Consider the following 56,752-nt stretch of genomic DNA (forward strand, 5'->3'; position numbering starts at 1 on the left):
ACGATAGTTTAGGGGTTGCCCTACGCAACAATCGCTCGATGCCAGGTTTATATTTTACCTAAAACCTCCCTTCAGATTCAAATCTGAAGGGAGGTTTTGTTATTGCTATGATTTTTATGTGTAATTAGTTAAGGATTTTGAAATCACTAGACCTCTTGCAAAAGTCCTATAAGCGTGGGACAAGTAGGTAAGAGCTTTCTTGACATCTATGAGCTACGAAAAGGTAAAGAACCTCAAACCAGAAGAATTCAAACGCTTGTGTGGTGTGCATCCGGAGACTTTTAGCCAGATGTCGGAGGTAGTGCGATCGCGTTCAAAAACAAAACTAAAACCAGGGCGACCAGGTAAACTGAGTTTGGAAGACCAATTGTTGATGACATTGGAGTATTGGAGAGAGTACCGTACTTATTTTCATATTGGCCAATCTTGGGGAGTCAACGAGTCAACAGCATATCGTGTGATCAGAAAAATTGAAGATATTCTCATCAGTTCAAGAGAATTTTCTCTTCCTGGTAAGAAAAAGCTTTCCTACCCAAATTATCAAATAGAGGTAGTAGTAGTAGATGTTACAGAAAGCCCAATAGAACGTCCGAAAAAAAACAAAAACAATTCTACAGTGGAAAAAGATTCATACATACATTAAAATCTCAAGTTGTCGTAGACCAAACTACTGGAGAAATCCTCTGTACCGCACATGGTAAAGGAAAAGAGCATGATTTTCGTATCTTCAAAAACAGTAAAGTTCGGTTGAGAAAAGATATCGAATGCTTGGGTGATAAAGGATATCAAGGAATTCAGAAACTTCATGCTAACAGCCGAATACCAAAAAAGAAACCTAGAGGCGGTGAACTGAGTCCTGAAGAGAAAAAGAGTAATCAAGAGTTAGCCAAAGTTCGGGTAATAGGTGAGCATATCAATCGAAAACTGAAAATATTTAAAATTTTTTCTGACCGTTATCGTAATCGTCGAAAAAGATTTGCTTTGAGATTTAATCTCATAGCTAGTTTGTATAACTATGAGCTTCGTCTCCTCAAAACTGAATCTGCTTAACTGACTTTTGCAAGAGGTCTACTCTTTCAAATCTCGTAGTACCAAATATCTTCTTCTCGCAACACGATTCGATGCAAAGACAGACGGTTGATTAACCCTTCCTGCTCAAATTGCCCCAGAACGCGAGTGATAGTTACGCGAGTTGAACCGAGGATTTCTGCTAGGTCTTCATGAGTTAGACGCATATCTATCAACCGTCCTTTCTCAACTTCTGAACCAAATTTTTTGGATAGCCATGCTAATAGTTTGATCAGCATAGTATCTACTTTTTTGTAGCTACGAATAATCATCAGTTCTTCAGCCTGCTGGATATGGTTAAGTAGAGTTTCTGTTAAAAGTGTCCATTCTTTTATAGGTAAGATAGCCGCCTCTACTTTAGTCAAGCATTCCATTTGATATGGTTCTGATTTTGACAATGCTTTACCAACTACGTCTCCAGGCCCCCACAATCCCAAAGCAACAGTTGTACCATCTTCTAAATATGTAAAAGACCGAACAAAACCCGTTTCAATCTGCCAAAGACTATCTTGATGCTCTGGCAGAAATGACCGACGTGCAAAAAGCTGCTTAGCACTTTGACTGGGTGAATTGGCAAAGGCTGAGTATAATGACACCATGATATATAATACAATTCCTCGATCAATTAACCGTAGTATATATATATCAGGTTCTTGGGCTAATTCGTAATTGAGAATGGGTGGTTTGTTATTTCTTCCCCGCCTCTCCTACTGCTTAGCTTCAAAAGCGATGGGATATTTATTGGGAAGTTTCTAAATTCCTGCACCATCAAGAAAATCTTCAATCATCCAATCAGAATTATTGTTTTTAGCTTTGTCTGTTTGTTCGTTGTCTACATCGGTTGGAGACAATGATGATTGAGGTTCCAATTGCTGTAGCTGTTTCTCTAAAGCTTTGACTCGTTCAAATAAAGCTCGAATCACTTCGGCTTCTACGTCTCGGAGTTTATCATGATCCAAAATGTTACTACTGGAGTTGTTTTGACGGATCACACGTCCAGGGATTCCAACAACAGTAGTATTACTTGGCACATCACGTAATACTACCGAACCAGCACCAATACGTACACGATCGCCTATCAAAATATTACCTAATACTTTCGCACCTGCTCCTACAACTACGTGAGTACCTAAAGTTGGATGGCGCTTACCGCTTTCTTTACCAGTACCACCAAGGGTAACACCTTGATAAATTAACGCATAATCACCGACAATTGCTGTCTCACCAATTACTACTCCCATACCATGGTCGATAAATACTCCCTTGCCAATTATTGCCCCTGGATGGATTTCAATTCCAGTTAAAAACCGACTAATTTGGGAGATAAACCGAGGTATAAAAGGAATTCTAATTTTATTGAGCCTGTGCGCTATTCGATGAAATACTAAAGCTTGAAGCCCAGGATAACAGAACAAGACTTCCAGCCAGTTACGGGCTGCGGGATCACGTTCGTAAATGGTTTGCAAATCGGTTAGTAGCATAGTTGGGGAATGGGGAACTTGTACTGAGCGTAAAGCCCTGCGGGCATGGCTGCACTTACCGTATAGCCTCTCCGACAGGAGAAGTCGAAGTATGGTGAATAGGGAATTGGGGGTTGGGGATTGAGGATTGGGGAATAATGTTTTCCCATACACCTTCACACCCCCAAATGCTTAAACCCAGTTTCCAAACAGAATTGGGAAATTCTTACCCAGTACCTAGTCCCCAATCCCCAGCCCCCAATATTAGCCATATGTGGTAATTATGTAAGATAATCCACAGTAAATCGATAAACTTTTAGGGTTTTATTGGTAGTATGTGGGATAGTATCACATCCAATACTTTAAGAACAATTAACTTTGATATTGGTATGCTAAAAGCCCATCAATTTACCGTAGTATATTGAGTACAGACTTGAACAGCCAACAATACGCTCTTTTAGATCTGTCTTCTAAAGTCGAATATGCTCTACTAGCACTTTTAGAACTGGCAGGTCACCACGGAAAAAAAGTGCCTCTAACTATGAGTGAGATCACAACTAAGCAACCCATACCTGAGCGCTATTTGGAGCAAATTTTGACTAGCCTACGGCGTGCTGGTGTGGTACAGAGTCAACGCGGTTCTAAAGGAGGTTTCTTGCTAACTCGTGAACCTTGGCAGATTACTTTGCTAGAGATTGTCACTTTGGTAGAAGGTGAGCGAAAAGAGAAAGGAAACTCTAACCCTCCTACTTTAGAAAAAAGTCTGATTTATGAAATCTGGGAGCAAGCCAATACGGCTGCGGTTGAGGTTTTAAGGGGTTATACACTCCAAGACTTGTACCAGGAAAGAGAGGCTCGCGCACAGCAGAGTCCCATGTATTATATTTAGCTAGAAACTAGTTTGCATATGCGGATAGCAAAAGATATCACAGAGTTAGTCGGACGGACTCCTTTAGTTCAATTAAACAAGATTCCCCAAACATTAGGAGCAGTTGCTCAGATTGTTGTGAAGCTAGAGAGCATGAATCCAGCTGCTTCTGTCAAGGATCGGATTGGTGTGAGCATGGTAGAAACAGCAGAGAAAGCAGGTGTGATTCACCCACAAAAAACTATCTTGGTAGAGCCGACCTCTGGTAATACGGGAATTGCTCTGGCAATGGTGGCAGCTGCTAAGGGCTACCATTTAATTCTAACGATGCCTGACACAATGAGCCAAGAACGACGAGCGATGCTTAGAGCTTATGGCGCACAACTGGAATTAACACCGGGAGTAGAAGGAATGCGAGGGGCGATCGCACGTGCAGAGCAAATTGTCGCGCAAACGCCGGATGCTTACATGTTGCAACAGTTCCGCAACCTGGCTAACCCCAGCGTTCACGCCAGCACCACAGCGGAGGAAATCTGGGCTGATACAGATGGACAGGTGGATATTCTCGTGGCAGGAGTGGGTACTGGTGGGACGATTACGGGAGTTGCAGAAGTTATCAAAGCTCGCAAACCAAGTTTTCAAGCGATCGCGGTTGAGCCAAACAATAGTCCAGTATTGGCAGGTGGTAAACCAGGGCCACACAAAATTCAGGGGATTGGCCCGGGATTTATCCCAGCAATTTACCGTGGGGAACTAGTAGATGAGGTAATTTCGGTAACAGATGAGCAGGCGATCGCTTACAGTCGCCGTTTAGCAAAAGAAGAAGGATTACTATCAGGTATTTCTGCGGGAGCTGCTTTATATGCTGCCATTCAGGTAGCGCAGCGACTAGAAAACGCAGGCCGCTTAATCGTCATGATCCAGCCTAGTTTTGGCGAACGCTATCTCAGCACCTCACTGTTTAAAGATCCAGAGGAAAGCGAATGGTTAAATAAAGTTTAAGGCAATGGGGAGTACTGACAGGTGTAGGTTTTTAATATTTTGCGTTTTGATCGACGCGGGGACGCGGGGACGAGGAGACGCACAGAAAGATTTTAAAACGAAAAAATAGGCTTTTTTAGATTGAATTTTAGATTGAATGTAAAATACTTACACCTGTGAGAGTGAGGATTAGGGGAAAAGGGATTTTGATGAAAGAAGGTAAAGGTTTAAAGCTGGGTTGGGCTGGCTTTACCCCGCTACGTACCGAAGCGTCTTTGATAGGAGAAGATCGCCTCTTGTGGGCGGTCTAATTTTTGCTGTTCCCTTTCGTTAAAACCATCAAACAAATACAACTAGCAACTAGCTTTATTAAACTCAAAGCCTCACTATCTAAGACAATAAAAGCACCCAATCCTATCAATACAAAAGGCACAATATTACTACCATAACGAGATAAAACTTCAGCGACTGCCTGCTGATGAGTTAATTTATATGTTATATAACACCAAATACCTAAGAGAATGAGAAATAAACTTATAATTACTAAAAAACTTTCTAAATTACTGCTGGCAAATAATGGCACATAAACACTAATGTTATCACTACCGTTAGCAATGGTGATTGCTGCAACACTATAAGCTTGAGGAGAAAGAAAGCCAGAAAAAGTTAATGCTTCAGATTCTGGTGTCAATGTTACATCTGCTGCTGGTGAATCATCCTCTCGATTTATTAAGTTACTAATACCTATTGCAATTGGAATTAAACCGAGTAATCCAATCAAATTTTTTGGTAATATTAAACCGCCAAATAAACCAGGTAAACTGAGGATTAATAAAACGGTGAAACCAAGATATTGTCCAGCAACGATGTGCTGAGGTCGGAAATTGGCATTGATTTGAGAAAACAATAGTAATAGAATAACGAGATCATCTATATTAGTGGCGCTAAACGCAAATATTCCTGTACCAATTGCAGTAACTAAGGTATTCATATTTTAAAAGTAACTGAATGTACAGAATTTAGGAATTGGGAATTAGATTTTTATATTTTATCTTGAATTAAATAGTTTTATATCTCTTAACCTCCCAGTTGTATTGTTTTAGTAGTAGTCTAACTTCCAATGTGAAACTGTTTGGAATTTCGAGTTGTATAACGATAGAGTTGTTTAATCTGCTACGATAGTAAACTGTATCTAATGAATATTCAGCATGATGCAACTATGGACAGCTTTAACAGAAGGGTTAATTGCTTTTACAGCTACCAATGTTGATGACATTATTATTTTGATGCTATTTTTCTCACAAGTAGATGCTAATTTTCGCGTTTCACATATTGTTATTGGTCAATATTTGGGTTTTGCAGCCATTGTTATAGCTAGTTTACCAGGATTTTTTGGTGGTTTAATTATCCGACGAGAATTTATCGGATTATTGGGATTATTACCAATAGCGATCGGTTTGAAGCAATTAGTATTTAAAAAACAAGAAACAACAGAAGTTCAGACAGTAACAACTGATTTTAGTCAGTCATCTTCGACTAACCCCATATCGTCTTTTATTTTGAGTGTTTTACATCCTCAAACATATACTGTTGCCACAGTAACTTTTGCGAATGGTGGTGACAATATCAGTATATATATTCCGTTATTTGCTGGTCATAGTTTCGTTAGTTTAGGAGTAATTTTGAGTGTATTTTTTTTCTTAGTAGGAGTTTGGTGTATTGTTGCTTATTTATTAAGTCGTCAAGCTGCGATCGCTTATATTTTAAGTCGCTATGGTAAAGCTTGTGTTCCTTTTATATTAATTGGTTTAGGTTTATTAATCATATATGAGAGAGGTACATTTAGCTTATTACCTTGGATAAGAACCTAATTTAATTTTTTCCATACACCCTGCGCCTCTGCCTGTTCTCCAACAACTAACGACTCAACAATAAAAACGCTGTTTGAAATAATCCCACCACAAAACCTAGCACTCCACCTAAAGTGACGATCGCTTGCAATTCGTTCTTGACAATTCCCTCAATTGCAGCTTCTAAATCAGCGGGTGAGGTTGATTTTACTCTGTCAACGATTACTTGGTCTATCGACAAAATTGGAATTGCTTGTGCCATAATCGCTTCTAAATCTTTCTCCAAATACCGCTCTAAAATTAAAGCTAACTCTTGACTGACAACTTCTAAAGAAGTTGTCATCACGGGTGAAGTACTCAGACGATTTAGTAATAATTCAGCAATATGTTCCCAATTAACAGAGTCAGTTAATCCTTGGAGTAAATCGCTGCCACTAGTTTGTAGATAATGGCGAACACTTTCGCGTGTAGTCTTTCGTAGTTGTCGGACTGTGCCAATTGGTAAGTTTTGTAATGAGATATTTTGCAGCAACTTCTTGAAGCGATCGCGCATTTGCAAATCTTGTGTTAATTCTTGCAAACGAGCATTTGTCACCTCTTTCTCATCCAAACAAAAAGTCCGCAATCTAGTCAGAGTATTGCGTAAACCAAATAAATTAGCTACCACCCAGTATGTACCACTGGTTTTCTCTCGGAAGCTTTCGTCAACAATTTGAATTGTACGATCTGTCAAAAAATCAACTATTGCCTGTCGCAGAACATCCGGTGGTAAAACAACTTGTAATAACCAATCTGCTAGCCGTGTGGCTTGTTCTTCAGTTAGTTGAAATTCTAGCAATATTTGGTCAAAAATTTGATTGATCTGCGCTTCCAAAAAGTCCTCACGCCGCGCCAAAACCTTGAGTAATCGCGGCAATGATTCCCCTAATAAATCTCGTAAAATATTTGCTACAATTCTGGCGCTTTTTTGATTTGTATCTGTTTTTACTTGGGCGATCGCTAGTTGTAATAACCAAAGAATTGCTGCTTGCACCCGTTCTGTTTGTAACAAACGTCGCGCCAGATTTTGTAATTCCTCTGGTGTCAGTAGCGACCCCATGATTGTATTAGAAATATTCAGAGCTAAACGTTCCTGATTGCGGGGAATCAAACCAGGAGTAAAAGGTATTCTTCGTCCTCCGATATAAATTGCTTTGTAAGGACGAAATAACATTTTGATGGCTATATCATTCGTAAAATAGCCAATTACTGCACCCAGTATTGGAGGAGATATGTACAGCCAAAGATGAGACCAATCTACAGCCATTAGTCATTTGTCATTAGTGAGCTAGTGCGGTCTTGGGGTCTCCCCAAGTAGAGCAGCCAGCCGCGTGGGCGGGCTTTCCGACTTGAGCGGACTGGCGTCAAGTGGCACGGTTTCCCCCATGAGCAACTAGCGAACCCATAGGGTCATTTGTCATTGGTTATTAGTTATAAATTACTAATAACTAATAACTATCAAGCTTTCGTTACTGCCAGCACTCCCATCATATCGTTCGCAATGGGGTAGTGTGTGACGGATGTAAAACCAACTTGACGGGCTATCCCTACTTGCTCTTTTCCATTGGGAAAGCGATCTAAGCTAGGACTGATGTAAGCGTACTCTTCTTTTAAGCCTAAATGATTTGCTACTGGCACCACAAGATTATCCAAATACCACTGCTGAAGGGCGCGTAATTGAGAATTGCTTGGTCGATGAAAATCTAAGATGGCAGCTTTTGCACCAGGTTTTAAGACACGGTGTAACTCTTTAAGGCTGCGAGGAATATCCGTAACATTTCTCAAACCATAACCCATCGTTGCGGCGTCAAATTGGTCATCGTTAAAGGGTAAATCTAACACATCAGCTTCTACCCAAGTAATGACAGGCTGGGGATATTGCTTTTGAGAGCGTTCTTTTGCAGTTTCTAGCAAATTTGGCGAAAAGTCTACTCCATATACTTGTCCTGTGACTCCCACGCGTCGCGCTAAACGTAAGGTTAAATCTCCACTACCGCAACACAAATCCAAGCAAGTATCTCCTGGTTTGGCTGCACTCCATTTCACTGTCATTTCTTTCCATATGCGGTGTTGTCCAAGACTCAACCAATCGTTCAATTGGTCATAGACAGGGGCAATACGGTTAAAAATAGCTTGAATTTTATTGGTCATTGGTCAAAGATTATTTGTCATTTGTTCTTGGCAAATGACAAAGCGTCAAGTCTGACCCCCCGCAAGCCGGGGGTCAGAACTTTGTAACACAGAACTAAGGACAAATAACTATACAGCAGTTTGATGACAAGAACTACTAGTTAAAGCGATCGCCACTAGTTGTGCTGATAAATTAATTAGCTGTAATTCATCTTCTCGCAAAGTGCAAGGTTGTTTCCACTGTAGTGACAAAACTCCTAACAGTTGTTTGTGATAGCTAATCGGGATCACTAGATGTGCTTGCACACCTGTTTGTTGATAGTGATTAAGACTCTTTAATTGATCATTTTTAAGTATATTTAATGAAACTTGCATTTCCTGAGTGGCGATCGCTTGACTTGTGAGTGGATCTTCAGCAAGCCAGTTTTTTATTATACCAACATCACTATAAGTTCCTTGAGTCGCAATCAGAGTATTGCCCTTAATCAGTTGCAAAATACAGCCATCTGCCGCGAATGTTTCACCAACAGCCATTGCAATTGGTGTAAGCGTTTCCTCTAAGCTATGAGCCGCTTGTGTAACCTGCACCAAAACAGTTAGCAGATCCATTTGGGCATGGGCACGGCGTAATTCTTCTGTACGTTGTTTAAGTAAATCGTAGGTTTCGGCGGCTCTTTGGACTACTGCCTTTAATTCTCCTGGATCCCAAGGCTTTGTGATATATTTATAAACCTGCCCGGCATTAATTGCTTCTACTAAATCCTCAATATCTGTAAATCCCGTCAGAATTATCCTTACCGTATCAGGAAACTGAGGTACAGTCTTGCTTAAAAACTCAGTTCCTTTCATTTCTGGCATCCGTTGATCGGAGATGATTACCGCTACTTCGCCTTCTGCGGCCAACACTTGTAAAGCGTTTACCCCACTATCCGCCTTCAAAACATTAAAGTCGCGGCGAAAGGTACGATAAAGTAAATCTAGGTTATCAGGCTCATCGTCAACTACTAGGATTTTAAGTTTTTTCGGTCGCTCCAGAGTCATCAACTGGTGGCGGACTTTATCGATTTCAAGACTAGGACTATCCATCAGATATTTCCTTTTAATATTTATCCTTTTGTTATATTCCATACCAGGGTTGATTGAGAATAGCCCGCAAGTATTACAGATATTACTGTTGCAAATTATCCTAAAATAAGACTTGCTGATCAGGTCTGATTTTCCTTGTTGTTCTTAAGTTAAAGCTCCCACCGCCGATTATGACTGACCTACCATCTAGCCCTCAAAATCCTGAGAATGATGTAGCACAAGAATTTTTGCAAAAGCTCAGACAAAAGCAAGGTAATTGGGTGGAATGGGGAATAGCGATCGCCTACCTACAAAAAGCTGGCTACAATCCCCAAGATATCTTTGAAGCAACTGGATTTGAGCCAATTCAACAAAATCAGGTAGTTGTTGGTTCTCAAGTTTACAATTCGATAGAAAAGGCAGGAGCATCAGCAGCAGCGCGATCGCACTACGCCACGCGCGGTAGTGATATTCTCTATGAGCTACGCTTACTCAGCCAGGAAGAACGCGCTAGCGCTGCTGAACTTACCTTCTTGCACAAACTTGATGCCGATGAAGCGCGAGAAGTGGCAAAAGCAATTAAAGACTTTTCTTACTTTCGGACTTTGCCAGAAGGATTTTCTAACCATTCTGGAGATGCTGTTGCCTACCAAGCTTGGAGATTAGCACGGCAAAATACAGATTTACAAGAGCGATCGCGCCTCATTGCCAAAGGTTTACGTTTTGCTCATACGCAAACAGCTAGGAAGCAAATAGAACAATTACTTGTAGATTTTTCTGTTGTACCGAAACGCCCGACTCCAACTATTCCCTTCTATAGGCTCGACTCTGAAGATGAACTTCCCCGGATATTCCCTGTAGTAGGTAAGTTGCCGTTGACACCTCAAGATTTAAAATCGGTGCCCTTGGTAGAAGAAATCGAACCATTCCGCCTAGTCAAATTTACCGGAGAACAAGCTTGGGTACCTTTACCGGGTTGGCGAGTGCTGTTGAGTGCAGAAGATGCAGTGGTGATTTTAGCGAATAGCGATCGCTTCCCCAATCAAACACAAAAGTTAGAACAAGTACTCGTAGTCGTAGATCGCGCCCAACGACAATGGGACGCCTCCAGCTATTTTGTTGTTGACAACGGCAACGATTTAGATTTTCAGTGGTTTGAAACTGAGCCAGAACTGCCAATACTGGGGCGAATCATCGTCATTGTCCGCCCCAAGAAAATCCTTGATGAAGAACTAACCAAAGATTCTTGGCAAATTGATGAATAGCAGGTTAGGCATGTAATTGGGAGAAGATCATCATTAGTGATTTGTCCTTTGTAAAGGCATTTGGTAAAGGCTTTTGACAAATGACTAATGACAAAGGACAACCCTCACTAGTCAAAGTGCTATTTAAATGCGTAATACTATATTTTTGTAAATATAAAAGATAACGAAAAATATGGTTTCGCAATAACTTAGATTGCGGAATCTATTGTATAAAAACTGAAGACTATATTTAAAGTACGCTTACTTATATACTCAGTAGGTAAATTAAAAATGCTCAAAACAAAAAATTTACTGGCTGTGACTATTATCGGCTTATGTTTGCTCAAGACAAATGCTGCCTTCGGTAAAAATATTGGTGTCAGTTTGTCACAAGTTCCAGACATTTCGATAGCAGCAGCCTCGGACAATAAACAAGCAGTTGCTAGCTTCAATGAGGGAATTACTCTCTATCAACAAGGAGATTTAAAAGGTGCAGAAGCAGCTTTTCGCAAAGCAATTGAATTAGAACCTAGTTATGCTCAAGCTTATATTGCTTTAGGAAATACTCTCGACGATCAAGGTAAACCAAAAGATGCGATCGCTTTATACAAAAAAGCAATTAGCCTTGACCCCAAAGAGCCTGGAGCATACTTTAATATGGGTTTGACTTTTTCTAGGCTAGAGCAGTATGAAGAAGCAATCTCAGCGTATAAAAAAGCAATTGGTCTTGACCCCAAGTATATCAGGGCGCACCATAATTTAGGTAACGTTTATTACAATCAGAAAAAGCTCCCAGAAGCGATCGCTAAGTATACACAAGTCATCCGTCTCGACCCAAATTATGCACCAGCATATGCATCTTTGGGAAATACTCTGTATGCTCAAGGCAAGCTAGATCAAGCAGTCACTCAATACAAAAAAGCTATTAGTCTTGATCCCAATTATGCAGGCGCTCACTATTATTTAGGAAATGTTTTGTCTGATCAAGGTAAAACAGCAGAAGCGGTAGCTGAGTATACAGAAGCTGTGCGTTTAGAACCGAAAAATCCCGTAGGCTATAACGCTTTGGGAAATGCACTGTATAACCAAGGACAGCTAGAAGAAGCAATTACAAAATATCAGCAAGCGATTACCATCGATCCCAGCTATATAGATGCTCAATACAATTTAGGTAGTGCATTCTACGCTCAAGGCAACCTAGCAGAAACAGTTAATCAATACACAAAAGTTATCAGTCTCGATCCAAAAAACGCAGAAGCTTACACGGGCTTGGGAAATGCTGTCGATGATCAAGGCAAGTCAGAAGAAGCAATTGCCCATTACAAAAAAGCCATTAGCCTTGCACCTAGCTATGGCTTGGCTTACTATAATTTGGGAATTACCCTAGGAAGACAACAAAAGCTAGATGAAGCGATCGCCAATCTTAAAAAAGCTAGAGAGTTATTCCAAGCTCAGGGAAACACAAAAATGGTTGAGAAAGTTGATCAGCTATTCCAAAAAATTAACAGTCAAACTAATTAATCAAAGCCGGAAATGGACTCTGGATGGCGAATGCATATCATAATCAATTTGTAAAGAGCGTAGGTTTTAATTAATTAATGACTCTGCAAAAGGGCAAAGTTTATCTCGTAGGTGCTGGGCCTTATGATTTAGCTTACCTAACACTTAAAGCTTATAACCTTTTAGCGGTGGCTCAAGTGCTAGTTTACGACGCCCTTGTCAATGCTGAATTGATGCAGTGCGTACCAACTGATTGCTTGAAACTAGATGTCGGTAAACGTGGTGGAAAACCCAGCACACCACAAGGCGAGATTAACAATTTACTAGTAAAGTACTGCCAACAGGGTAAACAAGTTGTCAGGCTAAAATCAGGTGATCCGTTTATTTTTGGGCGCTGTACTTCGGAAATAGAAGCGCTAAAAGCATCGGGTTGTGAGTTTGAAATAGTGCCAGGAATTTCATCAGCCCTAGCAGCACCATTATTAGCAGGAATACCCTTAACAGATCCGGTGTTGAGTCGCTGTTTTGCAGTATTTACAGCTCATGAACCAGATGCTTTAGATTGGGAAGCACTTTCACGATTAGAAACCCTCGTCATCTTAATGGGAGGGCAACATCTGGCAGAAATTGTACATCAACTAGTGCGGCGCGGGCGATCGCTGGTGACGCCGATGGCAATCATCCGCTGGGCAGGTAGTCATAATCAACAAATTTGGACAGCCCAACTAGGTGATATTCTTCAACAAACTGCTGGTTTGTCTCTTTCTCCAGCTGTAATAGTCATTGGTGAAGTTGTTGGGCTACGCGAGTACTTACAACCTGAGAAAATATCCTCAGAAGTTTCGACTACAGCCATGTCAAACAACCTCCCCCTCACTGGCAAAACCATTCTCGTGACGCGTTCGGTAGGGCAATCAAATCAATTTAGCGATCGCCTCATCGCTTCAGGTGCTACAGTCATTGAAATGCCTACCTTAGAAATTGGCCCACCTGCCAGTTGGGAAGCTTTAGATAGTGCGATCGCTAATTTATCTAACTTCGACTGGTTAATTCTCACTTCTACTAACGGTATAGACTACTTTTTTGCCAGATTAGCTGCACAAAGTAAAGATGCTCGTGCTTTAAATAGCGTTAAAATTGCCGTTGTTGGCGAAAAAACAGCCCAAAGTCTCAGACAACGCAGCCTCCAACCAGATTTTATTCCTCCTAACTTTGTTGCTGATTCTTTAATAGCAAGTTTTCCCGAAGAACTGTCTGGTAAGAAAATTTTATTTCCCAGAGTAGAAAGCGGTGGCAGAGAAATTTTAGTTAAAGAATTAACTACCAAAGGAGCAGAAGTTACAGAAGTAGCGGCATATCAATCTTGCTGTCCAAATAGTATCCCCCTAGAGGCAGAATTAGCCATCCAAAATCGCAAAATAGATGTAATTACCTTTGCCAGTTCTAAGACTGTGCAATTTTTTTATCAACTGATCACAAGTAAATTTTCACAAAACTCTGTAGCCAATTATTTAACAGGAGTTTGTATCGCCTCTATCGGCCCCCAAACCTCTAAAACTTGTCATGCTTTATTAGGACGCGTGGATGTAGAAGCTGAAGAATATACTTTGGAAGGTTTAACTCAAGCATTGATCAAGTGGGTGAATTTTGGGAGATGAGGGAGATGTGGGAGACGCGGGGACGAGGGGATGAGGGGACGAGGGGACGCGGGACGCGGGGACGCGGGGACGCGGAGAATAACCAATGACGAAGGACAAATGACAATTCCCCATTCACAATTCCCAATTCCTTATTACAAATGACGCCTAATGTGAATTTAGTAATTATGGTGTCAACCAGTAGGTGTTTTTTAAACAAAACAAAATTTTGTGCTTGAAAAGCTTATCCTCTCTAGCTTTGAATCCTCTTTGAGGGTTTTAAAGGTTGACACCACCACCCCAAATCCTTACCAGAATTGCTTTTGAGGTTATTTATTATTCTTGCGCTCTTGACAACCAAACGTCTGAAAAGGTATCTTAACTACAGGTTGCCACTATTGAACCTTGAAAACCAAATATATCAAGGCTTGCAGACCCCAGCGGTTTTAATCAACCCAAATCCCTATTAGGGATTGAAACCTTGTAATACCCGAAATTCTCTCCATCCCCGCAGTTTTAATCAACCCAAATCCCTATTAGGGATTGAAACTTGGACAGCATCCCATACGGCAGCAATCATCCTCTGGGTTTTAATCAACCCAAATCCCTATTAGGGATTGAAACTGCGTTGGAGATGCGATCGCCCTCAACGTTGGGTTTTAATCAACCCAAATCCCTATTAGGGATTGAAACGAAACATCGGTGTCTGTGCATATACATTGCCATTGTTTTAATCAACCCAAATCCCTATTAGGGATTGAAACAATTGAAAAATATAAGGAGGAGTAAAATAAAATGTCAAGTTTTAATCAACCCAAATCCCTATTAGGGATTGAAACGCTGGGGGGAGAATCGACGGCGGCACTGCGAGTGTTTTAATCAACCCAAATCCCTATTAGGGATTGAAACCAATCCATTCCACTTGATAACCTTGTGAATGATTGAGCCGAAGTTTTAATCAACCCAAATCCCTATTAGGGATTGAAACATCGTTTTAACCTCACAAGGTTGTAGATTAGTAAGTTTTAATCAACCCAAATCCCTATTAGGGATTGAAACCGAGTCTATGTCTGGTAGTTTGATGCCTTGAAGGTTTTAATCAACCCAAATCCCTATTAGGGATTGAAACCCATTTGTAGTCATCCTCTGATTCAATGTTATTTTGGTTTTAATCAACCCAAATCCCTATTAGGGATTGAAACACTTACACTGCCAACATCTCCTTTTATTCCTGAAGTTTTAATCAACCCAAATCCCTATTAGGGATTGAAACTATTAAGTCTGGCATTTATGGGGCGCTATTTGAGTTTTAATCAACCCAAATCCCTATTAGGGATTGAAACAAAGTAGCGAGAGGTAAATTAAAACACTACAAAGTTTTAATCAACCCAAATCCCTATTAGGGATTGAAACCTGATTTATCTGCTGGTAGTGGAGGCGGTGGTGGTGGTTTTAATCAACCCAAATCCCTATTAGGGATTGAAACATTAGAAATATAGGAGATGATTTTTATAAATTAAAATGTTTTAATCAACCCAAATCCCTATTAGGGATTGAAACTCTTATTTGTGATGTGAATTAATTAGTAAGTGTGGTGTTTTAATCAACCCAAATCCCTATTAGGGATTGAAACAATGGTATTCGCTAGACTCGCCATACCACTGCCCAAAGTTTTAATCAACCCAAATCCCTATTAGGGATTGAAACCAACCTATCCAAAGAATTCGATAAAAAGTTTGAGTTTTAATCAACCCAAATCCCTATTAGGGATTGAAACAGCAGTTGGGTGAGCGTCTGCCGGGGGCGATGGGGGTTTTAATCAACCCAAATCCCTATTAGGGATTGAAACAAGAAATCAAACAAGGTGATGTGATTAGCGATAAGTTTTAATCAACCCAAATCCCTATTAGGGATTGAAACGCAACTAAAACGCCACCCCAGAGGGACACTGCGGCTTTTGTTTTAATCAACCCAAATCCCTATTAGGGATTGAAACAAGTGAATTAGATGAGATTAGCTCATTGTGGTTAATTGTTTTAATCAACCCAAATCCCTATTAGGGATTGAAACGTTGATGAACGCACTGGCGAATGTTTCTATCCTGGTTTTAATCAACCCAAATCCCTATTAGGGATTGAAACAGAAATCAAAAATAATAAAGCGAAAGCTGACCTTATGTTTTAATCAACCCAAATCCCTATTAGGGATTGAAACTCGGGTACGTCACGGATTCAAAGAAAGCGCCTCGGTTTTAATCAACCCAAATCCCTATTAGGGATTGAAACTTAGCTCGGGCTGTACATATAATATGTACTCTAGTTTTAATCAACCCAAATCCCTATTAGGGATTGAAACATTTATACCGACTACAACGATTAGCCCATTTAAGTTTTAATCAACCCAAATCCCTATTAGGGATTGAAACTTGTAACGCGGCGGCATAAACCCAGTGTAATTTACGTTTTAATCAACCCAAATCCCTATTAGGGATTGAAACCTATAAATCCACTTTTTAAGAGTAAGCGATTTGCAAACGTTTTAATCAACCCAAATCCCTATTAGGGATTGAAACCATCTAGAGAACATATATCTTTGATTGGTAAATCCAGTTTTAATCAACCCAAATCCCTATTAGGGATTGAAACATTCTGTCCCTAGGAGAGATATATCTAAATGGAAGGTTTTAATCAACCCAAATCCCTATTAGGGATTGAAACATTTAGTAGATAGCGATCGCTATATTAGAGATAGTTTTAATCAACCCAAATCCCTATTAGGGATTGAAACTCGCGGCGGTGGGTGGGATTTTGTAAATAAATTTGTTTTAATCAACCCAAATCCCTATTAGGGATTGAAACAAATTCGCAATTTGGGCATTGTTCTTTTACCATTGTTTTAATCAACCCAAATCCCTATTAGGGATTGAAACTCGGTACTACATAACTCCAGAAAACGACGAAAAGCGTTTTAATCAACCCAAATCCCTATTAGGGATTGAAACATTTTAATTACTATGCTGTTGTCACGCACAGCAAAAGTTTTAATCAACCAAAATCCCTATTAAGGATTAGACCTCTTGCAAAAGTCTTAATTTTTGCGCTTTTATTTGCGTCTTTGTGCCTTTGCGCGAAACAAAAAAATATTTATGCAAGAGACTCCATGAACTGCGTTTACAAAGAACTATAAAAATATTTCTTCCCTACTCCCCACTCCCTACTCCCCACTCCCTATTTTTTGTTTTTAATTCACATCAGGCATAAATGACAAATAAACGCATAATCGGCTTAACTGGAGGTATTGCCACAGGTAAAAGTACCGTAGCCAATTATTTGGCTAGTGCTTACAATCTACCAACTTTTGATGCAGATATTTATGCTAGAGAAGCAGTGGCTGTAGGTTCTCCCATTCTTGATGCGATCGCCCAACGTTACGGAGAACAAATATTATTAGTAGATAGAAGCTTAAATCGTCAAAAACTGGGCGAAATTATCTTTAACAATCAAGATGAACGCATTTGGATAGATGAATTGATTCATCCTTACGTAAACGAGCGCTTTCTTGAAGTAATTGCCCAATCCTCAGCAAAAACACTTGTGTTAGTAGTGCCTCTATTATTTGAAGCTAGAATGACCAATTTAGTTACAGAAATCTGGGTAGTGCGTTGTTCGGGTGAGCAACAACTACAACGATTAATCGAACGAAATCATTTGAATAGAGAACAAGCGCAAGTCCGTATCAATAGCCAACTATCTTTAGACGAAAAAGCCGCTCGTGCAAACGTGATTTTAGATAACTCTTTTACACTAGAAGCACTACTGAAGCAGGTAGATGTAGCCTTAAAAAAAGCTAGTAGTAACTAAGCTACCGTGCATTATTGAGCCTTTCCTATTCGGTATCAGGGTAAACTACTGATAACTGATAACGTATTACTGAAACATAAATATGAAAAATGGGTAAACCTCCCCATCTAAAAACGGGGGCTTTTACCCTACCGGAAATAACCATTTATTTAGGAATATAGAGATGTAGGGTTGGCTTTGATCCCAAGCACCAACATGGAATATTTGTATTACCTGGCAAACGCTAGTTTAACTCTGAGGGTGGTTCAATGCTTGCACGCTAGACCCCAGATGCCTGTTTCGTTCATCACCGTGATTCATCAGATTGATGGCTGGGTGATTAGGATCAAACTCAAAGGTCAAGTCTCATCCCAAGAAGATGGCGATTTTCGAGCTTTTCTCAATGAATTAGGAATTAGCTATGAGCCACCGATGAGGGTGCAAATGGCACTTTGGAGTTTGGAAGCAGGACAGTGCCCTGTGGATGTGATGCGTCGTTATCAAGTGGCGATCGTCTCCCATGGTAGCCCAGAGCGAGAAGAAATCGAAGCTTTCCGGCAACAATTTGTCCGGGGGTTGGGTTATTGTCCAGAAACATTGGCATAAGCGAATGTACACTGAGTTGGCATTACTCATTACCAGAGAAGTCAAGCGTTAAAAGCCAAAATAAACAATGCTTTTAATTCTTGACTTCTAAATAATGCTAGTTAGCTGACCATTTAGTTATAAAAATATTACAAATTCTTGACTATTGGTTATTTTTGGTAACGAGATATTCTGTTACTGACCGTCATCAATTATAGAATCGAAAGCTGCGGGAATATATTCTTGCAGCTTTAATTTATATCCAGCTACTGAGGATGTAGCTAGGGTTTCTTGAGTAGCTATAACCCCAGGCGAGTTGGTTGAGAGTCGCTGACAGTGGACAACAGCAACGTCAAATCGGCAGGAATATTCTGATTTTTCCGGATGCTGAGCCAAGAATATTCTAGCAGTGCGCCAAATTTTTGCTTGCTTTTTTGGGGCGATCGCATCTTTTCCCCATGCATCCCAATTACCAGAACTACGGGTTTTAACTTCAACAAATGCTACTATGGAGTGCTGAGTAGTAATTACTGAGTGAAGCGATGAGGGGGAATTTTCTTTCGCCTCCCCATTATGCTGGGCAATAATATCAATTTCTCCCCAGCGGCAACTAAAGCGACGATGTAAAATTGTCCAACCTGTAGATTGTAACCATTGGGCAACTAGATCTTCACCTAGTTGCCCAATATCAGGATAATGAGATGGAGGAGGGTTAGCCATTAACTACAAATACTATGAAATTTAGCTTAAGTAATCAGATTTGGACGAGTATACTCAGTTTATTGCTTTTGGTAGTAGTTGGCACTACAGCATCTGTGGGTTTTACTGAAACTGCTTTAGCCCTTGAGTACAATAAAGAAATTTTAATAGAGGCTGATTTTTCAGGGCGTGATTTATCAGACTCCAGCTTTACCAAAGCTAATCTGCGTCAGAGTAACTTCAGCCATACTAACTTACGCGGTGTCAGCTTCTTCGCTGCAAATTTAGAGTCAGCAAATTTAGAAGGGGCTGATCTCACAAATGCTACTTTAGACTCAGCTCGCCTAATCAAAGCAAATTTAACAAATGCAGTTTTGGAGGGTGCATTTGCTGCCAGCACCAAATTTGACGGTGCAATTATTGAAGGAGCAGATTTTACCGATGTGCTACTGCGTCCAGATGAACAGAAAAAATTATGCCAGGTTGCTCAAGGTGTTAATCCAACAACAGGACGCGATACCCGTGACACATTATTTTGTCCATAGTTAGAGGACGTCTAGTAGCGTGTGTTATGCCTTATAAGCTAATCTGCCTTTAACTTGCATAATCCTTTGCCTCAGAAAGACGCGGAGAGAAGTTGCGTGCGGGGGTTCCCCCCGTTGAGCAAACTTCGGAGGACGCGCTTAAGGGGAGACGCGGGGATGCAATTTGAATGATTATTAGCTTAGCAACGCACCGTCTAAGATCTTCGGTGCGTTAGGACTTGCGTCCATAACGCACCCTACTGCAACGACACAACTAAACCTCTGCTAATCCATCCGAGAGCATGAATCCATTAGTAGAATAAATGCTCTCAACAACTACTGTATCAGTAACGCTAGGAATAAAATCTGTATCGCTAATTATGGGTAACAAATGATCGTATAATTGCATTGCTTGTAAACAATTATTGATATTAGCGATCGCTAAATTATAGGTGTCAATCTTTTGCTCAACAACATCTAATAACCTTCGATTATTAGTAATCTTTTCTTGTGCTTCTTGTTCTAGTGTTTTCTCTAAGTAAGCACGCGCCTGGGGATATTGCTGTAAAATCGCATCCGCTTGTTGTGTTGCCATTGTCAGTAATTGAGTTTTGAGTGTTTGATTGATAGTTTGGCGGAAGGATTTACGGATAGTTTGAGAAACTTTTGGCTCAAAATCTAACTTCAATAATTGCCTAATTGCTGGTTCTGCTTCTACCATACTTTCAGCATCATAACCCTGGGAAGTTTGTAGTAAAGTCTGACGAAATTGATAGATGGAAAAAGTACCTTCATCATAGAATCTGGGACTTTCTCGCACAAAGCGATCGCATTCTACACTGGCTGCATTTGTTAACACCTGAGAAACTTGTTTTGCTAAAGTATTTATCTCTTGCTCAATCCCCCCATCATTACCCAATAAGCGATATAATTGTCGATAATATTCTGATTTGTGAATTTTGGCGATTAACTGTTGAAATAAATTGACAATTAACTGCTCGGTAGACTCAATTAAAATATCTTCTAACTGATTGGCTAAATAATAAAATGCTTCTACTAAAATCGCAATTAACGGTGCTGTAGCATTGCGAGGATGATTGAGAGTTGCACGTCGATAAGCATCAGCAACAGAGAAAGTATCTAGCAACTCATAAAGACGGCGAATCATGCGTGATTGCAATTGCTGAAAATCTGCTTCAAAACCATCACAGGAATTATTGACTACTTGGTTAACTTCTTCTGTGATGTGCTGGCTGAAGTCTTTACCAATTTGCAGGAGTTGCTGATTGAGGCGTTGCAGTTCCTGCGCTTTCATCGTCTCAATTTCTTGGGGCTGACTATCTAAATCTCTTTGGATTTCCTGATAATATTTTTTCAGAGGAATACAAATATCTTCTAAATCATCAGCAAAATTGATAAAAAGTTGTGGACGTTTTTCTGTAGTTAGATAGTGAGTAATAGCTGTGCGAAATTCTTCTATCCCGCTATCTCGAATTAGCTGATTAATTAATGGCATTCCTTGTTCAGACAAAATTCGTGTGTAGTTTTCATTAGGAGTCTCGAAGCCATTGAGAGAAATCCGAAAATTACTTTGCGAAAGCTTGCCAGAACTAACACAGTAGTTGTTAAATGCATAGACAAATTGTGGCGTTTCTTCTTTACCATCTAAACCTTTGACACTTTCAGTAAAGACAGAATCTAAACCAAATCGATCGCGCTCACTTGTCTGTTTAATTTGACTGCCGTAAAATCCTAACAATCCACTAGTTTTATAAACTCTGCTGGGGTTGCGAAACTGTCTACTAATTAAATCATCCAATCGTTGCCGCAGCTGAGTGTTGTACCAAGTCTCATCAATCCGGTTGAAGATGTAGAAAACGCGATCGCGTATTCCTCCATTGTCCCGCATCTTTTCTAAAAGTTCTGTTTCTTCTTTAGTCATGTCACCCGCTGAAGCAGGTTTCAGCACACACACCACAGCTGATGTATCAGCATGTTGAATTTTAGCGTAGGTTAGCTGTGCATCCTTTTGTTCTGGTGCATCTATACCTGGCGTGTCAATAATTACATTGCCATCTTGCAAGAGAGGATGGTTGCAGTAATATTCAATTCGCTTCAAGACAGCGCTATTACTACCACGACGCGCATATCCAGCAGCTTCTTTGAGATTGGAAAAGTTAAATTGTTCCATAGAATATGTAGCATTATTAACCGTATGAATGCGATCGCGGTTTGTTACATATCCATCTAGCAACAATGTTAACGCCTTTGCTTGTTTTGCACGTTCCGATTTACTCTCGCCGCCTTCCTGCTCAATAATAGCCTTACAACCTTGATGTAGTAAGTCAATTACATCATCTTGATTAATATTAACTACCGTTTTAAATCCCAATTCTTGACACAGAGAAACTGCTTGCTCTCTAATCTCTGCTTCGCTTAAAAATGTTAAAACAACACGTTCTTTATCTACTTCTGCATACTCAATCTTGCATTCTGTACCTGTAGCGTGTCCTTCTGCACTGTAAAGTAACTCTCTTTCCAACAGTGCATTAATTAGCATTGATTTACCGGCACTAAACGCACCTGCAAATACAATTTCAAATTTTGGGGAAATTGCTTTACTAAGAGAAGTTTGTACAAATGTAATATCTTGAGAACGTAGTGTTGGCTCTTGTTGTAAAAGTTGTAAAATAGACTCGACTTGCTGTTTTAAATTTTGGCACTGAGGTAGCAGATTAGACATTTTTAACACTCAAAAAATCATGTATAATTTTAAGATGTGTTGTATTTTTAATGGCTCAGTAATCTTGCTGAAACCTACAATTATCTGGCTTGAAAATAGGGAGTGGGAGAAGAGGTATTTTTATAGCAAGCAGTGATGCGGTACTTTTTCGTATAAAAATAAAAAGAATAACCTCCAACGATGATCACTGGAGGTTATTAGCAAAGACATTGGAATAGTGGACTATTTTAAAAAAAATATATCCCTTTGTCAAATATGTTTTCTCTATCAAAAGGCGCGTCATAGGTAAATTTTGTTAGTCACCAAGAATACAAATTTCAATCCCACATTTTTAAACAAACGTGAGTTAAGCTAATCGTCATTCAAATTACATCTGCGTGTCTCCGTGTCCCCGCGTCTTTCTAGCGGTTTGAACTATGCAAATTAAAAGCGCAACAGCTTACCTACTCCCCACTCTTTATTTCTTATTCTCACGGCCATGTGGTTCATAAAGGTATGTCATATCAGGGCCATTGGGAATAATACCACCAGGGTTGAGCGGGAACAAGTTGCCGTAGTAATCTTGCTTGACACTCTCGACATCGCATGTGTCTGCAACACCTGGAAGTTGATATAGTTCACGCAGATAGGCCCCTAGATTAGCATAGTCGCGAATTCGTCGGCGGTTGCATTTGAACAACCCATAATAAGCGCTATCAAAGCGAAATAAGGTTGTAAATAGGCGAATATCCGCCAATGTGAGATTATCGCCACACAGATATCGACTAGTTTGTAATGCTGTCTCAATCTCATCAAGAGTTGTGAACAGCTCATTACAAGCTTGATTGTATGCTTCTTGGGTTTGGGCAAAACCGCAACGATAGACGCCGTTATTCACTGCATGGTAAATTTTGTCATTCCACCAGTCAATCTTTTCTTTGAGTTCTGATGGGTAAAGATCTAACTTAGGATTGTTGGCAAACTCGTTAAATTGTGAGCTCAGCATCACGATGATCTCTGCACTCTCGTTATTAACGATTGCTTGCGTCTGATTGTCCCATAACACTGGGACTGTTGAGCGTCCACTATAGCCTGGTTTTGCTAGCTGATATAGTTCAGCGAGTGTACTGCAACCTGCTTCTGTTTCATCGAACACCCAACCGCCGATAGTCACAGAAGGAGACACAATACATACCGAAATTGCAGCTTCCAAACCTTTAAGCGATCGCACTACCAGAGTTCTGTGTGCCCAAGGACAGCTCAACCCAACATAAAGTTTATAACGTCCTGCTGCGGGTGGATAAGGATTTCCTGCCTCTATACCGATAGACTTACGGAACTGGCTATTAGGACGAATATACTCTCCTGACTGATTGCGGGGAGCAAGGTTTGACATCATCATGTGCCATATTGTCGTCCAGACAAACTTACCTAACCAAATAATCAGCTTGGGTGGTAGTGACTTGCCTTTTTTCTTTTGGATATTTCTATCATCATCCATTGGATAGAATCTAAACCTTTACTTCATTTCTAACTTTATCGTCATTTTTACCCAACTACACTAGCTTACTATATTTGTAGATATAACTTAAAAATAAACGCTCTCAACACTTCAACTTATATCAATATATATCAGAGTTTAAAAATTCACTTATACGTTGCTTCCTGAATTCAAAAGTTTTATGGTTATTCTAGAAACATTAAACCAATTTACTACAAATAATATTTATCAAAACATGAATGAAAAAAGCCTTCAGCAGACCTTTTGTAAAAACCTCAAACTTTAACTCTTTTTTTGTGTATTAGCGAAGTGGGGTCTAGCCCGATAAAAAAATTATGCAACAAGCCCAACATTTATCTCAAACTCAAAAAACAGGAATTTATTTAACTCATGCTACAAGGATGGATACAAATTACCTTAACCCTACTAATAGTAATAGCAATCACTCCCTTTTTTGGGCGATACATAGCGCGTGTTTTCCTATATCAAAGTACTTTTATCGACATAATTTCAAATCCAGTTGAACGAGTACTTTACTCCTTAATTGGTGTTCAACCCCAAAAAAATATGACAGGTTGGCAGTATGCGCGGGCAATCCTTTATAGCAACATTGCTATGGGGTTGCTAATGTTCTTGATTATTATGAATCAGGGATGGTTACCGCTAAACCCAACTAAAATAAATGCCCCAACTTGGGACACAGTACTGCACACAACTATTTCCTTTATTACTAATACCAACCAGCAGCATTATTCTGGTGAAACCTACATGAGCTATGGCAGCCAAATGTTAGCACTAGGCTACCATATGTTCACCTCCGCTGCGACAGGAATCGCAGTGGCGATCGCCTTTATTCGTGGTTTAACAGGAAGGCCATTAGGTAACTTTTATGTAGATTTGATTCGTGCAATTACTCGAATTTTGCTACCCATTAGTATTGTGGGTGGAATAGTCTTGATTGCCCTTGGTGTACCAGAAACCCTAGCAGGGGCAGTAGTGATACGTACCCTAGAAGATCCTGCCATAAGTCAGGCGATCGCCCGTGGCCCTGTTGCCCATTTAGAAATTATCAAGGAACTAGGCGAGAACGGCGGTGGCTTTTTCGCCATCAACTCAGCCCATCCATTGGAAAATCCCAGTGGCTTGACAAATTTGATTCAGCTTGTGGCCATCCTGTCAATACCCACCTCCCTGATTTACACCTATGGCATATTTGCCAACAACCTTAAGCAAGCTTGGTTAGTGTATTGCATTCCATTGGCTATTTTGGTGGTCTTGATTGTCATCACAGCGATCGGTGAATATAACGGTAATCCTGCCGTGAATGCCCTCTTAGGTAGCCAACAACCAAATTTGGAAGGTAAAGAAGTCCGGTTTGGTTGGGCACAATCTGCATTGTACGCCGTGATTACAACTGCAACCATGTGTGGGGCCGTCAATAGCCTGCATGATTCATTCATGCCGAATGGCGGCTTTAGTATGCTTTGTGATATGTTTTTGCAGATTGTTTTTGGTGGACAAGGTACAGGAACCGCGTATCTATATGCGTACTTGATATTAGCCGTATTTGTCACAGGTTTAATGGTAGGACGCACACCAGAATTTCTCGGACGCAAAATTGAGAAGCGTGAGGTTGTGCTGGCGAGTTTCTTAATATTGCTAGTTCACCCGATCGCCATTTTGATTCCAGCGGCAATTACCCTAGCATTCCCCGATCAATTGGCAGGAATTAGCAATCCTGGTTTTCATGGCTTTGCACAAGTAATTTACGAATATGCCTCAGCTGCGGCTAATAACGGTTCTGGGTTTGAAGGCTTAGGCGATTCCCAACCATCGCCAATTGCGATCGCCACTGGCGCACAAACAACAGTAACCGCCCTTTGGTGGAACCTCAGCACCTGCTTTAGTTTATTAGCAGGGCGCTACATCCCAATTATCAGCCTATTGTTGCTAGCAGATAGCATGTCTCGCAAACAACTAGTTCCCCTCACCGCAGGTACCCTTAGAACCGACACCGGACTATTTACCAGCGTCACCGCCGCCGTGATTTTAATTCTAGGCGCACTGACATTTTTTCCAGTTTTAGCACTAGGCCCCATTAGCGAAGCCTTTTTTATAATTCGTAATTCGTAATGACGCGACGCTCCTGCGTCGCTAACGCTTCGCTATCGAGGACTCGCTAACGCTGCGAAGCGCGTAATTCGTAATTGGTTGATTATTTCTTTGTCCCATTCCCCATTCCCAATTCCCCATTCCCTATGCCCACCCACTCCCCCCGCATTCCCTCTGGAACTCGCGACTCACGCAAGCATACCCCTAAAGCAGACATGCGGGGACTCTACAAAAGAGCAATTCGTGAGTCATTTGTCAAGCTAAATCCGCGGATTGCGGTGAAAAACCCAGTCATGTTTATTGTCTGGGTAGGAACAATTGTGACTTTCCTTGTTACCCTTGACCCGAATTTGTTCGGCACAGTTCAAGCGAATGTCAACCAACAACGCTTGTTAAACGGCTTAATTACCCTGATTCTGTTTTTCACAGTTCTTTTTGCCAACTTTGCCGAAGCTGTAGCCGAAGGACGCGGTAAAGCCCAAGCAGATTCCCTGAGAGCAACACGTTCTGATACGATCGCTCGTAAAATCTCTCCCGATGGTGTCATTGAGAAAGTCAATTCTACAGAACTACGGCGAGGCGATTTAGTTAAAGTAATTGCCAATGATATGATTCCTGCCGATGGGGAAGTACTTCAAGGTATTAGTTCAGTGGATGAGTCTGCCATTACCGGAGAATCTGCCCCTGTACTCAAGCAACCAGGTACAGATATTGCCAGTTCGGTGACAGGAGGTACACGCCTACTCTCAGACGAGTTGACGATTCGCATTACCGCCGATCCCGGTCAAGGCTTTATTGACCGCATGATTTCCTTAGTAGAAGGGGCTGAACGCGCTAAGACTCCCAACGAGATTGCTTTAACAGTGCTATTAGCAGTATTGACACAGGTTTTCTTGATTGTGGTATCAACAATGCCATCTTTCGTTAACTACATCGCCAGCTTTATCAGTACTGTGTTTGGAACAGAGGCAGGCAATAATTTACGTGCAGGTGCTAGTGTTGCAATCCTAATTTCGCTATTAGTAGCTTTGATTCCTACAACTATCGGTGGATTGCTAAGTGCGATCGGTATTGCTGGTATGGACAGGGTTGCCCAGTTTAACGTCATCGCTACCTCTGGTCGAGCTGTAGAAGCCTGCGGTGATATTAACACACTAGTATTAGATAAAACTGGCACTATTACTTTGGGAAACCGGATGGCTGATGAATTTATCCCCATCAATAACTATTCAGTAGAAGACATAGCGCGAATTGCTGACGCTGCTAGTGTGTTTGATGAAACACCCGAAGGCAAATCGATTGTGAAATTAGCACAAACTTATCAGTTAGTTGCAGATTTCGACATCAATCAAGCAGAGGGTGTAGAGTTTTCTGCCAAAACCCGGATGAGTGGTACTAACCTCCCTGATGGTAAACAAGTTCGTAAAGGTGCAGTCGATGCCATCAAAGGGTTTGTCCGTTCCCGTGGCGGTAACATTCCCGATGGCGTAGACGCAGCTTATGAGCGAGTTTCTCGCTTAGGAGGTACACCATTAGCAGTTTGTCAAGATGACCAAATCTATGGTGTTATCTACCTCAAAGATATTGTCAAACCTGGTTTGCGGGAACGATTCGACCAACTCAGGCGGATGGGTGTTCGCACCGTCATGTTAACAGGCGACAACCGAATTACAGCTAGTGTAATTGCTCAAGAGGCTGGAGTTGATGATTTCATTGCAGAAGCGACTCCCGAAGACAAAATTGAGGTAATTCGCATCGAGCAATCTGAGGGTAAACTAGTGGCCATGACCGGGGATGGCACTAACGATGCACCTGCATTAGCTCAAGCAAACGTAGGTTTAGCCATGAACTCTGGGACACAGGCCGCCAAAGAAGCTGCCAACATGGTCGATTTAGACTCCGACCCCACCAAACTGATTGACTTAGTAACCATTGGCAAACAGCTATTAATTACTCGTGGAGCCTTAACAACATTCTCCATTGCCAATGATATCGCTAAATATTTTGCCATCATTCCCACAATCTTTGCAGCAGTTGGAATTGGCGCACTAAATATTATGAGTCTCAAGAGTGCCCAATCTGCGATCGTCTCGGCGCTAATTTACAATGCTTTAATTATTCCAACACTAATACCGATCGCCCTCAAAGGAGTAAAATTTTTACCCTTAACCGCAGATCAATTACTACGTCGCAATATTTTAATTTATGGCATAGGCGGGATTATTGCACCTTTTATTGCCATCAAACTTATAGATGTTGTTCTGCCTTTGTCTTAGTCTGAACTTCCCCTGGTGCAAATATCTAAATAGCCATTAAACCCTTGCTACGCTATAAACCTAGCCCTTGATGCACATAGCTCTTTTTACTTGGGGGGAAGTTCAGCTTAGTTTTACTCTTCTCCCAAACTCAAGATTTTCTGCGCGACGGACACTTTGCTCAACGGGGGGAACCCCCGCACGCAAGTGTCCTCCTCTGCGTGATCAAAATTCATCCATTCAGCAACGCCAAAATAAAACTATAAACTCATGAAACCCTTCAATATCCAACGCTATATTTCAACAGAAATTTGGGATCAACGGCGTAAACAAAAATTGCCCCTGTATCTATTTCTAGCGATGTGTTTTAACTTAGTGGTTGCACCCTTAGTTTATGCAGCTACTAGTGCATCCCTTTCCCGCACTCAATCTTGGGCTTTGGGGCTATTAGGATTAGTAACACTGGGACTTGCTATTTATTTATTTTTTGTAATGTTTGTACCGGAGAAATTCTAATGAGTTTTGCACACGAAGCTAGTAAAGCTATTCGTTCTACTTTGGTACTTTGGGTGATTACAGCGATTATCTATCCTTTTGTAATGATCGCTTGCGGACAAGTAATCTTTCCCTTCCAAGCTAATGGTAGTCTGCTCAAAAATCCTGGAGGTAAAGTTGTAGGTTCTGCTTTGATTGGTCAGCCTTTTAGTAGCGATCGCTATTTTAACAGTCGTCCCAGTACCACTAATTACAGCACGGCTGACCCCAAAAAAGATGAAGCTAAAGTTTTGCAGACTGGGGTTTCTGGTGCTAGCAACCTTGCACCGAGTAATCCAGCATTGCTAGAACGCATCAAAGGTAAAGATGATCCTGACCTGAATAAACGAGTTGTAGGCGACCTCAATCGTTTAAAATCCGCAGGCATACAGCCAACTGCGGATTTAGTTTACACCTCTGGTTCCAGCCTTGATCCTCACATCACCCCGCAAGCCGCAACCGCGCAAATTGGCAGAGTCGCAAAAACGCGAGGAATTGCGCCTAGTCAATTGGAAACTTTAATTGCTCAAAACACCGATGGTCGTTTTCTTGGTATCTTTGGTGAACCTGGGGTTAATGTCTTAAAGCTAAATTTAGCTTTGGATGCGTTAAAGCAATAATGAGTGCTGAGTAAAAAGACAGTCCACGCCCCGATCACTCTTGGGGCTGTCAATGAATTACGATTCATCTTCCAATTCTGTATTATTCTGCTGTTGTCCAGCAGCCTTTTGGTGTTTATTTGCTTTCCATCTGCCACTTTTACGTGCTGCTTCGCTTAAGAGATACTCAATTTGAGCATTGACACTCCTAAGTTCATCTGCTGACCATTTTTCTAGAACTTCGTAAAGCTTGAGGTCTAAACGTAGTAAAAACCGTTTTTTCTGACTCATGTCTTAGATATAAAGGCTGCCAGTGTTAACCACAGGTTGGGCATTTTGATCTGAGGTTAAAACAACCAACAGATTATTGATCATACTGGCTTTACGTTCTTCATCCAATTCCACAATTTGCCGTTCGCTTATCCGCTTGAGAGCTTCATCAACCATTCCCACCGCACTTTCAACTATTTGTCGTCTGGCGTCAATAACCGCTTTGGCTTGTTGGCGACGCAACATAACTTGGGCAATTTCAGGAGCATAAGCTAAGTGAGAAAGCCTCGCTTCTAATATTTCGACTCCAGCAACTTCTAATCGAGCTTGTAATTCTTTTTGAAGGAAAAGTGCGATTTCATCAGCTAACTCAGCAATTTGTCGTCCTTCTGGACTTTGTAATTGTGAATTAGCTTTTGGTTCCAACACCAATATTACTGGTGGTGATAAAACTCCGTTTGGACGTAAAGGAGCAATAGTAGCCATTATTTGATCAACTCCCTTGTGTGATCTGTAATGCAAGCTTCAAAAGCTTTGTTCTTTTGTTCGTGCATTTGTTCCAGAGTCCCCCAAAGTCCTATCTCATCCTTGGGAATATCCCGTTCTGTAAATAGGTCTAAATCCAACAGTATAGAAACAAACTCCGGTGTTGGAGGAGGAACTAATGCTTGATTAAGAACAAGCATTGTTGTTAGGTTGTCTTGGGGAATTTGTAGCTGCATAAAGTAGCCACTTAACCCTTGTGGTAAGTCAGAGGAAACTTCAGGAAACGTCTTTAAATAGTCCTTTAAATCACCCACAGGTAGAGGAATATCTAGCCTTATTAATGTACCTGACTGCTAACCGAGCAATGGCTTCTGGATGTGTTAGTGACTGGTATATACTCCACAATCGCTTTGCTTCATCTCGGAATGTTTCCCAACAGTCGTAGGGAGCAAGCCGACTGAAGGTAAAGCCATCCAAACGCACTTGAAGAATTTGTTTTTGGTCGTCGCTAAAGACTCTATAGCCAATTTGAGATTGGCTTGCTGTCGCCTCAACACTAGCACCAGCAATCATTTGCCCCTGAAACATAAACATCTCCTCACGCTTTGGGTACTCTGTTTGAATGCTTGAGTACACCTGCGCCAAAACATCAAGTTTAACTTCTTGTGGGAGTCGAACTTGTATGTCAATTAACGCTTCGGTTATGGGAGCGCGTGAGTAGCGTGTTTTTGCTTGCATACAAACTATCGTAAACTGCCTGCGTCCGCAGGGGCAATGTAAGTTATTGCGCCTTTATAATATCCTTAATTCTGGTCTAAAAAGTTTAGCTTCTAAATTATTTATGGGTTTATGAACAATGTCAATTACACTGCTGTTACAACCTTCTTTGCTTCTTTGACGCGGATTTAACCTGATAGAAGTTTGGGTAGTAGGGTATCACAGATAGATGCAAGGGTGCGGGATTTAAATAAGCTTACTAGTAGCTTATCCATAAATGGTTTGACTACATCATCAAAAGCTTGTGCAATTTCTTTTGGCGGTATAACTGCTTTTACGGGAGTCACGCCAATTAATCACGAATCTCTAGCTTTTGCTTCTTGGGCATTGGAAATAACCTTTTCATACACATTACCAACAACCAGGTAGATCCAGTCTGCCGTAAGCATTGCTTTTTCTACTTAACATTACTTTTAATTTCATATTGTTTTGCTGTTCCTTGTTCTTTGTTTCCTTTGATTATTCCACGGTAACGCTTTTAGCCAAATTTCTTGGTTGATCGACATCTAAACCGCGACGGGCAGCAATATGATAAGCCAATAATTGTAAGGGAACCACTGTCAGAATTGGCGAAAGTAACTCATCGACATCGGAAACGGGGAGTAAATCGTTAAAGATTTCTGCTGCTTCGCCATCTTTGACAGGAGTAACGCCAATTAAACGAGAATCTCTGGCTTTGGCTTCTTGAGAGTTAGAAAGTACTTTTTCGTACACATTCCCAGGAACTGCGATCGCTACTACTGGTACTTTCGCATCTAACAGGGCGATCGGGCCATGTTTCATTTCTCCAGCCGGATACCCTTCAGCGTGAATGTAGCTAATTTCTTTTAATTTCAATGCTCCTTCTAGGGCTATAGGATAGTTAATCCCTCTTCCTAGAAAAATGAAATCTTGGGTATCGGCAAATTCATGCGCTAGGTGTTCTGTTAAACTTTCTTGACTTGCTAAAGTTGTTTCCATTTTTTGAGGAATTTGGTGCAAGTCGTTAATAATCTTTTCTAATGTTTCTTTGGCAGCTGTCTGTCGCAGATAAGCTAAATCCAATGCTAAAGCGTAAAATGCCATCAGTTGAGCCACAAAAGTTTTTGTCGCCGCTACCCCAATTTCAATACCTGCCAAGGTATTGATCATATCCGGTACCATGCGACCAAGGCTGCTTTCTGGGCGATTGGTAATGCCAAGTAGTCGTGCTTGATACTGAGGTTCTTTGTCTTGGCGACGTTCTTTTTCCATTACCAAGGCTGCTAGAGTATCCGCTGTTTCACCTGATTGGGTAACACCAATAATCAATGTGTTGGGTGTTAAAGGCGATGGTGCATAGCGATACTCAGAAGCGTAATGTACCTGAGTAGAAATTCCCGCTAGTTGTTCGATTAAGTATTTACCGACTAATGCAGCGTGCCAACTGGTACCACAAGCAACGATATGAATTTGTTCTAAGTCGCTATAGAGTTTTGGTGGTAAGCCGAGATTGACCGGTGATGGAGTGTCAATTGATGAGCGATCGCTGTTAAAGTAAGCTTCTAAACTGGCTCTTACTACCCCTGGTTGCTCATAGATTTCTTTGAGCATAAAGTGCTTGAACCCCTGTTTCTCTACCATAGTGGGATTCAAGTTGAGCATTCGGGGTTGTTTTCTTAACCTATCGCCAGCAAAGTTATAAATTTCGACACCCAAAGGTGTTAGGCGGGCAATTTCGCCATTTTCCAGCGATAGCACTGCACGGGTATGAGAAACAATCGCAGGTGTATCAGAAGCACAGAAAAACTCACCTTGGCCAAACCCGATAACTAGCGGTGCTTGTTGGCGGACAGCAATCAATTCGTCAGGGTAGTCGGCGGAAATAACTGCCAGTGCAAATGCTCCTTCGAGGTGATTAACAGCTTGACGGACTGCTTCTAGTAAAGAAGAAGAAGAGGAGGTTTTTAACAATTCAGCAATCAGGTGTGGAATTACCTCTGTATCAGTCTCAGAGATAAACTGGTGTCCTTTTTGTTTCAGTTCCTCGCGCAAATCGCGGTAATTTTCGATAATGCCATTTTGCACTACAGCCACTCGCATTGCCATATCCATATGAGGATGAGCATTGTGTTCTTCTGGCTTACCATGAGTTGCCCAGCGAGTATGACCGATACCAATTTGAGCTGGGGTAGCTACTGGTTCAAGTTTAGAGCGTAGGTTGTGCAATTTGCCCTTAGCCCGTACACAATTAACCTCACCTTCCCAAACAGTAGCGATTCCAGCAGAATCGTACCCACGATATTCTAGTTTTTCTAGCCCAGAGAGTAAAATTTCTGTTGCTGCTTGAGTCCCTATGTAACCAACGATTCCACACATTGCTCACACCACTTTACTTTTTAGGATAATTAAATCCAGTATAGTTGTTAGCATAAGTAGGGCGTTTTCGCAAAGAAAAAAGGAGCGAATCGCTCCCTTTGCCACTAGGTATTTTTATGGTTTTTGGGCTTTTGCAGCAAATATTTCGCTTTCGTACCGTAAAGGTACAAAAGCGGCTTCTAGGATTTTGATACCCAGAGATTGCATTCCCCAATCTAAAAGTAAGATGCTGTAAGGTGAGCAATACCTACCCTACAGTCTTAAAGGTGCTTGCTATTGAGAAACTTCAAAAGTTCAGAATCCTGAGTTTTGAGTTTTAAGTTCTGAGTTAAGAATTAAGAAATTATTTTTGTAACTTCTTTTTTTCTGCCTCAGCAAAGTCAGTTGACTCAATGGGAGAACTCCCTCGCACAACTGACTTTTCAGCACCCAATACTCAGCACTTCGCTTTTTAGTAGGCTAGACCCATACTGCGAGTCGTTTCAGCTCCCAGATAAACCCGGATGCTCAAAAAGTCAGTGGGGCAAGCAGTTTCACACCGTTTGCATCCCACACAGTCTTCTGTGCGGGGTGAGGAGGCAATTTGAGCAGCTTTACAGCCATCCCAAGGCACCATCTCCAGCACGTCAGTTGGACAAGCACGGACGCATTGGGTGCAGCCAATGCAGGTATCGTAGATTTTTACGGTATGAGACATTGAAAAAACCGCTCCTTTCGAGTGTTCTTCTCTGCGAAAGAATCATAATCAAGGCATAGTTTACCGCAGTGCCTGATAGGCCGTACTCAAAAGGCTACATAACTTTAAACAATTTAATGGGGAGTGGGGAATTGGGAGTGGGGATGAAACAGAGATTTTTGTGACTTAATAGGGCAGGAACAGTTCGTGAAGAGCTAGCTTTGAGTGTAAAGGTTTGTAACGAATACCAAATTAAATCCCCCTAGCTTTGCTTTTCATCAAGCTAGGGGGATTGTATATGTGGTAGTCTATAAATGGTTCAGTATAGTTGGTTACGATTTGATTCTAAAGCTTAGACTCCGGTTTGGATAGTCTTAATAAGCAGAATTTATCTTATTTTTATAGCTTCTTAATCAATGCTTCATCCCCTCCATGTGATGGGCAAGCCCGTATATGTAAGTATAACTATAGGCAATGTTCGTAAATTTTCGCCCTTATATAAGTATCCGTAAAAATATGAAGCTTAAGATTGTTGCCATAGTTACTCTGTTAGCTTGTTTTGGGTTGACAGAGCAAGCTCTAGCATTGAATCAGCAAGATTTAGAGCAGTTGAAAACTGCGGGTGTCTGTCCCCGATGTGATTTAAGTGGTGCTGACCTCACTCAACTAAATTTGACTGGGGCAAATTTGCGAGGAGCTAACTTGAGCCGTGCGACATTATCTCAAGTTAATCTCCAAAATGCTGATCTGACAGGTGCAAATCTAGAAACTGCGGTGATGAATTCAGCGAATCTCAGGGGTGCTTCCTTGATAGGTACAAATTTGAAATCAGCGTCCTTGGAAAATGCGGATCTATCTTTTGCTGGCTTCATTGGCGCTAATCTGGAAGCTGCTAACTTGAAGGGTGCCAAAATACAGTTCACCAATTTCCGAGGGGCAAACTTTCGGCTAACGACAATGCCAGTTGGTTTCGTTACTGCCGACAAAGACTACTGGTGGTCGTTAGAACGTACAACTCGCAGAGAATGTAACAAATTTAAATCTGAAAATACCCCAGGTACGACCTGCTACACCGAATAAAGGGGGCATGTGGTTCGACTTCGCCGTAGTTGAATCTCGACTTCGCTCGATTGCCGCGTAGCCGAAACTCACCAACTGGGAGATGAGGAAGCAAGGGAGGCAGGGGGAGCAGGGGAAGAAATAACAAACACACAGTCCCAATCCCCCCATTCCCTCATGTCTGACCGAAAAGATGGGTACAAGCCCCGTGCTTCGTTTCCCGGCTTTTTGATAGACTAGAGGAATCCGCAACACAGGCAGAGGCTCGCACTTCGGTGGAGGAACCTGTCTCGCAACGGGCGGCAAATCCTGAGAAAGTTTTGGCTCCTAGGGAGCGCACGGAATTTTCTCTACTCATCGGCGGGGCACGTCGAGGTGAAGCTTGGTGAGGGTAAAGTCGATGGACTAAGCGCGATCCAAGAATCCCCGAACTTCAGGACGGGGAGTGTCAAAAGAGCATTTTGCAGGTTAACACTTCTTTATTATGGTAGGAGAGCTTGTATACCATAATTGAGTGATGCTTACCCGGATTAGAGACTTAGCAGAAAAACTAGCACCCCGCTTAATTGAAATTCGTCGTCATATCCATTCACACCCAGAACTCAGCGGCCAAGAGTATCAAACAGCAGCTTTTGTTGCTGGGGTTTTGTCTTCTAGTGGTCTTCACGTTAAAGAAGGAATTGGCAAGACGGGTGTGATTGGAGAGTTACAAGGCACTAGTCAAGATGACCGTTTATTGGCAATCCGTACTGATATGGATGCGTTGCCTATTCAAGAACGCGCTTGTTTGGAATTTGCCTCTCGCGCGGAGGGGGTAATGCACGCTTGCGGTCATGATGTGCATACTACAGTTGGGTTAGGAACGGCTATGGTACTTTCCCAAGTGGCGGATGAGTTGGGTGGTAAGGTGCGGTTTCTATTTCAGCCGGCGGAGGAAATAGCCCAAGGGGCAAGTTGGATGGTTCAAGATGGGGCAATGGAAAATGTCTCGGCTGTGTTGGGTGTTCATGTTTTCCCTTCTATTCCCGCAGGCTCGATTGGTGTGCGTTATGGAGCTTTAACAGCAGCCGCTGATGATTTAGAGATTATCATTATTGGCGAGTCTGGACATGGGGCGCGTCCCCATGAGGCGATTGATGCTATTTGGATTGCCTCACAGGTGATTACTGCTTTGCAACAAGCAATTAGCCGGACGCAGAATCCTTTACGTCCTGTAGTGTTGAGTATAGGAAAAATTAGTGGTGGTAGAGCGCCAAATGTCATTGCTGATAAGGTGCAATTATTGGGAACTGTACGATCGCTTCATCCCGAAACCCGCGCCCAGCTACCCAATTGGATTGAAAACATCGTTGCTAGTGTTTGTCATTCCTATGGGGCTACTTATCAAGTTAATTATCGCCAAGGCGTGCCTAGTGTACAAAACGATTACTCTCTGACGCAACTGTTGCAATCGTCTGCTGAAGAAGCTTGGAGTAGCGATCGCGTCCAAGTTTTACCTGAACCCTCTCTTGGTGCTGAGGATTTTTCTGTTTACTTAGAACACGCACCCGGTTCAATGTTTCGCTTGGGTGTAGGCTACAAAGACAGATTAATCAATTATCCATTACATCATCCCCAGTTTGAAGTCGATGAATCTGCTATCCTTACAGGAGTTGTGACTTTGGCATACAGCGCTTATAAATATTGGCATCAATAATTTGGGGAATGGGGAATGAGGTTCTCTAATAGGTAAAATACTAAGTAAATACTAGATATCAAACAGTACAAATATACCATTTCGGTGGATTTCAAAGCTAAAACCCAATTAGGTACTAATTTCGTACTATCAATACTAGATTCAATTACTCAAACCCTTGGTTTTGCTTGGTTCATGTTAATAGTTCAAAAATACGGTGGTACATCTGTCGGTTCAGTTGAACGGATTCAATCTGTTGCACAGCGAGTTTACAAGACTGTAAAAGCAGGAAACTCTCTGGTCGTGGTAGTTTCCGCAATGGGCAAAACTACTGATGGACTCGTGAAACTGGCTAATGAGATTTCTACCAGTCCTAATCGCCGAGAAATGGACATGCTGCTTTCTACTGGTGAGCAAGTGACCATTGCCTTACTCAGTATGGCATTGCAAGAGATTGGACAGCCTGCTATTTCGATGACTGGCGCTCAGGTAGGAATTGTTACTGAAGCTGAACACACCCGCGCTCGCATTTTGCATATTGAAACCGATCGCCTCAGTCGCCACATTAATGAGGGTAAAGTAGTCGTAGTCGCGGGTTTTCAAGGTATATCTAGCAACGGTGGATTAGAAATCACTACCTTGGGGCGTGGTGGTTCCGACACGTCAGCAGTAGCGCTAGCAGCAGCATTACAGGCAAATTTTTGTGAAATTTATACAGATGTACCCGGTATTTTAACTACAGACCCTCGCCTAGTTCCTGAAGCCCAACTGATGGATCAAATCACCTGTGATGAAATGCTGGAACTAGCAAGTTTAGGGGCAAAAGTGCTACATCCCCGCGCTGTGGAAATTGCGCGTAACTACGGTGTACCTCTGGTGGTGAGGTCTAGCTGGACAGATGAACCTGGTACTTGGGTAACATCAGCCAAACCCCAAGGGCGATCGCTTGTGAATTTAGAAATTGCTCGTCCAGTTAATAGTGTTGAATTTGATACAGACCAAGCGAAGGTAGCTTTGTTGCGTGTACCTGATAAACCAGGGATTGCGGCTAGGCTATTTGGCGAAATTTCTCGGCAACAAGTGGATGTAGATTTAATCATCCAATCAATTCATGAAGGTAATAGTAATGACATTGCATTTACCGTAACAACACCAATATTAAAACGCGCCGAAGCAGTAGCAGCAGCGATCGCCCCAGCACTGAGGAGTCAATCTAATCCGAAATCGGCAGAAGCTGAGGTGATGGTCGAGCAAAATATCGCTAAAGTCAGTATCGCCGGTGCAGGTATGATTGGGCGTCCCGGTGTCGCAGCTAAAATGTTTGCCACCCTAGCTGAGGCTGGTGTAAACATCCAGATGATTTCTACCAGTGAAGTCAAAGTCAGCTGTGTAGTGGATGCCGCAGAATGCAATCGCGCCGTTACAGCACTGCGTAGCGCCTTTGAAATCGAAGAAAAGGGAGATGAGGAAATAACAAAAGACAAATTAATTCATTTATCTCCCTCATCTCCCGTTTGTGGTGTTGCTTTAGACGTAAACCAAGCGCGTCTAGCGATTCGCCAACTACCAGATCATCCAGGGATGGCAGCGAAATTATTTGGACTATTGGCGCAGCATAACATCAGTGTGGATATGATTATCCAATCTCAACGCTGCCGCATGGTTGATGGTGTGCCGAGACGAGATATTGCCTTCACCGTCGCCCAGATGGATGCGGAAAGAGCAAGAGAATTGCTTTCGCAAGCAGCTTTAGAATTAGGATGGGGTGAAGTTGTTTTAGATAGTGCGATCGCTAAAGTCAGTATTGTTGGTGTAGCCATGGTAGGACAGCCTGGTGTTGCCGCGAAAATGTTTGAAGCACTAGCCCAACACCAAATCAATATTCAAATGATTGCTACCTCAGAAATTAAAATTAGCTGTGTTGTATCCCAAGAGCAAGGTGTTAAAGCCTTACAAGCTATTCATACCGCTTTTGATTTGGCTGGTAGCGAAAAATTTGTAGTGCCAGCATGAAAGGAAACAGGTTTGTTATCTGTCTTAACTGTCCTTGACAAAGAACTGCAATTTTAGAAATATAGATGATGAATTTACCATATCTATAATTTCTATAACACTTCCTCACTTTGAGTTATTCATAGTGAGGTTTTTGATATGATATTCGACTTTTTTATTTCTTGGAAAATATTTCTTAAGTTCATTCTGCTAAAAAATTTAATTAATAGAAGGAGGCAGGAGGCAGGTTGAAACCTCACCTGAGTAGGTGGTTTGATTTAATTGCGAATTGGTTTTGTACCTTACATTAGTTGCAAACTGCTGTAAATCACAAGTAATTGTTTAACACAGCAATATTTCTGTTCCCTGTTCCCTATTCCCTTTAATAAATTACATGACACATTTTGGTACTATTTGCCCTACAGCTACTGGACACCTTAACACAATGACTGCTTTAGGGCGTGAACTTAAAAGGCGAGGTCATAGTGTCACAGTCTTGGGAATGCCCGATGCTGAACCAAATGCTAAAGCTGCTAGCTTAGAATTTCGCGCCATATCGGCTGCTGAGTTTCCCGTGGGAACAATAGCCAAATTTTATGAACAACTGGGTAAGCTAAACGGGTTAGCTGCATTACGATATACAACTTTTTTATCTGAAAAAACAACGTTTTTTTTCTTAAGAGATGCACCACAAGTTATCAAAAACGCTCGAATAGAAGCGCTAATAATAGATGAATGTATATTTGGGGGAAGCACTATAGCAGACTTTTTAGATATTCCATTTATTACAGCTTGTAGCGCCTTAATTAACAGTGTCGATGATTTTATTCCGCCAGTTTTCACAACTTGGAGATATAATCCCGCTTGGTGGGCGAGGTTACGCAATCGTGTTGGCTATGAGTTGATGCTTAGTTATGCCAAGCATATCCATAATGTAATTTCACAATATCGCTGTGAATGGAATTTACCTTCTTGTGTGAATATTAACGATTTTTATTCTGTGTCAAAATTAGCAATTATTAGCCAACAAATACCGGAGTTTGATTATCCAAGACCTAACTTAGCTGGATTACTCCACTTTACCGGGCCTCACTTTGACTCTACAGCTAGAAAACCAATTGATTTCCCGTTTGAAAAATTGAATGGCCAGCCTTTAATTTATGCTTCAATGGGTACATTACAAAATCGACTAAGCTATATTTTCTACTATATTGCTCAGGCCTGTGTAGGGTTAGATGCTCAATTAGTTATTACCCTTGGAGGCGGACTAGAATCTCAGGCATTATCTAATCTGCCAGGAAATCCCATAGTAGTTAAATATGCACCACAACTAGAATTACTACAAAAGGCTAGTTTAACTATTTGCCATGGAGGACTGAATACAGTTTCAGAATCCCTTTTCTACGGTATACCTTTGGTTGTTATTCCTATTACTAATGATCAACCAGGGGTAGCAGCACGTGTTGCTTCGACTGGTGTAGGAAAGTTTGTGACTACTTCGCGTTTGAGTGTTAGTAAGTTACGTTACGCTATTCAAGAAGTACTAATGCAACCATCTTATAAACAAAACGCTCTCGGGCTACAACTTGCCATCAAGCAGGCAGGAGGCATTCGTCGCGCGATTGATATTATCGAGCAGAGTATAGGAATCTGACTTGATTGATTAAATTACGCCTAACTAATGTGAATTAAAAGCTTTAATCTTCTAGTAATGGATTGTTTCAGCTATTTTAGTGCATTAGGCGTAGGTTGGGTTGTAGCTTGCTTCCCGTAGGGTACGAAGTGAAACCCAACACCGAGATCTTATGTTGGGTTTCGTTCCTCAACCCAACCTACATTTAATGCACTAAAATAGCTGTGTCAGTCTACTAGGAACGATACAGAAGTTGGAAATCTAAGGTTATTTAGTCAGTAATGCAGGTTCTCTAGCTGGTAACGGCTGCAATATTTGGGTGTAAAGCTCACCTAGCTGACTTGCTACACCATCCCAACTAAACTTAGTTTGAACACGCTTTTTACCTGCTTCACCTAATTTGCCACGCCATTCTGGATTAATCAGAATTCGGTCAATGGCAGCCGCAAAAGCAGCAAAGTCTTGTGGTGGTGCTAACAAACCGGTTTCTTCGTGAACCACAGTAAACTGAAGTCCGCCGACATCGCTTGCTACTACTGGTGTACCACTAGCCATTGCCTCAATCGCTACTAGTCCAAAGGGTTCGTAGTGACTGGGAACGACGCAAACATCAGCAGCTGCGTAATACGTTGGTAGAATGTCTTGACTCAGGCGACCAGGAAGGGTGGTAAAATCTTTCATCCCCAGCTCATTGATGATACCTTCAATGCGATCGCGTTCTTTGCCATCGCTATTACCTGGAGTACTACCACCACCAATAATCAACTGGAGTTTATGAGATTCACGCAACTTAGACTCATTAACCGCACGCACTACAGTTTCTATACCTTTGCGTGGGTCAAACCTTCCTACATACAATACAACTTTGGTTTCATCATCAATTCCTAACTTGGTTCTGGCTGCTTTTCGCTCAACCGAACCAAACCGTCGAATATCCGTGCCACAGGGAATGATATCAATATTACCTTTTGTAGAAACGAGCGCTCTCATGTGTTGCTTTTCTTGGGGACTTGTCGCCACAATTCGCTCTGCTGTCTCCAGTGCCTCTTTTTCCACTGCCAATCGCTTGCCAGCAATTAGAGGGATTGTTTCTATTGTATTGTACTTAACTGCTCCCAAGGAGTGATATGTATGAACTTGCTTGCTTCCTTGAATTTTCTTTAACTGCATTCCCACCCAGCTAGAAAGCCAATAGTTTGTATGAATTAGCTGATATGTGATGCCGTTTTCTTTTTGGAATTCAAGAAAACTTTCTACAAATTCTGGCAAATCTCCAAATAAATTATCTCGTGGCACAAACTCTAAAGAACCAGCTGTCAAACGAATAGTTCGACAATTTGGACTGTGTTGAACAATTGTGTCTTGTTCCACGCTGATCTTGCGCGTAAACATATCAACTTGCCATCCCAGTTGCGCTAGTGCTTCACCTACGTGGCGCACATAAACATTTTGTCCTCCAGCTTCTTCTTTCCCAATTTCAATCGCCGGGTCTCCGTGGACAGAAATCAAGGCGATACGCTGTTCAGTTGTAGAGTTCATAGTTTGTGTGTTGCTGATGGTAACAAAGTCGCGGTTCCAAGTTTGCGCCTAGCACGCTTACCTGAATCATTTAGAAACTTTGAGTATCCTTTATTTTAATTTAATATGTCTAAGATTTTTATACATCTGCTCATAGAAGTATATTTCTTGACAAGTATTGAGATTTAATTTATTTATGAATAGGTAAATATATCCATATATAATTCTTTCGATAGATGAAATTATATCTATCAAAAATAGTTGTGCAGATATGGTTTGAGAGATGTATGCAATCATAGATCATCTACTAACGGCGTAAAAATACGTAGAGAATTAAAATACTTAAATTACTTACATTCTCCGTATTTTTGGCTATTCTAGCTCATCATCAATTTAATGCCAACTATTTCAAAAGGGAACAGTTTTTCCTATTTGCTGTTTTTTGTCCAAAGGCAGATGTAATGTTGTGTTCGGTTAAAGACTTACGTCTAATGTGAATTAGATATTAAAACTTGAATGATTTTGTCAATGTCCTCACCCTAAAGTGGGGTGTGTTATGCCTTATAGCAACGCACCGTCCGAGATCTTCGGTGCGTTAGGACTTCCGTCCATAACACACCCTACTGAACTGTCAAGACTAAAATAATGTAATAAGTTTTCTTGTGGGGCCGACCGGAAAGGCCGCCACGGACAGGCGAGACGCCCATCCCACAAGAGTTATTTTTAATGCAACATTTAAGGCTAGACACGCCACTACAAGATTAAAGCTTTTAATTCGCATTAGGCGTGACTTATCATCTAATACCATAGGAGAGCAGGGGGCAGGGGGAAAGAGGTCTTCTTGGTTTTTGCACAGATGCCGGAATTATAGCCAATATATTAGTTACTATAGTTTGGGTTTCACTGCTGTTGGGGTGTGAATGGCTGTTTCATTGCGTAGATCTACTGTTACTTTTTCTCTTAGCCTGAGCATTGCATTATTGATCACAAGTTGCAGTGAGAGTAAATTCTCACAGTGTCAACGGCTAATTAAAGTTGTTAATCAAGGAAATTCATTGATTGACAAAAATAAAGGGACGCAGGTAATCACAAGCTTGCAACTTTCCAAGGATTTAGAATTTGTCACCAAATCTATTGAGGCGCTGAACTTAACAGATCCGAAACTGAAAGAGTTTCAAAGCCGTTATGTCAAGGTTTTTCAGAATCTCAGCCAAGCGATCGCCAAGGCGGCTAGAGCTCTTGGCTCAACTAAAAACGCCCAAGCCTCACCAGCTGGTAAAGACAGAATCCAAAAAGCTAGAACAGAAATTGACTCTGCACTAACAGCAGCAGCTACCACTGTTGGTAAAGAATCAGATTCGCTAGCGGGTGAGATCAAAAAATATTGTACAAAACCCGAATAATTCTGTTGGGGAAATTGTATGTAGAGACGCGTTTTTAAAGCGAGTACATTCCCTACACTATCTAAAAAAAATTATACATAGGTTGGCTTAATTAACTCGTACAGTTGCCGAGCGATCGCGCGAGTCTTGAGCATCACAATTATGCTGGCAAATTATAAATTATTAGTTATTTTTATTACTGTTATTTCAGGAAAATTCCTGATGCACACTAGCTAGAAACGTTAAAAGAATATAGTGATAATAGTCAAATAAAATACAATGGGTGATATAAATTTGCTGATGGCTGGAGTCTTAGCAACAGCGCCAACGTCTATACTAAATTCACCAGAACAGCCTGTAATACATTCAGAGAGTCTGGTACAACAATCGGCGCAAGGAAAGTTAAGTAAAGTAGTTTCACCTATTGAAATTACACCATCTGAATTTATGTATCCAGATGATAGCCCTCAAGTCACTCAATCTGAGATAGATGCTAAGTACCAAAATATACTGAGAAAATCTCAAGATAAGATTCAGATCAAGAATGTTGCTCACTCAGATTCTCAACCTGTAGCAGAAGTTGCACAGCAGAATACACAACAATTTTCCTCTACATCTCCAAACTCAGACAATCTCATATTTGATCCCAGCCCTCAAACCACTCCATCAAATATCAAAACCAAACATCAAAATATACTCAAAAAATCTCAAGATAAGATTCGATTCCAGAATGTTGCTCACTCAGATTCTCAACCTGTAGCAGAAGTTGCACAGCAGAATACACAACAATTTTCCTCTACATCTCCAAACTCAGACAATCTCATATTTGATCCCAGCCCTCAAACCACTCCATCAAATATCAAAACCAAACATCAAAATATACTCAAAAAATCTCAAGATAAGATTCGATTCCAGAATGTTGCTCACTCAGATTCTCAACCTGTAGCAGAAGTTGCACAGCAGAATACACAACAATTTTCCTCTACATCTCCAAACTCAGACAATCTCATATTTGATCCCAGCCCTCAAACCACTCCATCAAATATCAAAACCAAACATCAAAATATACTCAAAAAATCTCAAGATAAGATTCGATTCCAGAATGTTGCTCACTCAGATTCTCAACCTGTAGCAGAAGTTGCACAGCAGAATACACAACAATTTTCCTCTACATCTCCAAACTCAGACAATCTCATATTTGATCCCAGCCCTCAAACCACTCCATCAAATATCAAAACCAAACATCAAAATATACTCAAAAAATCTAAAGATAAGATTCAATTCCAGAATTTTGCTCAGTTGTATTCTCAACCTGTAGCAGAAGTTGGACAGCAGCAAAACACACAAGAATTTTCCCCCACATCTCCAGACTCAGACAACCCAATGTCTCAGATTACATCTGTGTCGCAACTTGAAGATGTACAACCATCTGATTGGGCTTTTGTAGCTCTACAATCTTTAATAGAGCGCTATGGCTGTATGTCAGGATATGGCGATCGCACTTATTTAGGCAACCGTGTCATTAACCGTTATGAATTTGCCGCTGGTTTAAATGCTTGTGTAGAGAGAATTCAAACAGCTATTGCTAACAATAAAATTAATACTGTTAATAATGATGATTTGGCGCAACTGCAAAGATTAGAAGCCGAATTTCACACAGAATTGCAGCAGTTACAAGGACGTATAAAGACTGTCGAAAACCGCACTAGCGACTTGCAGAAAAATCAGTTTTCTACAAATACCAGACTTTTTGGTCAAGCCATTTTTAGTTTAGCGGGAACGAATAGCACTGATGTAGATTTGTTTCCCAGAGACGGAGTACCCGAACGCCAGGGGGAAACAAATCTGACTTTCACAAATAGCGTACAACTAACGTTAGCAACTTCGTTTACAGGACGAGATTTACTATTAACAGGGCTGTCTGCTGGCAATTTGGGATCTACAGCATCGCTACTATCTACCAATATGGGGCGATTGGGTTTTGAGTCCAACACAGACAACAATTTAGTGATTAGTGACTTATCTTATCGATTCCTGCTTTCAAATAACTTGGGGGTTGTTGTGGGTGCGGCAGGTGTCAACCCAACTAATACTTTTCGCGGGATCAATCCTTTAGAAGGTTCTGGCGATGGTGCAATTTCTCTGTTTGGTCAGCGTAACCCAATTTTGACCATTGGTAATGGTACTGGTGGTATTGGCTTTGATTGGCAAATTAGCGATCGCATTAGCCTACAGGGCGTTTATAGTGCAGAAATTCCCAATTTCCCTGGCAATAGCAACCAAGCTGGATTATTTGGTGGTAGGTGGACAGCAGGCGCTCAGTTGAGTTTAGCACCCACCAATGACATTGATCTCGCAGTGCATTATCTTTACTCCCACTCCCCAGATGGCTTACTCGGAAATGGTATCGGTGATAGTCAGTTGATTTCGCCTTTTGCAGATGCAACAGCTTTTGATACTCAAGCGGTTGGTGCAACAGTTGCTTGGCGCATCAACCCTAACGTGACATTAGGCGGTTGGGGTGGGTTTTCTCACTCCAAACCAGTCAACCTCTCTGGAAGTGTAGAAACCACAAATTGGATGCTGTTCGCGGCTTTTCCCAATTTGCTGCGTGCTGGTAACTTAGGAGGCATTCTTGTGGGGCAACCGCCTAAGATTACTTCTAGTAACTTACCCGATGGTTTTAATTTCCCCAACTTTTCCGATGGCGGGACAAAAGGCGATCGCACCGATACATCAATCCACGTGGAAGCCTTTTACCGTGCCCAGTTGAGTGACAATATTGCCTTGACTCCTGGCTTGTTTGTAATTTTCAACCCAGATCACAATGCTGATAATACTCCTTTGGTTGTTGGAGCATTAAGAGCAACTTTCCGGTTTTAATTTTGTACTGATGTAAATGTAATTAAATATGCTGATTGCATACTATGCAAATCAGTGTGTAATAGTGGCGTAGTGCAGTATGGGCAAAGAAAACTAGCTCATCAACTTATGCGTGTTGATTTTCCGAGGTAATTAAAGGAGCAAACTTTTGATGAAATTAAATTTATTAGTAGTCAGTAGCACCTGTTTAACCGCAGCCATCATGAGTTTGAGTGGCGCAAGTGCTTCCGCCCAACTCACAATTAACAGTACAGGGACATTATCGGGTACTATTCAACTTCCCGCAATTAACCCCAATTTCAATAGAAGTGTGACTCGTGTTGATACAGATTCAAATGGCACTTACTCACGGAACATGGGTTCTAGAAGTAATCCTAATTATGTTCCGATTTACAAGTCAGAATATGTACAGATGAGAACCCGCAGTGATGGCAGTCTGCATTACTATGTTGATTTTAAAGGGATACCAGTTGTATCGTTCGATGGTATTGTCTCTTCACCTCTGCTCTCTGGTGGGGAATTGCAACCCTACAAATACCAAGGAAGATTGGCAGGAACCAAATTTCAAGGTGTAGTTCAAGATGAATTTAACCTCACAAGAGCCTACTATACTGGCATTGTCACTGATCCAAAAACCGGCAACCAATATCAAGGTACTTTTGAACTCAACGGACAAGGGCCACGATACAGCGATCGCAATGGCGGCGCAAGTCCCACAGTCTTTGATTTCAAATCTGATATACCAGGTTCCCCATCCGTCACATCCTTGACTATGACTAACTCTCCATTAACAAGGTTGACAATCAAAATTCCTGCAACTGCTACTTTAATAACTCCCACGCCAGTAAGTGGTGGTAGTACGACTCCTCCCGCGCCAATAGTTGGTGGTGGCAGCACAACCCCTCCCGCGCCAGTCATTGGTGGTGGCAGTATACCAACTCCTGCGCCAGTCATTGGTGGTGGTACATCCAGCGTCACTACGCCGCAGGTATCGACTTCACCAATACCTACAACTAACACAAGTGAGTCTGATTCATTGCTCTCAACTACACCCAATATTGAGTTTAGTGGTAGTAATGGCACAGTCAATCAAGTGGTTACTAATTCTGCAAATCTTACTCAAGTTGCGTGTTCACAGGATAGTATCAATTGTGACACAAAATCCTCTTCGCCCAAGCAAGCGATCGGGCCTCGTAGTCGAGTGCTGTTACCCTAATATCAAAGGGATTGGGGAACTTGGGGCCCCCGAGGGGATTACTTTCAAGGGTAGGTTTTTCATATTCAGTCTGAAAAAGCCGTATTAATTCTCCATAAAAGTAACCGAAGAACCCGAATTATTTAATCCTTCCCACATTTTGGAATATTTTCCCAGTCCCCAGTTTTTATCTGGAACTCAAGCTAGGCAAAATGAAATCAATAATCATAGCTAGCTTAAAAACAAAATTTTAGTCAGGAAAGTTTTACCAGAAGTTCTTTGCGGCGGTTCCACTACCCAAACTTCCTTGAACTGGTATATTCTATCCTAATTAATTTCTGGCTATACTAGTGGCTTAAGCCAATTGATTGAGCAATTTGGCAGGATTAATCAGAGCAAATCTAGATCAATCACATATTTTGTGAGTATACGCTTATGAAAGCAGAATTGATTGAATTAATAGCCAGAGTTCTTCAGGTCTTACGAATTAATATGAATTGGATGACCTGGAATTTATTTCTAGCTTTTATACCTTTGGCTTTAAGTGTTTGGCTGTTTCGCATCAGACGTCATCGTTCTTGGCTTTGGTGGCTAGGATTCTTAGCTTTCTTTGCATTCTTGCCGAATGCGCCTTATTTGTTGACTGATGTAATTCATCTTATAGACGATATCCGTAATATTCAATCTGTATGGATTATCACTTTAGTATTGATTCCTGTTTATCTGCTAGTAATTCTCGCGGGATTTGAAGCCTATGTAATATCCTTGATTAACTGGGGTTACTACTTACACCGCATTGGCAAAAGCCAATGGATTTTGCGGGTTGAATTAGCCACTCATGCTTTATGTGCTATTGGGATCTATTGGGGGCGATTTTTGCGTTTTAATAGTTGGGATTTTATTACCCAACCTGATGCCATTCTGACTAAAGGTGTAGAGGAAATTCTTGGTAAACAGCCATTAGTAATTATTGCTGTTACTTTTTTTGTACTGATTGGACTGTACTGGATTATGAAAAGAGTAACTCTGGGTTTTTTTCAGCAACCACAAAATAGCTACACTATAAATACACCGCAACCCAAATCTAACAATACCAATGTGGAATAATTAAAGCTTTTTACCAAAAAATCAATAATTTTGAAGTTTCATGACCCTAATTTTTATAAATAATTGGGGTTATTTTTATTCAGGCGATTTTTCCGATACAATGCATTGCATTAAAATTGTCACGATTAAACGCCACTGATCATTTAAACGTAAGGAACTGGCATACTTAGCTTGAGTCTAATCATCCACTTTCTTTTGTTAGTACATAAATACTATATTGCCTGCAATTATTATCGAGTATAAAATGTGAGACTGCGCTGCTCACGCTTGTTACTAGCACTCTATCAGATAAGACAAACACAACATGATCTCAGGGGAAATTAAAAGTCAAATAGATAAAATCTGGGATGCCTTCTGGTCGGGTGGTATCTCCAATCCCCTCGAAGTCATTGAGCAAATTACTTACTTGCTGTTTCTGCGTCGCCTTGACGACCTGCATACCCTGGAAGAGAACAAAGCTAATCGACTCAAGCGCCCGATGGAGCGCCGGATTTTTCCAGAGGGTGAAGATATTAAGGGACGTGCTTACGATGATTTGCGTTGGTCGCGGTTCAAGCACTTTGCAGCGTTGGAGATGTTTGCTGTAGTCAATAATCATGTTTTCCCCTTCCTGCGGACTTTGGGAGGGGATGAATCGACTTACGCGCACCACATGAAGGATGCCCGCTTCACGATTCCGACACCTGCCCTATTGTCTAAGGTGGTGGATTTGCTGGATGGTGTACCGATGGAAGACCGGGACACCAAAGGCGACCTCTACGAATATATGTTGGGTAAGATTGCCTCGGCTGGACAAAATGGACAGTTTCGCACGCCGCGCCACATTATTAGGCTGATGGTGGAACTGACCGCACCAAATCCGGGGGATGTAATATGTGACCCGGCTAGTGGTACTTGCGGCTATCTCGTGGCTGCTAATGAATACGTGCGATCGCATCACCCGGAAATTCTGCGCGATGCCAAGCTAAAGGAACACTTTCACCATCAGATGTTTCACGGGTTTGACTTTGATAATACCATGCTCCGTATTGGCAGTATGAATATGCTCCTGCATGGGGTGGAAAACCCGGATGTGCGTTATAAAGACTCGCTAGCAGAGGAGCATTCTGGTGATGAAGAAGCTTATACCCTTGTCCTGGCTAATCCGCCTTTTGCTGGGTCATTGGACTATGAAAACACGGCTAAGGACTTGCAGGCGATTGTCAAAACTAAGAAGACTGAGTTACTATTTGTTGCTCTGTTTTTAAGATTGCTCAAGCCTGGGGGACGGGCGGCGGTGATTGTGCCGGATGGGGTGCTTTTTGGTTCTTCTAAGGCACATAAGGAACTGCGCCGCTTGTTGGTGGAGGAGCAGAAGCTTGATGCTGTGATATCTCTGCCGGGTGGTGTGTTTAAGCCCTACGCGGGTGTTTCTACGGCAATTTTGCTATTTACTAAAACTAACTCTGGTGGAACTGATTTTGTTTGGTTCTACGATGTGGATGCTGACGGCTGGAGTTTGGACGATAAAAGAACGCCTTTACTTGCTGATGACAAACTAGGCCCTGTACCTGCTGCCCAGTTAACAGCAGAGGAGCATACTAAGAATAATCTGCCGGATGTGTTGACTCGTTGGCAATTGCGAAATACTACAGAACCAGAGCAACCCCGCACGGCTCAGAGTTTTTGTGTACCCAAGGTTGATATTGCTACTCAGGGATATGACCTCAGCCTGAATCGTTACAAGGAAGTGGTGCATGAAGAGGTAGAACACCGCGCACCTAAAGATATCCTTGCTGATTTGGCAAAGCTGGAAGCGGAGATTCAGCAGGGAATGAAGGAATTAGGGGCATTGTTAAAATAGTTAATACAAGCGGTTTATGGGAGAAATAGCCATGACAGTTGCAAGTGCTAAAAAAATGACTTTTGAGGAATTTCTTCAATTTGATGACGGTACGGATACTTTATATGAATTGGAGAATGGGGAATTAATTCAAATGCCTTTTGAAAGTGAGCTAAATCGGCGAATAGCGATGTTTTTAGTTGCCTATTTTCTTAAATTAAGTATTCCCTATTATCGCTTGAGTATGAAAACAGAAATTGCTGTAAATAGTCGTATGGTAGGGGTACGTGTGCCTGATTTGGTGGTGTTTTCGGAAGAGTTGGCGATCGCAATGCAAGAAGCTACGCGATCGCTAATTTTGATGGATATGCCGCCGCCTCTGTTGGTGGTTGAGGTGGTGAGTCAGTGCGTTGCGCGGGTTCCCCGCGTTGAAGCAACTGACGAACCCGTAAGGGTGAGTGCGAATCAGGAAAATCGGGATTATCGCTATAAGCGTTCGGAGTATGCAGCGCGAGGGGTTGCTGAGTATTGGATTGTCGATCCTATTGCCCAAAAGGTGACGGTTTTGGAATGGGTAGAGGGATTTTATGATGAGCGAGTTTATCAGGGAGAAAGTGCGATCGCTTCTTCAATTTTTGCTAATCTTCAGTTAACTGCGGCTGAAGTCTTGCAAGGATAAATAATTAATACAAGCGGTTTATGGGAGAAATAGACATGACAGTTGCAAGTGCTAAAAAAATGACTTTTGAGGAATTTCTTCAATTTGATGACGGTACGGATACTTTATATGAATTGGAGAATGGGGAATTAATTCAAATGCCTTTTGAAAGTGAGCTAAATCGGCGAATAGCGATGTTTTTAGTTGCCTATTTTCTTAAATTAAGTATTCCCTATTATCGCTTGAGTATGAAAACAGAAATTGCTGTAAATAGTCGTATGGTAGGGGTACGTGTGCCTGATTTGGTGGTGTTTTCGGAAGAGTTGGCGATCGCAATGCAAGAAGCTACGCGATCGCTAATTTTGATGGATATGCCGCCGCCTCTGTTGGTGGTTGAGGTGGTGAGTCAGTGCGTTGCGCGGGTTCCCCGCGTTGAAGCAACTGACGAACCCGTAAGGGTAAGTCCGAATCAGGAAAATCGGGATTATCGCTATAAGCGTTCTGAGTATGCAGCGCGGGGAATTGCTGAGTATTGGATTGTTGATCCAATTGCCCAAAAGGTGACGGTTTTGGAATGGGTTGAGGGTTTTTATGAGGAGCAGGTGTATGTGGGAGATCAGGCGATCGCTTCACTGGTATTTGCCGATCTCAAGTTGACTGCTGCTCAAGTTTTACAGTGCCATTAAAAGGATTAAATGAGTCAAGAACAGCTACAAGAATTGATGAATCAAACGAAAAACCTCTCAAACTCAGCACGGCTGAGGTTAATTAGCCACCTGCTGGCAGAAGTGAGACGAGCGCCGGAGTCAACAAGAGAAGCAGCGATCGCTCGAATTCGTCAACGTTGGGAGATATTGCCGATTCAGTCGAGTAGTCAAGTGCAAGAGTGGAAGGAACAAGGGCGACCTTAATGGTGATTGATACGATGGTTTTTGTGTATGCTTTGTTGCGTGTTGAATTGCGATCGCGTATTCTCTAATGCTATCTACATATAAGTTATATTATTGAAATTCCAAATTATGCAAATTACTTTAGACATACCTCATGAGATTGCTCGGAATTTAGAATCTCGCAAGTCAGATTTACCGCAGATTTTGGCTCTAGGATTGCGAGAAATTACGGCTAATCCTTCTACAGGTTTTTCTGGACTGACTGAAGTTTTAGAGTTTTTAGCAAAGTTACCATCTCCTCAAGAAATTTTAGCTCTTCGTCTTTCGCCTATGGTTCAAGCTGAAATTGAATCTCTTTTAGACAAAAATCGTACTCAAGGTTTAGATGAAAGCGATCGCTGTCTGTGGCAACATTATGAGTTTATTGAGCATTTGGTACGTCTTGCTAAAGCTCAAGCTCTGCTCAAGTTAAAGTTATTTTAGATTTAAATTTATTGGTAGGTTTGATATGGTTCCATCTGAATTGTTAACTTATTTAAGAAAGCTAAACAATGCGGATAAGTTGTATGTTATCCAAGTGCTTGTTTCTGAGTTGGCACAAAAAGAAGAGGACTTAATTAAGGAAAATCAAAGTTATCCTGTTTGGTCGCCTTATGATGCGTTCGAGGCGGCTGATGTGATGCTAAAGGTGCTGGAGGATTCTAAATCGAAACAATAATAATGAGTGAGATTAACCGATATTCTTATATTTCTACTGATGTGGCATTAGGTGAGGCTAGTTTCCGTCCAATTTTACCACTTTGTTTATATCATCAGCAAAATTCTGTCATGGTATCTGGATTATTGGATACTGGTGCAATGAAGAATTTTTAGAATAATCATGAATGTAAATATAGGTGTTGAGGATGTTGGAATCACCAGTTGGTCACTAATTGCTTTGGGTGACATTTTCGAGCGATCGCGCACGGCTCAAAGTTTTTGTGTACCAAAGGTTGATATTGCTACTCAGGGATATGACCTCAGTTTGAATCGTTACAAGGAAGTGGTGCATGAAGAGGTGGAACATCTCGCACCTAAAGACATCCTGGCTAATTTGGCAAAGTTAGAGGTGGAAATTCAACAGGGGATGGAGAAATTGGAGGGATTGTTGAGATGAGTAGCTGGACACATCAACCAATTTGCTCATTAGGCACAGTTGTTACAGGTTCAACTCCTAAAACGTCTGAAGCTCACTTATACGGGGGCGACATTCCATTCGTTACACCTGCTGAACTTGACAAATTTGCACCTGTTATAACTGCTGCAAGAACATTAAGTGAAATTGGTGGGAGCGAGGCGCGTTTGCTTCCTGAAGGAACTGTTATGGTTTGCTGCATTGGCTCACTTGGAAAAATTGGAATCGCTGGTCGGACAGTTGCCACCAATCAGCAAATTAACTCTGTGGTGTTCGATACACGACTTGTTTTGCCCCGATTCGGGTTTTATGCCTGTCGCCGCCTGAAATCGAAACTGGTGACAATGGCTCCTGCAACAACAGTTGCGATCGTCAACAAGTCCAAGTTTGAGCAGCTTGAAATTCCAGTACCTCCCTTGGAAGAGCAGAGGCGGATTGCAGAGATACTTGATCGCGCCCAGTATCTCATATCTAAACGACGGGAAGCGATCGCTCAACTCGACACCCTCACCCAAACCATCTTTATAGAAATGTTCGGCGATCCAGTTACGAATCCGAAGGGTTGGGAAGTTAGAAAGATGAATGAATGTGCTGAAAGGATTCAAATTGGCCCATTTGGTACACAACTGCATGAAGAAGATTACATTGATAATGGCATTCCATTGGTCAATCCAACGCATATTCAAGATGGAAAAATATTTGCTAACACATCTTTTTCGATTTCCAATGAAAAGCATCAACAGCTTGGTCAATATCATCTTGAAGTTGATGATGTAATTTTAGGACGAAGGGGAGAAATGGGACGCTGTGCAATTGTCTCCAAAAATGAACATGAATGGCTCTGTGGAACTGGTAGCTTATTTATTCGACCAACGAACACACTAATAAATTCAGTTTATTTGTTTTCTATTTTATCTAATCAATCAATCAAGAAATATTTAGAAAAAGCTTCGCAAGGAGTCACAATGGCTAATTTAAATAAAACAATTGTTAGCCAAATCCCTGTGGTTCTTCCGCCCTTGTCTCTTCAACAAAAATTTGCCTACCATGTTGAATCTGTAGAAAAACTCAAAGTAGCACACCGCGCCTCACTATCAGAACTCAACACGCTTTTTACTTCCCTCCAACATCGTGCATTCCGAGGAGAATTATGACATGAACGCCATGCTAACAGAATTTACCCTCGCCAACTTCAAAAGTTACAGCACAAGCCGATTGCCCCTTGGATCGCTAACCGTACTAATCGGAGCCAATGCCGCAGGCAAAAGTAACGCCCTTGAAGGTTTGCGCTTTCTGTCATGGCTGGCACAAGGACAAAAACTCTCCAGCATTCAATATGCAGTGAATAGTGCAGAGCGCGTTGTACGCGGTCGAGTAAATGATTTGTGTCATCGGGGAGAGTCAAATTTTACCATTGGTTGCCGTTTAGACTCCCCAGACTGGAACCAACTCGATATAACCCTGAATGTGCGTGACGGAGAACTGCACATCAGTAGTGAGCGAATCGTTGGCTCGACAAGTCAAGTGCCGCTATATGACCTAGATCAGCCTTCTCAAGGAGTAGGGACTGATGTTGGTGTCGCATATAACAACTTTACAAGGGGGAAGAATAAGCCACGAGTAACGTGCAGCGATCAGATGGCTATATTCGTGCAATTAGACACCCCTGCCCATTTTGATCCAAAGTACCCCATATCCCAAAAGATAATTCCTGAGACCGTCCGCGAATATCAACGAATTTTAAAGAACATCCTGTTTCTAGATCCCGTTCCCGCCAGAATGCGCGAGTACAGCTTCAAATCTGATAAGCGATTACAAGAAGATGGTACTAATCTTTCCAGCGTCCTGTATCGCTTGTGGGAGAATCAAGCCGAAAATCAACAGGCAATTCTCAACTTTATCCAGAGTTTACCAGAACAGGCTATAGATGGGCTAGATTTCCTTTTCGGCCCACGGGATGAAGTCATGGTGCAACTAGCAGAAACCTTTGGCAATACCCATCGCTATTGTGAAGCCGCATTATTATCTGATGGGACGTTGCGGGTGTTAGCGATCGCGGCTGCTATGCTATCAGCACCCGTTGGTAGTTTAGTGGTCATCGAGGAAATCGACAACGGCGTTCATCCCAACCGCGCTAAACATCTACTCGCCAGCATCCGGGATATTGCCGAGCGGCGGAAATTGCGGGTGCTGCTTTCTACCCACAACCCAGCCTTAATGGATGCCTTACCCGATGCTGCCCTCGGTGATGTAGTGTTTTGTTTCCGCAATCCAGAGTCAGGAGATAGCCGCCTTGTACGGCTTGGGGAGATGTACGATTTCCCAAGTCTGATATCTCAGGGGCCGCTCGGCCAACTGGTAACTGCTGGGGTAGTGGATCGGTTCGTCAAGTCGCCGCACACACCTGAAGACAAAAAACACCAAGCTATGGAATGGCTGTCTCGTTTGCAGGAGTACGGCAATGAGTAGTATCTGCCTGATAGATAAGCTGTTCCATATATAACTTGCATAATTAGGGCGGGCAAGATGCCCACCCCACAAGAGTTTTATTTAATTTGATTATGTAATTTAGATGTTTTTTAGCTTACCAGCATATTCCTCGAAATACTCAACGTCCCCAACTATAATCAGCATAGAGCATCAGTCCTCGAAAATTTTCAGACCTATGCTCAATCTGGCTGTACTTTTTTGTTGCCTATGGCGACGATACTCGAAACAGGCAACCACATTGCCCAGAACGGTGACGGCAGAATGCGAAGGAAAACCGCTAAACGTTTTGTTGAAGAAGTTAAAAAAGCATTCACAGGCGAAGCTCCCTGGAAACCTACTACATTCCCGAACACCGCAGAGATATTGGAGTGGATTGACGACTTCCCCGATCTGGCTGGTAGAAACAAAGCTCCTCTTAAGTCAGAAGGAACCAGCTTTGGAGATATGAGCATCATTCAGGAATTTCATAAGTCGTGTAATCTTTTCCAAATGAGTGAAGTGTTTATCTGGTCACTAGACAGCGATTTACAGAATTATCACCAAAGGGGAAAATGACTGTATGAGCTAGTTTCCCTTTCTCCAACTCCAGAACGTGACCTTTATCTTGCTGTTTCTGAAGCAACCTACAGCGACATCTTCACTGAGCCAATTGGAAAACTAGCGATCGCTCAAATACCTCTAAAGCTGATTATTAGACCTCTTGCAAAAGTCGGATACTCGCCAGAAAATAAATTTTCTGGCTGATAACTCAAGTCGGTTTCAACCGACTAATAACAGTATTTTTAGTCCGTTTCAACGGACTTTTGCTATTAGGCAGAGACTTGAGTCTCTGACGGTTCAAGTATTTTTGCAAGAAGTCTATTGTAGATTTAAAGAAAAAGGAAGTAAGCCAATGGATACCATCACGACCTATCGAGAAATCGTCAAGCAGGTAATTAGTGATTATGCCAAACTGCGCCCATCCCACGGCAACATCCGCTTAGATGTCATATTTGACGAAATGCGCGATCGCTATGCTCTGATGCAAATTGGTTGGGATAGAGGGCGACGTATCCGTGGCAACCTACTCTATGTAATTATCGAGAACGGGAAAGTAATAATTGAATACGATGGTATGGAATGTGGAATTACTCAGGACTTAGTTAACAAAGGTATTCCTGAGCATGACATCATACTGGCTTTTCTTGAAGAATCACAGCCACTTGCCAGAGTTTAAAGAACGGCATTGTTAACCATTGGCAATTTCTAAGGATTGCTCAGAAGCGATCGCCGCGTCAATCTGCCCCTTATTTACTGCATAAAAACTCAGAGCTAGATAATGCTGGTAGTTTCCTGCCCATTCGACAAACACTTCGTCGTCAGAAGTTTCTCCTTTGGTATATTTAGCAAAAAATTCTTCTGAACTCATTTGGTACTTGATTTCATAGGTATTTAACTGTTTAGTCAGAGCAATCAGCGCATCTATAGAACTCCTATTTGATTTTTGAAAAAGAGTACGAGATAATACGGTTGAGTG

53 protein-coding genes and 1 CRISPR repeat array are annotated in these 56,752 nt (G+C 41.6%); of the genes, 35 read left to right on the forward strand and 18 right to left on the reverse strand.

Annotation, left to right across the window (positions count from 1 at the left end):
- Nucleotides 1-208 precede the first annotated feature (208 nt).
- Nucleotides 209-1,050 (forward strand): IS5 family transposase gene (locus tag AC5JMF_RS03735; RefSeq protein ID WP_495794378.1). Its coding sequence is split into 2 segments (ribosomal slippage): nucleotides 209-593 and nucleotides 593-1,050, totalling 843 coding nucleotides; the frame shifts between segments, so codons are not numbered across the junction.
- A gap of 26 nt (nucleotides 1,051-1,076) precedes the next feature.
- Here AC5JMF_RS03735 and AC5JMF_RS03740 read toward each other — a convergent pair.
- A complete protein-coding gene (locus AC5JMF_RS03740) occupies nucleotides 1,077-1,667 on the reverse strand; it encodes a Crp/Fnr family transcriptional regulator (protein WP_495794379.1) in 591 nt (196 codons plus the stop codon).
- Nucleotides 1,668-1,820: 153 nt separating this feature from the next.
- Nucleotides 1,821-2,549 carry a serine O-acetyltransferase gene (gene cysE, locus AC5JMF_RS03745; protein ID WP_495794380.1) on the reverse strand — a complete coding sequence of 243 codons (729 nt, stop codon included), beginning with the start codon at nucleotides 2,547-2,549 and terminating at the stop codon, nucleotides 1,821-1,823.
- Between the two features lie 385 nt (nucleotides 2,550-2,934).
- On the opposite strand from cysE, the gene AC5JMF_RS03750 reads away from it, so the two are divergent.
- The gene (locus tag AC5JMF_RS03750; protein ID WP_495794424.1) at nucleotides 2,935-3,417 is read left to right on the forward strand and encodes an RrF2 family transcriptional regulator; all 483 of its coding nucleotides are present in this window, start codon (nucleotides 2,935-2,937) and stop codon (nucleotides 3,415-3,417) included.
- 18 nt (nucleotides 3,418-3,435) lie between these two features.
- Nucleotides 3,436-4,398, forward strand: coding sequence for a cysteine synthase A (gene cysK, locus AC5JMF_RS03755; protein WP_495794381.1), 963 nt, complete (start codon nucleotides 3,436-3,438; stop codon nucleotides 4,396-4,398).
- A 286-nt stretch (nucleotides 4,399-4,684) separates the two neighbouring features.
- Here cysK and AC5JMF_RS03760 read toward each other — a convergent pair whose 3' ends face one another.
- A complete protein-coding gene (locus tag AC5JMF_RS03760) occupies nucleotides 4,685-5,368 on the reverse strand; it encodes a cadmium resistance transporter (protein ID WP_495794382.1) in 684 nt (227 codons plus the stop codon).
- 217 nt (nucleotides 5,369-5,585) lie between these two features.
- On the opposite strand from AC5JMF_RS03760, the gene AC5JMF_RS03765 reads away from it, so the two are divergent.
- Complete coding sequence (locus tag AC5JMF_RS03765) at nucleotides 5,586-6,248, forward strand: cadmium resistance transporter (protein ID WP_495794383.1); 663 nt, start codon at nucleotides 5,586-5,588, stop codon at nucleotides 6,246-6,248.
- A gap of 46 nt (nucleotides 6,249-6,294) precedes the next feature.
- Here the strand turns inward: AC5JMF_RS03765 and AC5JMF_RS03770 are convergent, their stop codons facing one another.
- The 3 genes from AC5JMF_RS03770 to AC5JMF_RS03780 form a co-directional block, all read right to left on the reverse strand.
- Complete coding sequence (locus AC5JMF_RS03770; RefSeq protein WP_495794384.1) at nucleotides 6,295-7,533, reverse strand: DUF445 domain-containing protein; 1,239 nt, start codon at nucleotides 7,531-7,533, stop codon at nucleotides 6,295-6,297.
- A gap of 191 nt (nucleotides 7,534-7,724) precedes the next feature.
- Entirely contained in the window at nucleotides 7,725-8,417 is a 693-nt protein-coding gene (ubiE, locus tag AC5JMF_RS03775; RefSeq protein WP_495794385.1) for a bifunctional demethylmenaquinone methyltransferase/2-methoxy-6-polyprenyl-1,4-benzoquinol methylase UbiE, read from the reverse strand.
- Nucleotides 8,418-8,525: 108 nt separating this feature from the next.
- Nucleotides 8,526-9,482: a response regulator gene (locus AC5JMF_RS03780; RefSeq protein WP_495794386.1), complete on the reverse strand. Its 957-nt coding sequence runs from the start codon at nucleotides 9,480-9,482 to the stop codon at nucleotides 8,526-8,528.
- A 170-nt stretch (nucleotides 9,483-9,652) separates the two neighbouring features.
- Between AC5JMF_RS03780 and AC5JMF_RS03785 the strand changes: the two genes are divergently transcribed.
- The 5 genes from AC5JMF_RS03785 to AC5JMF_RS03805 all read left to right on the forward strand — a co-directional run bounded on the left by AC5JMF_RS03785 (nucleotide 9,653) and on the right by AC5JMF_RS03805 (nucleotide 18,287).
- Nucleotides 9,653-10,726, forward strand: coding sequence for a RuBisCO accumulation factor 1 (locus AC5JMF_RS03785; protein ID WP_495794387.1), 1,074 nt, complete (start codon nucleotides 9,653-9,655; stop codon nucleotides 10,724-10,726).
- 270 nt (nucleotides 10,727-10,996) lie between these two features.
- Entirely contained in the window at nucleotides 10,997-12,226 is a 1,230-nt protein-coding gene (locus AC5JMF_RS03790; protein ID WP_495794388.1) for a tetratricopeptide repeat protein, read from the forward strand.
- Between the two features lie 77 nt (nucleotides 12,227-12,303).
- Complete coding sequence (gene cobA / locus AC5JMF_RS03795; RefSeq protein WP_495794389.1) at nucleotides 12,304-13,863, forward strand: uroporphyrinogen-III C-methyltransferase; 1,560 nt, start codon at nucleotides 12,304-12,306, stop codon at nucleotides 13,861-13,863.
- A gap of 422 nt (nucleotides 13,864-14,285) precedes the next feature.
- Nucleotides 14,286-16,916: direct repeats of the CRISPR family, unit length 37 nt; unit sequence GTTTTAATCAACCCAAATCCCTATTAGGGATTGAAAC.
- A gap of 186 nt (nucleotides 16,917-17,102) precedes the next feature.
- Complete coding sequence (coaE, locus tag AC5JMF_RS03800) at nucleotides 17,103-17,702, forward strand: dephospho-CoA kinase (protein ID WP_495794390.1); 600 nt, start codon at nucleotides 17,103-17,105, stop codon at nucleotides 17,700-17,702.
- A 195-nt stretch (nucleotides 17,703-17,897) separates the two neighbouring features.
- The gene (locus tag AC5JMF_RS03805; RefSeq protein ID WP_495794425.1) at nucleotides 17,898-18,287 is read left to right on the forward strand and encodes a hypothetical protein; all 390 of its coding nucleotides are present in this window, start codon (nucleotides 17,898-17,900) and stop codon (nucleotides 18,285-18,287) included.
- Nucleotides 18,288-18,461: 174 nt separating this feature from the next.
- Here the strand turns inward: AC5JMF_RS03805 and AC5JMF_RS03810 are convergent, their stop codons facing one another.
- Nucleotides 18,462-18,986, reverse strand: a complete 525-nt coding sequence (locus tag AC5JMF_RS03810; protein ID WP_495794391.1) for a YraN family protein — start codon at nucleotides 18,984-18,986, stop codon at nucleotides 18,462-18,464.
- A 14-nt stretch (nucleotides 18,987-19,000) separates the two neighbouring features.
- Between AC5JMF_RS03810 and AC5JMF_RS03815 the strand changes: the two genes are divergently transcribed.
- Nucleotides 19,001-19,510, forward strand: coding sequence for a pentapeptide repeat-containing protein (locus AC5JMF_RS03815; RefSeq protein ID WP_495794392.1), 510 nt, complete (start codon nucleotides 19,001-19,003; stop codon nucleotides 19,508-19,510).
- Nucleotides 19,511-19,763: 253 nt separating this feature from the next.
- Here AC5JMF_RS03815 and AC5JMF_RS03820 read toward each other — a convergent pair whose 3' ends face one another.
- The gene (locus tag AC5JMF_RS03820) at nucleotides 19,764-22,232 is read right to left on the reverse strand and encodes a dynamin family protein (RefSeq protein WP_495794393.1); all 2,469 of its coding nucleotides are present in this window, start codon (nucleotides 22,230-22,232) and stop codon (nucleotides 19,764-19,766) included.
- 457 nt (nucleotides 22,233-22,689) lie between these two features.
- On the reverse strand, nucleotides 22,690-23,712 hold the full coding sequence (locus AC5JMF_RS03825; protein ID WP_495794394.1) for a glutathione S-transferase family protein: 1,023 nt from the start codon (nucleotides 23,710-23,712) through the stop codon (nucleotides 22,690-22,692).
- Between the two features lie 390 nt (nucleotides 23,713-24,102).
- On the opposite strand from AC5JMF_RS03825, the gene kdpA reads away from it, so the two are divergent.
- The 4 genes from kdpA to kdpC all read left to right on the forward strand — a co-directional run bounded on the left by kdpA (nucleotide 24,103) and on the right by kdpC (nucleotide 29,233).
- Complete coding sequence (kdpA, locus tag AC5JMF_RS03830) at nucleotides 24,103-25,845, forward strand: potassium-transporting ATPase subunit KdpA (RefSeq protein WP_495794395.1); 1,743 nt, start codon at nucleotides 24,103-24,105, stop codon at nucleotides 25,843-25,845.
- A gap of 125 nt (nucleotides 25,846-25,970) precedes the next feature.
- Nucleotides 25,971-28,100 carry a potassium-transporting ATPase subunit KdpB gene (gene kdpB / locus AC5JMF_RS03835; protein ID WP_495794396.1) on the forward strand — a complete coding sequence of 710 codons (2,130 nt, stop codon included), beginning with the start codon at nucleotides 25,971-25,973 and terminating at the stop codon, nucleotides 28,098-28,100.
- A gap of 249 nt (nucleotides 28,101-28,349) precedes the next feature.
- Nucleotides 28,350-28,595, forward strand: a complete 246-nt coding sequence (locus tag AC5JMF_RS03840; protein WP_495794397.1) for a potassium-transporting ATPase subunit F — start codon at nucleotides 28,350-28,352, stop codon at nucleotides 28,593-28,595.
- Nucleotides 28,595-29,233: a K(+)-transporting ATPase subunit C gene (kdpC, locus tag AC5JMF_RS03845; RefSeq protein WP_495794398.1), complete on the forward strand. Its 639-nt coding sequence runs from the start codon at nucleotides 28,595-28,597 to the stop codon at nucleotides 29,231-29,233. The genes AC5JMF_RS03840 and kdpC overlap by 1 nt, the downstream gene beginning before the upstream one ends.
- A gap of 57 nt (nucleotides 29,234-29,290) precedes the next feature.
- On the opposite strand, the gene AC5JMF_RS03850 is transcribed toward kdpC, so the two are convergent.
- The 7 genes from AC5JMF_RS03850 to psaC form a co-directional block, all read right to left on the reverse strand.
- On the reverse strand, nucleotides 29,291-29,503 hold the full coding sequence (locus AC5JMF_RS03850; protein ID WP_495794399.1) for a type II toxin-antitoxin system antitoxin: 213 nt from the start codon (nucleotides 29,501-29,503) through the stop codon (nucleotides 29,291-29,293).
- 3 nt (nucleotides 29,504-29,506) lie between these two features.
- Complete coding sequence (locus AC5JMF_RS03855) at nucleotides 29,507-29,968, reverse strand: SPFH domain-containing protein (RefSeq protein ID WP_495794400.1); 462 nt, start codon at nucleotides 29,966-29,968, stop codon at nucleotides 29,507-29,509.
- On the reverse strand, nucleotides 29,968-30,282 hold the full coding sequence (locus AC5JMF_RS03860) for a TIGR04255 family protein (protein WP_495794401.1): 315 nt from the start codon (nucleotides 30,280-30,282) through the stop codon (nucleotides 29,968-29,970). The genes AC5JMF_RS03855 and AC5JMF_RS03860 overlap by 1 nt, the downstream gene beginning before the upstream one ends.
- Nucleotides 30,275-30,706, reverse strand: a complete 432-nt coding sequence (locus AC5JMF_RS03865) for a TIGR04255 family protein (RefSeq protein ID WP_495794402.1) — start codon at nucleotides 30,704-30,706, stop codon at nucleotides 30,275-30,277. Before AC5JMF_RS03865 ends, AC5JMF_RS03860 begins: the two co-directional genes overlap by 8 nt.
- A 167-nt stretch (nucleotides 30,707-30,873) precedes the next feature.
- A complete protein-coding gene (locus AC5JMF_RS03870; RefSeq protein ID WP_495794429.1) occupies nucleotides 30,874-31,032 on the reverse strand; it encodes a hypothetical protein in 159 nt (52 codons plus the stop codon).
- 172 nt (nucleotides 31,033-31,204) lie between these two features.
- On the reverse strand, nucleotides 31,205-33,082 hold the full coding sequence (glmS, locus tag AC5JMF_RS03875) for a glutamine--fructose-6-phosphate transaminase (isomerizing) (RefSeq protein WP_495794403.1): 1,878 nt from the start codon (nucleotides 33,080-33,082) through the stop codon (nucleotides 31,205-31,207).
- Nucleotides 33,083-33,533: 451 nt separating this feature from the next.
- A complete protein-coding gene (psaC, locus tag AC5JMF_RS03880) occupies nucleotides 33,534-33,779 on the reverse strand; it encodes a photosystem I iron-sulfur center protein PsaC (protein WP_012411495.1) in 246 nt (81 codons plus the stop codon).
- A 495-nt stretch (nucleotides 33,780-34,274) separates the two neighbouring features.
- Here psaC and AC5JMF_RS03885 point away from each other — a divergent pair, with 495 nt between their 5' ends.
- The 4 genes from AC5JMF_RS03885 to AC5JMF_RS03900 all read left to right on the forward strand — a co-directional run bounded on the left by AC5JMF_RS03885 (nucleotide 34,275) and on the right by AC5JMF_RS03900 (nucleotide 40,138).
- On the forward strand, nucleotides 34,275-34,838 hold the full coding sequence (locus AC5JMF_RS03885) for a pentapeptide repeat-containing protein (protein WP_495794404.1): 564 nt from the start codon (nucleotides 34,275-34,277) through the stop codon (nucleotides 34,836-34,838).
- A 496-nt stretch (nucleotides 34,839-35,334) separates the two neighbouring features.
- A complete protein-coding gene (locus AC5JMF_RS03890; protein ID WP_495794405.1) occupies nucleotides 35,335-36,513 on the forward strand; it encodes a M20 family metallopeptidase in 1,179 nt (392 codons plus the stop codon).
- Between the two features lie 174 nt (nucleotides 36,514-36,687).
- Nucleotides 36,688-38,505 carry an aspartate kinase gene (locus AC5JMF_RS03895; RefSeq protein WP_495794426.1) on the forward strand — a complete coding sequence of 606 codons (1,818 nt, stop codon included), beginning with the start codon at nucleotides 36,688-36,690 and terminating at the stop codon, nucleotides 38,503-38,505.
- A gap of 373 nt (nucleotides 38,506-38,878) precedes the next feature.
- A complete protein-coding gene (locus tag AC5JMF_RS03900; protein WP_495794406.1) occupies nucleotides 38,879-40,138 on the forward strand; it encodes a glycosyltransferase in 1,260 nt (419 codons plus the stop codon).
- A 246-nt stretch (nucleotides 40,139-40,384) separates the two neighbouring features.
- Here the strand turns inward: AC5JMF_RS03900 and AC5JMF_RS03905 are convergent, their stop codons facing one another.
- Nucleotides 40,385-41,656 carry a glycosyltransferase family 4 protein gene (locus tag AC5JMF_RS03905; protein WP_495794407.1) on the reverse strand — a complete coding sequence of 424 codons (1,272 nt, stop codon included), beginning with the start codon at nucleotides 41,654-41,656 and terminating at the stop codon, nucleotides 40,385-40,387.
- Between the two features lie 899 nt (nucleotides 41,657-42,555).
- Between AC5JMF_RS03905 and AC5JMF_RS03910 the strand changes: the two genes are divergently transcribed.
- The 17 genes from AC5JMF_RS03910 (at nucleotide 42,556) to AC5JMF_RS03990 (ending at nucleotide 56,452) form a co-directional block, all read left to right on the forward strand.
- Complete coding sequence (locus AC5JMF_RS03910; protein ID WP_495794408.1) at nucleotides 42,556-43,038, forward strand: hypothetical protein; 483 nt, start codon at nucleotides 42,556-42,558, stop codon at nucleotides 43,036-43,038.
- 1,068 nt (nucleotides 43,039-44,106) lie between these two features.
- Nucleotides 44,107-45,900 (forward strand): iron uptake porin, encoded by a 1,794-nt coding sequence (locus AC5JMF_RS03915; protein ID WP_495794427.1) that lies wholly within the window; start codon nucleotides 44,107-44,109, stop codon nucleotides 45,898-45,900.
- 151 nt (nucleotides 45,901-46,051) lie between these two features.
- Nucleotides 46,052-47,116, forward strand: a complete 1,065-nt coding sequence (locus AC5JMF_RS03920; protein WP_495794409.1) for a hypothetical protein — start codon at nucleotides 46,052-46,054, stop codon at nucleotides 47,114-47,116.
- A 414-nt stretch (nucleotides 47,117-47,530) separates the two neighbouring features.
- On the forward strand, nucleotides 47,531-48,202 hold the full coding sequence (locus AC5JMF_RS03925) for a DUF1361 domain-containing protein (RefSeq protein WP_495794410.1): 672 nt from the start codon (nucleotides 47,531-47,533) through the stop codon (nucleotides 48,200-48,202).
- Between the two features lie 304 nt (nucleotides 48,203-48,506).
- Nucleotides 48,507-50,045, forward strand: a complete 1,539-nt coding sequence (locus tag AC5JMF_RS03930) for a class I SAM-dependent DNA methyltransferase (protein ID WP_495794411.1) — start codon at nucleotides 48,507-48,509, stop codon at nucleotides 50,043-50,045.
- 31 nt (nucleotides 50,046-50,076) lie between these two features.
- A complete protein-coding gene (locus tag AC5JMF_RS03935; protein WP_495794412.1) occupies nucleotides 50,077-50,703 on the forward strand; it encodes a Uma2 family endonuclease in 627 nt (208 codons plus the stop codon).
- Between the two features lie 35 nt (nucleotides 50,704-50,738).
- Nucleotides 50,739-51,368 (forward strand): Uma2 family endonuclease, encoded by a 630-nt coding sequence (locus AC5JMF_RS03940; RefSeq protein WP_495794413.1) that lies wholly within the window; start codon nucleotides 50,739-50,741, stop codon nucleotides 51,366-51,368.
- A gap of 9 nt (nucleotides 51,369-51,377) precedes the next feature.
- Nucleotides 51,378-51,593 carry a hypothetical protein gene (locus AC5JMF_RS03945; protein ID WP_495794414.1) on the forward strand — a complete coding sequence of 72 codons (216 nt, stop codon included), beginning with the start codon at nucleotides 51,378-51,380 and terminating at the stop codon, nucleotides 51,591-51,593.
- 108 nt (nucleotides 51,594-51,701) lie between these two features.
- A complete protein-coding gene (locus AC5JMF_RS03950) occupies nucleotides 51,702-52,055 on the forward strand; it encodes a hypothetical protein (protein WP_495794415.1) in 354 nt (117 codons plus the stop codon).
- Nucleotides 52,056-52,080: 25 nt separating this feature from the next.
- Nucleotides 52,081-52,290, forward strand: coding sequence for a hypothetical protein (locus AC5JMF_RS03955; protein ID WP_495794416.1), 210 nt, complete (start codon nucleotides 52,081-52,083; stop codon nucleotides 52,288-52,290).
- A gap of 2 nt (nucleotides 52,291-52,292) precedes the next feature.
- Nucleotides 52,293-52,445 carry a hypothetical protein gene (locus AC5JMF_RS03960; protein WP_495794417.1) on the forward strand — a complete coding sequence of 51 codons (153 nt, stop codon included), beginning with the start codon at nucleotides 52,293-52,295 and terminating at the stop codon, nucleotides 52,443-52,445.
- A gap of 7 nt (nucleotides 52,446-52,452) precedes the next feature.
- A complete protein-coding gene (locus AC5JMF_RS03965; RefSeq protein ID WP_495794418.1) occupies nucleotides 52,453-52,728 on the forward strand; it encodes a hypothetical protein in 276 nt (91 codons plus the stop codon).
- Nucleotides 52,725-53,900 (forward strand): restriction endonuclease subunit S, encoded by a 1,176-nt coding sequence (locus AC5JMF_RS03970; protein WP_495794419.1) that lies wholly within the window; start codon nucleotides 52,725-52,727, stop codon nucleotides 53,898-53,900. The genes AC5JMF_RS03965 and AC5JMF_RS03970 overlap by 4 nt, the downstream gene beginning before the upstream one ends.
- 1 nt (nucleotide 53,901) lies before the next feature.
- Nucleotides 53,902-55,215, forward strand: coding sequence for an AAA family ATPase (locus AC5JMF_RS03975; protein WP_495794420.1), 1,314 nt, complete (start codon nucleotides 53,902-53,904; stop codon nucleotides 55,213-55,215).
- Between the two features lie 228 nt (nucleotides 55,216-55,443).
- Nucleotides 55,444-55,791: a hypothetical protein gene (locus AC5JMF_RS03980; protein WP_495794421.1), complete on the forward strand. Its 348-nt coding sequence runs from the start codon at nucleotides 55,444-55,446 to the stop codon at nucleotides 55,789-55,791.
- A complete protein-coding gene (locus AC5JMF_RS03985; RefSeq protein ID WP_495794428.1) occupies nucleotides 55,792-55,980 on the forward strand; it encodes an element excision factor XisH family protein in 189 nt (62 codons plus the stop codon).
- Nucleotides 55,937-56,452 carry a XisI protein gene (locus tag AC5JMF_RS03990; protein WP_495794422.1) on the forward strand — a complete coding sequence of 172 codons (516 nt, stop codon included), beginning with the start codon at nucleotides 55,937-55,939 and terminating at the stop codon, nucleotides 56,450-56,452. The genes AC5JMF_RS03985 and AC5JMF_RS03990 overlap by 44 nt, the downstream gene beginning before the upstream one ends.
- A gap of 12 nt (nucleotides 56,453-56,464) precedes the next feature.
- Here AC5JMF_RS03990 and AC5JMF_RS03995 read toward each other — a convergent pair.
- Nucleotides 56,465-56,752 (reverse strand): hypothetical protein (locus AC5JMF_RS03995; protein WP_495794423.1); only part of this gene is annotated, 288 nt, incomplete at its 5' end.

It is taken from the genome of Desmonostoc vinosum (genome assembly GCF_059505385.1).

Excerpts from the sequence above, each read along its gene's own strand:
- AC5JMF_RS03740 (WP_495794379.1), bottom strand. The coding sequence starts at position 1,667 with ATGGTGTCATTATACTCAGCCTTTGCCAATTCACCCAGTCAAAGTGCT.
- cysE (WP_495794380.1), bottom strand. The coding sequence starts at position 2,549 with ATGCTACTAACCGATTTGCAAACCATTTACGAACGTGATCCCGCAGCC.
- cysK (WP_495794381.1), top strand. The coding sequence starts at position 3,436 with ATGCGGATAGCAAAAGATATCACAGAGTTAGTCGGACGGACTCCTTTA.
- AC5JMF_RS03760 (WP_495794382.1), bottom strand. The coding sequence starts at position 5,368 with ATGAATACCTTAGTTACTGCAATTGGTACAGGAATATTTGCGTTTAGC.
- AC5JMF_RS03765 (WP_495794383.1), top strand. The coding sequence starts at position 5,586 with ATGATGCAACTATGGACAGCTTTAACAGAAGGGTTAATTGCTTTTACA.
- AC5JMF_RS03770 (WP_495794384.1), bottom strand. The coding sequence starts at position 7,533 with ATGGCTGTAGATTGGTCTCATCTTTGGCTGTACATATCTCCTCCAATA.
- ubiE (WP_495794385.1), bottom strand. The coding sequence starts at position 8,417 with ATGACCAATAAAATTCAAGCTATTTTTAACCGTATTGCCCCTGTCTAT.
- AC5JMF_RS03780 (WP_495794386.1), bottom strand. The coding sequence starts at position 9,482 with ATGGATAGTCCTAGTCTTGAAATCGATAAAGTCCGCCACCAGTTGATG.
- AC5JMF_RS03785 (WP_495794387.1), top strand. The coding sequence starts at position 9,653 with ATGACTGACCTACCATCTAGCCCTCAAAATCCTGAGAATGATGTAGCA.
- AC5JMF_RS03790 (WP_495794388.1), top strand. The coding sequence starts at position 10,997 with ATGCTCAAAACAAAAAATTTACTGGCTGTGACTATTATCGGCTTATGT.
- cobA (WP_495794389.1), top strand. The coding sequence starts at position 12,304 with ATGACTCTGCAAAAGGGCAAAGTTTATCTCGTAGGTGCTGGGCCTTAT.
- coaE (WP_495794390.1), top strand. The coding sequence starts at position 17,103 with ATGACAAATAAACGCATAATCGGCTTAACTGGAGGTATTGCCACAGGT.
- AC5JMF_RS03805 (WP_495794425.1), top strand. The coding sequence starts at position 17,898 with ATGGAATATTTGTATTACCTGGCAAACGCTAGTTTAACTCTGAGGGTG.
- AC5JMF_RS03810 (WP_495794391.1), bottom strand. The coding sequence starts at position 18,986 with ATGGCTAACCCTCCTCCATCTCATTATCCTGATATTGGGCAACTAGGT.
- AC5JMF_RS03815 (WP_495794392.1), top strand. The coding sequence starts at position 19,001 with ATGAAATTTAGCTTAAGTAATCAGATTTGGACGAGTATACTCAGTTTA.
- AC5JMF_RS03820 (WP_495794393.1), bottom strand. The coding sequence starts at position 22,232 with ATGTCTAATCTGCTACCTCAGTGCCAAAATTTAAAACAGCAAGTCGAG.
- AC5JMF_RS03825 (WP_495794394.1), bottom strand. The coding sequence starts at position 23,712 with ATGGATGATGATAGAAATATCCAAAAGAAAAAAGGCAAGTCACTACCA.
- kdpA (WP_495794395.1), top strand. The coding sequence starts at position 24,103 with ATGCTACAAGGATGGATACAAATTACCTTAACCCTACTAATAGTAATA.
- kdpB (WP_495794396.1), top strand. The coding sequence starts at position 25,971 with ATGCCCACCCACTCCCCCCGCATTCCCTCTGGAACTCGCGACTCACGC.
- AC5JMF_RS03840 (WP_495794397.1), top strand. The coding sequence starts at position 28,350 with ATGAAACCCTTCAATATCCAACGCTATATTTCAACAGAAATTTGGGAT.
- kdpC (WP_495794398.1), top strand. The coding sequence starts at position 28,595 with ATGAGTTTTGCACACGAAGCTAGTAAAGCTATTCGTTCTACTTTGGTA.
- AC5JMF_RS03850 (WP_495794399.1), bottom strand. The coding sequence starts at position 29,503 with ATGAGTCAGAAAAAACGGTTTTTACTACGTTTAGACCTCAAGCTTTAC.
- AC5JMF_RS03855 (WP_495794400.1), bottom strand. The coding sequence starts at position 29,968 with ATGGCTACTATTGCTCCTTTACGTCCAAACGGAGTTTTATCACCACCA.
- AC5JMF_RS03865 (WP_495794402.1), bottom strand. The coding sequence starts at position 30,706 with ATGCAAGCAAAAACACGCTACTCACGCGCTCCCATAACCGAAGCGTTA.
- glmS (WP_495794403.1), bottom strand. The coding sequence starts at position 33,082 with ATGTGTGGAATCGTTGGTTACATAGGGACTCAAGCAGCAACAGAAATT.
- psaC (WP_012411495.1), bottom strand. The coding sequence starts at position 33,779 with ATGTCTCATACCGTAAAAATCTACGATACCTGCATTGGCTGCACCCAA.
- AC5JMF_RS03885 (WP_495794404.1), top strand. The coding sequence starts at position 34,275 with ATGAAGCTTAAGATTGTTGCCATAGTTACTCTGTTAGCTTGTTTTGGG.
- AC5JMF_RS03890 (WP_495794405.1), top strand. The coding sequence starts at position 35,335 with ATGCTTACCCGGATTAGAGACTTAGCAGAAAAACTAGCACCCCGCTTA.
- AC5JMF_RS03895 (WP_495794426.1), top strand. The coding sequence starts at position 36,688 with ATGTTAATAGTTCAAAAATACGGTGGTACATCTGTCGGTTCAGTTGAA.
- AC5JMF_RS03900 (WP_495794406.1), top strand. The coding sequence starts at position 38,879 with ATGACACATTTTGGTACTATTTGCCCTACAGCTACTGGACACCTTAAC.
- AC5JMF_RS03905 (WP_495794407.1), bottom strand. The coding sequence starts at position 41,656 with ATGAACTCTACAACTGAACAGCGTATCGCCTTGATTTCTGTCCACGGA.
- AC5JMF_RS03910 (WP_495794408.1), top strand. The coding sequence starts at position 42,556 with ATGGCTGTTTCATTGCGTAGATCTACTGTTACTTTTTCTCTTAGCCTG.
- AC5JMF_RS03920 (WP_495794409.1), top strand. The coding sequence starts at position 46,052 with ATGAAATTAAATTTATTAGTAGTCAGTAGCACCTGTTTAACCGCAGCC.
- AC5JMF_RS03925 (WP_495794410.1), top strand. The coding sequence starts at position 47,531 with ATGAAAGCAGAATTGATTGAATTAATAGCCAGAGTTCTTCAGGTCTTA.
- AC5JMF_RS03930 (WP_495794411.1), top strand. The coding sequence starts at position 48,507 with ATGATCTCAGGGGAAATTAAAAGTCAAATAGATAAAATCTGGGATGCC.
- AC5JMF_RS03935 (WP_495794412.1), top strand. The coding sequence starts at position 50,077 with ATGACAGTTGCAAGTGCTAAAAAAATGACTTTTGAGGAATTTCTTCAA.
- AC5JMF_RS03940 (WP_495794413.1), top strand. The coding sequence starts at position 50,739 with ATGACAGTTGCAAGTGCTAAAAAAATGACTTTTGAGGAATTTCTTCAA.
- AC5JMF_RS03945 (WP_495794414.1), top strand. The coding sequence starts at position 51,378 with ATGAGTCAAGAACAGCTACAAGAATTGATGAATCAAACGAAAAACCTC.
- AC5JMF_RS03950 (WP_495794415.1), top strand. The coding sequence starts at position 51,702 with ATGCAAATTACTTTAGACATACCTCATGAGATTGCTCGGAATTTAGAA.
- AC5JMF_RS03955 (WP_495794416.1), top strand. The coding sequence starts at position 52,081 with ATGGTTCCATCTGAATTGTTAACTTATTTAAGAAAGCTAAACAATGCG.
- AC5JMF_RS03960 (WP_495794417.1), top strand. The coding sequence starts at position 52,293 with ATGAGTGAGATTAACCGATATTCTTATATTTCTACTGATGTGGCATTA.
- AC5JMF_RS03965 (WP_495794418.1), top strand. The coding sequence starts at position 52,453 with ATGAATGTAAATATAGGTGTTGAGGATGTTGGAATCACCAGTTGGTCA.
- AC5JMF_RS03970 (WP_495794419.1), top strand. The coding sequence starts at position 52,725 with ATGAGTAGCTGGACACATCAACCAATTTGCTCATTAGGCACAGTTGTT.
- AC5JMF_RS03975 (WP_495794420.1), top strand. The coding sequence starts at position 53,902 with ATGAACGCCATGCTAACAGAATTTACCCTCGCCAACTTCAAAAGTTAC.
- AC5JMF_RS03980 (WP_495794421.1), top strand. The coding sequence starts at position 55,444 with ATGGCGACGATACTCGAAACAGGCAACCACATTGCCCAGAACGGTGAC.